This is a genomic window from Blastococcus sp. SYSU DS0541 (genome assembly GCF_054050875.1).
Window position 1 is genome coordinate 172,579 of record NZ_JBJHAD010000004.1, and the last position, 55,091, is coordinate 227,669.

A 55,091-nucleotide genomic window follows, 5' to 3' on the forward strand; every position below is an offset into this window, starting at 1 on the left:
GGGCTCTCCGCCGTGCTGGAGCACCGCGCGCGGCCGGCGTGCGCCGGGCTGGTCGTCGACGGCCGGCCCGTTCCGACTCGCGACGATCAGTAACGATCCGGTCACACTGCGACCCGGAGGTGCCGAAGGTCTCGATCCGGGGCCGCGCGCTTCCTACAGTCCCTGCAGTTCCTGACCGGGAGCACCGCACGCACGTCCCCGGCAGGCGCGTCCGTCCTCCCGGCCGGCGCCCTCCCGCGGAGGGCGCCCCCAGGCCGCCGACGACGGGCGGGCCGGCCGGCGACCGCGGGCGGGTACCCCGGCGGAGCCCGCACGGACGCGCGCCATCAGACAACGGTCGCGCCGATCGCCCCCAGCGACCGGCCGTCCGGCCCGAAGGCGCGCCGTCCGCGGAGGGTGACCGCCGGCGCATCCGGGACGGGGGTCCGGACGGGGCGGCCACGGGCGGGGTCACCCGCCCCGCCGGGATGGGATGCTGGGTCGGGACCGCGTGGACACCGCGGTCCGGACCCCGCCCAGTCCGGCGCGGGGACGTCCCGCCCACGCAGGGCGGCTGCACCGGGGAGGCGCTGGGTGCCCGCAGGCGATGGCGGGCCGGGAACCGGCACGCTCCCGCGGCCGACCGGCCCGGGCGGGGCGGATCGGCCCGTGCCGCCGACCGGGCGCGGAGCCCGCTGGTCACGTGCTCCCTGGCGCACGCTCCTGGCCGCAGCAGGCGGCCTGGCCATGTTCCTGGCCTTCCCCGGGTACGACCTGGTCGCGCTGGCCGTCGTGGGCCCGGCCGCCCTGGCCGTCGCCGTGCACGGCCGCGGCGTGCGCGCCGGTCTCTGGCTGGGCCTGGTCACCGGTCTCGCCTTCTTCGTGCCGCTGCTGTCGTGGACCGGCATCTACGTGGGCGCCTTCCCGTGGCTGGCGCTCGCGGTGAGCCAGGCGCTGTACCTGGCCGCGCTGGGCGGGCTCACCGCGCTCACCTCCCGCCTCCCCGCCTGGCCGCTGTGGGCGGCGGCGCTGTGGGTGGCCGTCGAGGCCGCCCGCGGCCGGTTCCCCTTCGGCGGCTTCCCCTGGGGCCGGCTCGGGTTCTCCCAGACCGACGGGCCGTTCCTGGCGTTCGCCGCGTACGGCGGTGTCCCGCTGGTGAGCTTCGCCGTGGCCCTGACGGGCGCCCTGCTCGCTGCGGCCCTCCTCGGCCTGCGAGCCGGGCGGGGCCGCCGCGCGGCCCCGGTGGCGCTGGCCGGGGCGCTCGTCGTCCCGCTCGTCGGGACGCTGGCGTGGCTGCCCCTCCCCGGGGCGTCCCTCACCGCGGGCGGGCCGACCGCCATCGTCGCGGTCATCCAGGGCGACGTGCCGCGCGCCGGGCTGGACTTCAACGCCCAGCGCCGGGCGGTGCTCGACAACCACGTCCAGCAGACGCTGCGCCTGGCCGCGGAGGTGGCGGCGGGCCGGCAGCCGCGACCGGACGTCGTGCTGTGGCCGGAGAACAGCTCCGACATCGACCCCTACCGCAACGCCGACGCCGCGGACGGCATCCAGCGGGCGGCCGACGCCGTCGGGGCCCCGGTGCTCGTCGGCGCGGTCGTCGACGGCCCCGGGGAGTACATCAGCAACACCGCCATCGTCTGGTCGCCCGAGGACGGGCCCGGGCAGACCTACGTGAAGCGCCACCCGGTGCCCTTCGCCGAGTACATCCCCGCCCGTGACTTCTTCCGGACGTTCAGCGACAAGGTGGACCTCGTGCCGCGCGACTTCGCCGCGGGGGACGAGGTGGGGGTGCTCGACGTGGGCGGGGTGCGACTGGGTGACCTCATCTGCTTCGAGGTGGTCTACGACGGCCTCGTGCGCGACGTCGTCGACGGCGGCGCCGGCATGCTCGTCGTCCAGACGAACAACGCCACGTTCGGCTACACCGACGAGAGCGCGCAGCAACTGGCACTGAGCCGGCTGCGGGCGGTCGAGTTCGGGCGCACCGTCGCCGTCGCCGCCACCAGCGGGATCTCGGCCGTCGTGGCCCCGGACGGCACCGTGGTGCGCTCCTCGGAGCTGTTCGAGCCGGCGGTGTTCGTGGAGGAGATCGCCCAGCGCGACGACCGGACGGTCGCCCAGCGCCTGGGCGCGGTGCCGGAGGCACTCCTCACCGCACTGGGTCTCGGCGCGGTCCTCCTCGCGGCTCTCCGGGGGCGCAGGGCGGGCCGGGGGTGAACGGACGCGTCCTGGTGGTCATCCCCACCTACAACGAGGTGGAGAACCTCGCGCGCGTCCTCGACCGCCTGCACGCCAGCGTGCCGGATGCGCACGCCCTCGTCGTCGACGACGCCTCCCCGGACGGCACCGGGGCGGTCGCCGACGCCCGCGCCGCCGCCGACCCGCGGGTCCACGTGCTGCACCGCAGCGCGAAGGCCGGTCTCGGGCGCGCCTACGTCGCCGGGTTCCGCTGGGCCCGGGAACGCGGGTACGACGTCCTGGTCGAGATGGACGCCGACGGGTCGCACCCGCCCGAGCAGCTGCCCGACCTGCTCACCGCACTGGCCGACGCGGATCTGGTGCTGGGCTCCCGCTACGTCGACGGCGGCCGGGTCGAGGACTGGCCGGTGCACCGGCTGGTGCTCTCCCGCATCGGCAACCGCTACACGCGCTGGGCGCTGCGCCTGCCGCTCCGCGACGCCACCGGCGGGTTCCGTGCGGTCCGCGCCGAGCTGATCGACCGGCTGCCCTTCGACGAGGTGGCCAGCGAGGGCTACTGCTTCCAGGTCGACTGGGCCTGGCGGGCGCTGCGGGCGGGGGCCCGGGTGACCGAGGTGCCGATCACCTTCACCGAACGCGCCTTCGGCCGGAGCAAGATGAGCAGTTCGATCGTTGGGGAGGCGTGGGCCCGCGTGACCGTGTGGGGCGTGCAGGACCGGCTGGCCGACTGGCTGCCCCGCCGGGTGCGCCCGCCGGTGACCGGCCCGGCCGATCCGGCCGGACGCTGAGACGGCGGCCGGCCGACGGGGGAGCAGGGATGGGACGACCGACAGGGAGGAGGCGACGTGGCTGACGTGGTGCGTCGGAGACTGCGCACGGTGGTGGGGCTGACCGCGCTGGCGGAGCTGGTGGTCTTCCTCCTGGTCGCCGCCTGGATCGGGCTGGGGTGGACCATCGTCGCCACCCTCGTCACCAGCGCGCTGGGCTGGGTGCTGCTGGCCAGCCAGGGCCGGCGCACCCTCGCCGACCTGCGCCGGCGGGCGCAGTCCCGCGAGGCCGCGGGCCGCGAGCTCGGCGACGCCGGCCTGATCGCCGTCGGCGGCCTGCTGATGGTCCTGCCGGGCTTCCTGGGAGACCTCATCGGCCTGCTCTGCCTGCTGCCGGGCACCCGGGGGCTCGTTCGCGGGGTGCTCCGGCGCCTCGTGCTCGCCCGGCTGCCCGAGCACATGCGCGGACCGGTGCGCGTGGGCAGCACCCGCACCGCTCCCGTCGACGCGACGCACCCCTCCCGGCCGGCCGAGCCGCGGGTGATCGAAGGAGAGGTCCTGCGGGACCCCGACGACCGGCCCTGACGCGCCAGCGGGGGACCGGCCGGGTCGCCCCGGTCCCACGACGACGGACGGCCCCGGTGGATCTCTCCACCGGGGCCGTCCGGAAGACGGTGAGCGCAACCCACCCTGAGGGCGGGCCCGTCGTCAGCTGGCGCGGGTACGCCGACCGCGGAGCACCTCGAGGCGCTCGGCCAGGACCTCCTCGAGGTCCTCGACGCTGCGTCGCTCGAGCAGCATGTCCCAGTGCGTCCGCGGGGGCTTCACCTTCTTGGGCGCCGGCTCGGACCCACCGACCAGCTTCGCCGCGGAACCGTCGAACTTGCACTCCCAGGTGTCGGGGAGCTCGGCGTCATCGGCGAAGGGCACCGTGAACAGGTGGCCCGAGGGGCACCGGTACTCGGCGTACTGCCGCTCGATGGGCGCGGTGTTCCGCTCGGTCTCGTAGCTGACGCTGCCCAGTCGGCTGCCGCGCAGGGAACGCTCACCCATGGCACACCGTCCTCTCGTGCTCGTGTCGGTCGGGACTCGACGTCCGATGGCCAGGGCAGTACCCAGGCGATCGGGGAGTCAGAGGAGTGAACGACCGAAAAGGCGGAGAGATTCCGCCGAATCGGCTGCTCATCATCGCATGGGGTGGGATCTGCGGCGCGCGCGCCCCCCGCAGGGGTGAGGACCGGCCCCTCAGGGCAGGGCGAGCTGCCCGGGACCGGCCGCCGTGGGGGCCAGCTCGCCCCGCACGTAGTGCCGCCGGCAGAGCACCTGGTACCGGACGGCAGGTGCTCCGGCCCCCCCGCCGGGGAGCTCCGGCGGGGCGGTGTCCGCGACCACGACGGTCTCGCCCGAGCGGACCATCACGCCGTCCACGACGCGGGCGTTGAACAGCCCCGGAAGACCGCACCAGCACAGCACCTCCACCTGGATGCGCTGCACGTCGTCGGCCAGCTCGAGCAGCCGCTGGGTCCCCGGGAAGAGCCGGGTCCGGAAGTCGGTGGTCAACCCGAAGGCGTAGACGTCGACGTGCGACTCGTCGACGAGCTCGGCCAGCTGGTCGACCTGGGCGGGGGAGAGGAACTGCGCCTCGTCGACGATCAGGTAGTCGACGCGCTGACCGCCGGCCCAGCGGTCGCGGACGAGCAGCCGCAGGTCGGTGGTCGCGCCGATCTCCACAGCCGCCCGGCTCAGCCCGACCCGGGAACTGATCCGGGGAGCCGCGGACCGGTCGCCCTGGGTCACCAGCAGCCCGTGCCGGCCCTGCCTGCTGTGGTTGTGGTCGACCTGCAGGGCGAGGGTGGACTTCCCGCAGTCCATGGGCCCGTGGAAGAACCGGAGGTGCGCCGGCGCCGGGTGGCGGCGCCGGTCCCCGGAGGCGGGGACCGCGCCGGGCGCCGGCAGCGGGAGAGGGGGCCGCTCGCCGGCGGCAGGGGAGGAGGTCACAGCTTCTCCGGTGGGGTGTTGCCGGCAGCGAGGACGGCGCGGCGCATCGGCAGGGTCGCGAGCGCGATGAACCCGCCCACGAAGAAGACCACCAGGCTGACGATCGCCAGGCGGTAGGACCCGGTGAGCTGGTAGGTGAGGCCGAAGGCGAGCGGGCCCAGCCAGCTCGTGCCGCGGTCGCTGATCTCGTAGAAGCCGTAGTACTCGGCCTCCTTGCCCGCCGGGATGAGCTGGCTGAACAGCGACCGGGAGAGGGCCTGCGTGCCACCCTGCACGAGGCCGATGACGGCGGCCAGCGCGTAGAACTGCGCCACCGCCCCGGTCTCCAGGAAGAACGCGGCGAACAGCACGCCGATCCAGGCCAGCAGCGCGCCCAGGACGACCCGCTTGGCCCCGTAGCGGCCCGCCAGCCGGCCGAGCCCCAGCGCCCCGAAGATCGCCACGACCTGCACCATCAGGATCGCGCCGGTGAGCACGTCCTGCGCCAGGTCGAGCTCCTCGGTGGCGTACGTGGCCGACAGCGAGATCACCGTCTGCACGCCGTCGTTGAAGAGCAGGTAGGCGCCGAGGAACCACAGCGTCAGCGGGAAGGCGCGCATCTCGCGGAACGTGGTGGCCAGCTGCCGGAAGCTGCTGCCCGAGCGCACCGCGGAGGCGGCGACCGGGCGGTTGCGGAGCCGGGAGACGGAGAACAGCGTGAACGCGCCCCACCACAACCCCGCCGTCGCCAGGGCGATGCGGACCGCCTCACCGGTCGTCAGGCCGAGGTCCTCGGCGGCGACCACGAGCCCGAGGTGGACGGCCAGCAGCAGCGCGCCGCCCACGTAGCCGAACGCCCAGCCCCGGCTGGAGACCTGGTCGCGCTCGTCGGGACCGGCCAGGTCGGGCAGCCACGAGTAGTAGACGACGGTGGCCGCGCCGAAGCTGATGTTGGCGAGCACGAACAGCAGCGCGCCCATCAGCCACCGGCCGTCGCCGACGAAGAACAGGGCTGTGGTCGCCAGCGCTCCCAGGGCGGCGAACGCGGCGAGCATCTCCCGCTTGCGGCCGGTGCGGTCGGCGACGGCGCCGGTCAGGGGCAGCACGAGCACCTGCAGCACGACCGACGCCGAGAGCACGTAGGAGAACCAGCTGCCCGCCGCGATCGACAGGCCGAGGAAGGACAGCCGCTCGTCCGGGCCGGCGGCGTCCCGCGCGATCGCGGTCAGGTACGGGCCGAGGAAGACGGTCGTCACCGAGGTGTTGAAGACCGACATCGCCCAGTCGTAGGAGTACCAACCGAAGCGTTCGCGCGCGAGGGCGCGGTCGGCCGGCGGGACCGACGGGTCGGCGGAGGGGACGGCGGTGGTCACCGCGGCAGGCTGCCAGGCGGCCGGGCGCCGGTCCAGCACCGGCCGCGAGCGGTCACGGGATGTCCTCCGGGACGACCCCGCCCGGGAAGGCGGCGACGGCGGTCGTCGGCCGGGTCGGGTCCACGAAGGCGGGGCCGTCCGGCTCGCCGGCGCGCAGCGGGCGCAACCCGCGGGTGAGGGCGGCGGCGATGCGCGTGCGGGCGCGGTTGGCGTCGCCGACGCGGCCCATCCGGAGGTCGTCGAAGACGACCGGCGGCCCGACGTGCACCCGCAGCGCCGGCCGCCGTCGGACGGCCCGGAGCGCCGACCGCAGCTTGCCGAGGTCGTTGCCGTACTGCAGCACCTCGTGGGCGCCCCACTGGCTGACCGGGATCACGGGCACCCGCAGCCCCAGGGCCAGCCGCGCCATGCCGGTGCGCCCCCGTTCGGGCCACAGGTCGGGCGCGAGGCCCACCCGGCCCTCGGGGTAGGCGACGACGTGGCCACCGTGCACGAGGGCCACCTCCGTCACCCGGACGGCGTGCCGGGCGAGCTCGGTGCCGCGCTCCACCCGGATGGTGCCCGCGCGCTCGAGGAGGGGGCCGACGGCCGGCGCCGAGAGGATGCCCCCGGTGGCCATGATCCGGGGCGTCACGCCGAGCCGCTGGAGCGCCGCGGCGACGACGAAGGGGTCGAAGTCGCCGATGTGGTTGGCGACCAGCAGCAGCGGGCCGCGCCGCAGCTCCTCGGGGATCTCCCCGGTGACCTCCAGCCTGCCGAAGAGCCCCACCAGCCCGCCGGACGCGCGCAGCAGGAGGCGCCAGAACCACCACGGCGGCGCGACCGCGACGGCGAGCTCACGGGCGAACCACTCGGGGTCCTCGGGGCGCACCAGCGCGGCGAGGTCCTCGGGGAGCGGCGGCGTGCGCGGCCACCGGCCCCGGAGCCGGCTCACGACGGTGGCACCCACTGGCCGCGCTTCTCCAGGACCCCGCGCAGCATCGCCGGCCGGTCGGTCATGACGCCGTCCACCCCGAGGTCGAGCATCGCCTCGGCCTCGGCGGGGTCGTCGACGGTCCACACGTGCACCTGCAGCCCCCGCGCGTGCGCGGCGGCGAGGAACCGCTCGTCGACCAGCGCGCGCCCGCCGAGCTGGAGCGGCACCTGTGCGCAGCCGGCGGAGATGCGCACCAGCCCGGCGGCGCGGGGGGAGTACGACGACAGCCGCAGCGCCGCGACCCCGCGCGGCCCCAGCGAGGTGCAGACCGCCGGGCCGAAGAGCCGCCGGGCGGCGGCGAGGCGGGCGTCGGAGAAGGAGCCCAGGCAGATGCGGTCCAGGACCTTCATGCGCCGCACCAGCCGCACCAGCGGGGCCAGCACGCCGGCGGCCTTGACGTCGAGGTTGAACCGGACGTCGGGCCACGCGCCGAGCAGGTCCTCCAGGCGGACGATCGGCTCCCGGCCGCCGATCCGGGCCTCGGAGACCTGTCTCCACGTGAGGGAGTCGACCCGGCCGCTCTGGCCGGTGACCCGCTCCAGGCTGGGGTCGTGGAAGGCGACGAGGACGCCGTCGGCGGTCACCTGCACGTCGGTCTCGAGGAACCGGTAGCCCAGCTCCACGCAGGCCTCGAAGGCCGGCATGGTGTTCTCCAGGTGCTCGATCGCACCGCCCCGGTGGGCCATCGCCAACGGCGTCGGCGCGTCCAGGAAGGCGAAGCGCGACGCAGGCACGCGTCCACGCTAGTGGCAGGCCTGCGGGGCCGTGCGGGGCCCTTGCGGTGCGGCCGTCGGTGCCCGCCGCCCCACCGACCTGCACCGTTCCGACCGGCGCTCTGGCGTGTCATCCGGGACTGTCGGCAGCGGCGTCTACCGTGCGCAGGCGTGGCACAGCAGCACGCGACCGGCAGCACGGCATCCCTCCCCGTCGCCCCGCTCCCCAGCCGGGGGAGCGGCGAGGAGCGGCGGTGCGGGTGGTGCCGCAAGGTCCTCCCGCAGCAGGGGTCGGTCGGGCGGCCGCGGCTGTACTGCGGGCAGGCCTGCCGCCAGCGGGCCTACGAGCAGCGCTCCGCGACGGCGAAGGCCGGGCTCCCCGGCGACGTGGTGCTCGTGTCGCGGGCCGAGCTCGACGGCCTGCAGGACCGGCTGTACCAGCTGCGCTGCGCCCTCGAGGACGTGCAGACGATGCTGCACGAGCGGCCGACCAAGGCCGAGCTGGAGCGTTCGCTGGCCGACCTTGTCCGCTCCACGGGCCGGCTGGACCGGCTCTGGGTCAGCGAACGCTCCAGCTGACCGGCCGGGTCAGTCCGGGTCCTGCGTGTCGTCGTCGGTGTTCTGGTCGGTCTCCGGGTTGCTGACGTCCGGCAGGTTCTCCCGATCCGCCTCCTCCGGGTCCACGGTCTCGACGACGTCCTCGGTGTTCCCGTCGTTGCGGTCCAACCCGGCCGGGTCGCCGCAGGCGGTCATCGTGGCGCCTCCACCGAAGAGCGCCAGCGAGGTCAGCAGTGCGGCGAGCGGTCGTCGGGTTCTCATGGAGCGAGCCTACGAACCACGGCAGACAGCCGCCCGTCGAAGCACCGACATCCCCGTTCTTACGTCACAGTGACGGAACACCGGTGGTGTCGGTGGGTGGGGGGAACGCGGCGCACGGTCGGATGGTGAGCCCTGGAGCGGTCGACGGCGCTCCGGATCCCACGACGGGCCACGGACTCACAAGATCGTCTGGATCACGATCAACTGATGGGGGAGTCCGCGGTGGGCGTGACCGGCCGAGCCGGCGCTGCCGGCACGCCGCGGCGGCCACTCGGGAGCCACGAACCGGCGTCGCCGACCCCAGGGCCGCCGGCAGTCCGTGCGCGGGACCGGCCAGCGCCTGTGGAGTTCGCCGAGGAGGACGTGGACCGATCGGTCGGGACGGGCACCTGCGGGAAGCGGCGACCCCGGTGATCACGAGCCCCCTCTCGACGCCGATCCACAGCGCCGATAATCGACGTTATGTCAACTAGCGTCGAGACCGCTACGGCGCCCGCCGAGGTATCGCGACCGGCCACTCCTCCTGGCCCCCGGCGGCTGACCCGGGCAGGAGCGATCATCGGAGCATGCCCCGTACCTGGACCCACGTCGGCCGCTGCTGGACCAACGGCGAACCCTTCCTCGCCCTGGACGGCGACCTGCTCCCGGCCTGGCGCGGGATGAGCGAGCAGGCGTACGAGGCCCTGGTGCCGCGGCTGGACTACCAGCTCACCGGCATCCCCGTCGGCGGGAGCACCGCGGCGCTGGTCCTCACCGACCCGGAGGTCGGCGACGAGGGGTGGCTGGAGGTCTTCCGGGCCGATGACGGCGGCGTCGCCGTCGTGCAGGCGAGCGCCGGCGACTACCGGGCCACCCTCGACACCGCGCTGGCCTTCCCGGAGGGCGACGACCAGGTCGGCGACGTCGTGCGGGTGCCGAGCGGGCGGCTGGCGTTCATCAGCGCGGCGCTGGACGGCACCGGCGAGGACGGCGCCTTCCTCCTGCCCGAGTCCCCCGGCCCCACGCCCGACTCCCCCGTGCTGGCCGACGACACCGTCACCGACGCCAGCCCGCTGCTGGTCGTGCCGCCCGGCGCCTTCCGGGTGTCGGTCCTCTGGCGTACCGAGGTCCACGAGGACGCCGCCTTCGCCCGCTGGCTGTTCAACCGCGTGGGCTGACCGCTCACTTCCCCCGGCCGGGGCGGTCCACCCTGCAGCAACCGCCTCGACCACCGGGAGCCCGCATGTCCTCCGCCGTCCGCCCGATCCTCCTCACGCCCGACGTCGAGCGGCTGCGCGCCTTCTACGTCGGTCTCCTCGGTGCCGAGGAGACCGAGCGCTTCCCGGAGGACGGCCCGCTGTTCTACCTGGGCCTGCGCATCGGGGACTCCCACCTCGGGCTGACCGCGGAGCCGGCCGTCGCGCCCGGGCCGCCGGGCAGGGTCCTGATCAGCATCGAGGTGCCCGACGTCGACCAGGTCCTCCCCCGGGTCGCCGAGCTGGGCGGCTCCGCGCCGTCGGGGTCGGCCGACATGCCGTGGGGCCAGCGGGTCGCGCACGTCGCCGACCCCGACGGCAACGCGGTCAACCTGACCCAGCAGCTGTGAGCGCCCGCCGCTCCAGGGCGGTGACTCCCGCCCGACCGCGGCGGGTTCCTCCGGGACTCGACGGGGTAGGCGTCGGCGGACCGCCCCCGAAGCCGCAGGAGGAACCCGTGACCGAGGCCCGTCCCGACACCGACGAGCAGCACGAGCCCGGTGGCACCCCCTCCCCCGGCAGGCAGGACCTCACCGGCCGGCCGCTCACGCCCGGCACGGGCGACGACGGCGGTGCGCAGGCGATCCCCGGCGCCTACGAGGCGGACGAGGCGGAGCAGGAGCGCGGCAAGGCGGTCAAGCCGGGCAACTGACCGTCAGCGGCCCGAGACGGCGACCCGCAGGCCCAGCGCGACCAGCACCGTGCCGCTGATCGCCTCCAGCCGCCGATGAACCCGGGGCCTCCGGAACCAGGTGCCCGCACGGGCCACCGCGGCCGCCAGCCCCAGGTAGAGCGCCGTCTCAACGACGACCTGCAGCAGGGCCAGCGCCGCCGTCGTGGCGAGCACAGGGCCCTCGGCCGGCACGAACTGCGGGTAGAACGCCAGCACGAAGACGGCGGCCTTGGGGTTGGCCAGCTGCACCACGACGCCCTCGCCGAACGCCGCCCACCACCCCCGGCGCCCCGGGGTGGCCGGCTCCGGTGCGACCGCAGCGCTGCCCCGGTCCCGCCAGGCCGCCCGCCAGGCCCGGAGCCCGAGGAACAGCAGCACCACGGCACCGACCACGCGCAGCACCAGGTAGGCGACCTCCGAGGCGGCCACCAGCGCCGCGAACCCGGCCCCCGCCGCCAGCGCCCACAGGTAGAGGCCGAGCTCCAGGCCGAGGACCGTCGGCACGGCGCCGCGCAGGCCGCGCAGGGCCGCCCGCCGGAGGATGAGCGCCATCGCCGGCCCGGGCGACGCCGAGATGAGCAGCACGGCGAGCAGGAACGCCGGCACCGTCGTCAGGACCTCCACGCCGACGATGGTGGCAGCGGTGGGTCAGGACGTCGACGAGGTTCCGTCCCCTCCGCGCGGTCGGCGGTCGCGCCAGCTCCGGCCCTGCAGCCACCACTGCAGGCGCGCGGTGATCCACGGCAGGGCCAGGTAGGTCATCACCGGCGTCAGCGCCAGCGTGACGGCCAGCACCCGCAGCACCACGTGGACGTCGGCGAGCGCCGCCCCCAGCGTCACGGTGGCCAGCAGGTTGACCGGGAAGAACACCAGCCAGATCGTCACCGCCTGCTTCCACCGGGGCGGCGCGGCCGGTGCAGGGGTCTGCTCCACCGTCCCGGTGACGGGCGCGTCGAACCAGCCCTCGATGCCGGTGCGCCGCTCGGTGCGGGTGACCTCGGCCAGCCCCTGCGCCGAGCGCAGCCACCACCGCCGCTCCGTGGAGGCCTCCCAGGCGTCCAGGGCGGTCTGGTCGGCGAACCGGACGAGCATGTGCCACTCGTCGGCGTCGTGCCGGGAGCGCACCCAGCCGCCGCCAAGGAAGCCGGGGAAGGTCTCCGCCATGCCGAAGCCGGCGCGGATCCACGCCGTCATCTCGCGCGTGTGCGCCGGGTCGGCGCGCCGCGTGAAGGACACCGTCACCGGGAGGTCGTCCCGGGTGAGGGCGGTCGTCGTCGTCATACACCCAGGATCGCCCGGAGCCGGGTCCGCCGGGTCCCCCGAGGCGGTGTGAGCCCTGCCTCCCCCGACACCCCCGCCGCTCCCCGGTCGCTGACAGGTCCGTGCGGTTGACTCCCGGGCGTGGAGGTCCTCGCCCGCTTCTGGGCCCGCGTGACGGCGACGGTCCCGGACCTCTCGACGACGGTCCTGCTCGCCACCGCCGCCGCCGCTGCGGTGCTGGTCCTCTCCCCCACCCTCTGGCGGCGGGCCCGTTCGGTGGTGACGATCGCCCACGAGGGTGCGCACGGGCTGGTGGCACTGGCCGCCGGGCGGCGGCTCGCCGGCATCCGGCTGCACTCGGACACCTCGGGGCTGACCGTCTCCGCCGGGCGGCCGACCGGCCTCGGCATGGTGCTGACCTGCGCCGCCGGCTACACCGGCCCCGCCCTCTTCGGCCTCGGTGCGGCCGCCCTGCTCGCCGCCGGGCACGCGATCGGGTTGCTCTGGGCGCTGCTGCTGCTCCTGGCCCTGCTGCTCGTGCAGATCCGCAACTTCTACGGGCTGTGGTCGGTGCTGGTCACCGGCGCGGTCGTCTTCGCCGCCACGTGGTGGCTGCCGCCGGCCGGGCAGGCGGTGTTCGCCGCGGTGGCGACGTGGTTCCTCCTGCTGGCCGCTCCGCGCGCCGTCCTCGAGCTCCAGGGTGCCCGCCGACGGCGGGCTGCGCGGGACTCCGACGCCGACCAGCTGGCCCGGCTCACCCCCTTGCCCGCCATCGTGTGGGTCGGCGTCTTCCTGCTCGTCGACGTCGGCGCCCTCGTTCTGGGCGCGAGCTGGTTGATCGGCGCGACCACCGGCTGAGCCGGGGCTATGTTGGGGATAACGGTAGTCGTCACCGAGCGCGCACGACGACCCCAGCCGGTGGTCGTCGTCCCAGCCGCGCGGGGCCGGGCTCCGGTCGCGCGGCGGCGGTCAGCCGCGCGAGCGCCGCCGCGGCTCGCAGCCGGGTGGCTGGCGCACCGGGTCGACGTCGGGCGGCGGCGGCAGCTCGAGCACCACGTCGTCGTGGTCGATGCGCACCTGCCGGCCGTGGTGGCTGATGTCGAGCGGATCGCCGTCCACCAGGCGGTAGGTCGCCTGGTCCCGCTCCACGGTGACGGTGAGCTTCCGGCCCCGGTAGACCACCCGGAAGCGCAGCCGGCTGATCCGCTCGGGCAGCCGCGGCGCGAAGGAGAGCCGGCCCCCGTGGTCCCGGAGCCCGCCGAAGCCGGCGACGGCGACTGTCCACCCCCCTGCCAGCGAGGCGATGTGCAGCCCGTGGCCGGAGTTGTGGTGCAGGTTCTGGATGTCGGTGAGCGCCGCCTCGGCCCAGTACTGGTGGGCGAGCTCCAGGTGGCCGGTCTCGGCGGCGACGACCCCCTGCTGGGTCGCCGACAGCGACGAGTCGCGGGTGGTGCGCTGCTCGTAGTAGGCGAAGTCCGCGATCTTCTCCTCGAGGGTGAACGCGTCGCCCCGCAGGTGCAGGGCCATCACCAGGTCGGCCTGCTTGACCACCTGCTTCCGGTACAGCTCGAAGTAGGGGTAGTTCAGCAGCAGCGGGTAGTGCTCGCGCGGCGTGCCGGCGAAGTTCCACTCCTCGTGGTGGGTGAAGCCGTCGGACTGCATGTGCACGCCACGCTGGGTGTCGTAGGGCACCGCCATGAGCGCCGCCCCGCGCAGCCACTCCTCCACCTCCTCGTCGGTGACCTGCAACCGGGTCGCCACGGCGGGCTGCCGACGCACCGCGGCGGCGGCCTCCTGCAGGTTCCGCTGCGCCATGAGGTTGGTGTAGACGTTGTTGTCGACGACGGCCGTGTACTCGTCGGGACCGGTCACCCCGTCGATCCGGAAGCCGTGCTCGGTGTCGAAGTGACCGAGCGAGGCCCACAGCCGGGCGGTCTCGATGAGCAGCTCGGCGCCGTAGTCGCGGTCGAAGGCGTCGTCCAGCGTGGCGTCGTGGTAGCGGACGACGGCGTCGGCGATGTCGGCGTTGATGTGGAAGGCGGCCGTGCCCGCGGGCCAGTAGCCCGACGTCTCCTCGCCCCGGATCGTCCGCCACGGGAACGCGGCCCCGCGCAGGCCCAGCACGCGGGCGCGCTCACGGGCCAGGCCCAGGGTGGTGTGCCGCCAGATCAGCGCGTCTCGGGCGGCGTGCGGCGCGGTGTAGGTGAGCACCGGCAGCACGTAGGTCTCGGTGTCCCAGAAGGTGTGCCCGTCGTAGCCGGGCCCGGTCAGCCCCTTGGCCGGGATCGCCTGCCGCTCGGCGCGGAGCCCCGCCTGCAGGACGTGGAACATGCCCACCCGCACGGCCTGCTGCAGCTCGTCGTCGCCCACCACCTCGACGTCGGCCTCGTCCCAGTGCTGGGCCAGGAGCTCGCGCTGCTCGCGGAGCAGGCGCTCGAAGCCGGCGAGCTTCGCCGTCGCCAGCGCCGCCTCCACCTGGTCGCGCAGCGCCGCGCCCGAGCGGCGCGAGGACCAGCCGTAGGCGAGGAACTTGATGATCTTCATCGAGCCCCCGGGCGGGATGCGGGCCGCGAGGGTGTACCGGGCCAGGTCGCCGACGGCCTCGATGTCCTCGGTGCAGCTGTCGGGGACCTCGATCAGGTGGTCCATGCCGGCCGCCATGCGCAGCTGGCTGCGCTTCGTGCGGTGCACCAGCACCGCGCGGCGGCCCCGGCCGGCGGCGAGCTCGCACTGCAGTGGGCGGGCCAGGGCGGCAGCACCACGCGGGTCGCGGTCGCCGTCGGGGGCGCCGTCCTCGTTGGCCAGCAGGTCCGACTGCAGGGCGACGTAGAGGTCGCCGAGGTCGTCGGTGACCTCCACCTGGTACTCGATCGCGGCGATCGACCGGCGGGCCAGCGACACCAGGCGCGTGCTGGTCACCCGCACGGTCCGGCCGCTGGGCGAGCGCCACTCCGTGGACCGGCGCAGCACCCCGGCCCGCAGGTCCAGGGTGCGCCGGTGGTCGATGACCTCGCCGTAGTTGAGGTCCAGCGGCGAGTCCTTCACCAGCAGCCGGATCAGCTTGCCGTCGGTCACGTTGACGACGGTCTGCCCCATCTCCGGGAAGCCGTAGCCCGCCTCGGCGTAGGGCAGCGGCCGCTCCTCGAAGAAGCCGTTGAGGTAGGTGCCGGGGACGACGACCGGCTCGCCCTCCTCCAGCGAGCCGCGCATGCCCAGGTGCCCGTTGGCCAGGGCGAAGACCGATTCGTGCACCCCGAGGCTGCCGTGGTCCATCCCGACCTCGGTGAGCGCCCACGGCTGGACCGGGAAGACCGCCCGCCCCTCGGTCATGGTCGCTCCAGCAGCTCGGCCAGGTCGGTCACGACGACGTCGGCCCCGGCCTCGCGCAGCCCCTCGGCGTGCCCCACGCGGTCGACGCCGACGACGTGGGCGAACCCGCCCGCGCGCCCGGCGGCCACCCCGGCCAGGGCGTCCTCGAAGACGACGGCCTCCTGCGGGCTCACCCCCAGGGCGTGCGCGCCGGCCAGGAAGGTGTCGGGCGCGGGCTTGCCCGCCAGCCCCCGCTCCCGCGCGACGACGCCGTCCACCCGGGTGTCGATCAGGTCGGCGAAGCCGCCGGCGGCCACCACCTGCTCGCCGTTGGCCGAGGCGGTCACCACCGCGGTGGCCAGGCCCGCCTCCTTCACCGCCCGCAGGTAGCGCACCGAGCCCTCGTACACCTCGACGCCGTGCTCCTCGAGCTCCCGCTGCACCAGGTCGTTCTTGCGGGTGGCCACTCCCTGCACCGTCTCGGCGTCCGGGGGGTCGCCGAGCTCGCCCTCGGGCAGGACGATGCCCCGGCTGGCGAGGAAGTCGCGGACGCCGTCGGCCCGCGGCTTGCCGTCGACGTACCGGTTGTAGTCGTCCTGGGTGAACTCCGGTGCCGCCGGGTCGTGCGCCCGCAGGAACTCGTCGAAGGTCCGCTTCCAGGCCGCCATGTGGACCGTGGCGGTCCGGGTGAGGACGCCGTCGAGGTCGAACAGGCAGGCCCGGACGCCGCCGGGGAGGCCGACCGATCGGGTGGTGGACACGACGCGACGCTACCGGCGCCGGGCGCTGCGCACGTCCTGGGACGGCGCCCGGGCGCGCTGCGGGCGTCCGGCCCGACGGGCGCCGGGCGGTGGAGCTGCCTAGGGTCCGACGGGGACGCTCCGGCGGCCCCGCCCATCGACCGACCGCCCCGAGGGAGAGGACCACCATGGCCGACCGGCCCACCCCGCCCAACCCCTACGACTTCCTGCCGCAGGTGCCGGGCTTCACCGTGACCAGCAGCGACCTGTCCGACGGGCAGGCCATGGCGATGCCGCACGTCAGCGGTGTGATGGGCGCCGGCGGCGAGGACCGCTCCCCCCAGCTGTCGTGGTCCGGCTTCCCCGAGGGCACCCGCAGCTTCGCCGTCACCGTCTACGACCCGGACGCTCCGACCGCCAGCGGCTTCTGGCACTGGGCGGTGGCGAACATCCCCGCGTCGGTGACCGAGCTGCCCTCCGGCGCCGGCGACAAGGACGCCCCGCAGCTCCCCGAGGGAGCCGTGCAGCTGCGCAACGACGGCGGCTTCGCCGGGTACGTCGGCGCCGCTCCCCCGCCCGGGCACGGGCCGCACCGCTACTTCGTGGTGGTGCACGCGGTCGACACCGACCGGCTCGAGGTGGACGCGAGCACCACGCCAGCGGTGCTGGGCTTCAACCTGTTCTCGCACACGCTCGCCCGCGCGACCCTGGTGGCCACGTACGAGCAGGGCTGACCGGCCGCGTCCGCGCGTCTCCGCACCGCCACGGCCCGCCGCCGGCCGCTTGAACGTTGAAGCGGCCACCGTGGGGTGGGTGCGGCGGCCGCCGTCGGGTGGGTAGCTCCCCGCCATGGCGACGTCGTCCCCCCGCCCGGGCCGGCGCGGCCCGGGGCGCGTGCGCCGGCTGCCCGTTCCCGGGCTGCTGGTGGCCCTGCTGGCCTCGTTGGTGGGCTCGTTGCTCGCGCCGGTCCCGGCCGCGGCCGCATGGCCCTCGGCCCAGGAGGTCGTCTCGGCCATGACGGCGGCCTACGGCACGCAGGGCACGCTGGCGGTGGCGGTCGCCCGGCAGCCCGACCCGACGGGCGGCCGCTCGGCCCGGGCGGCGGAGGCGGCCACGGCGCGGGCGGCCGCGTTCCGGGCCGACAACGGCGACGTGGCCGGGCGGCCGATCCCGGGCGCGTCGATGGTGAAGCTGTACATGGCCGCGGACCTCCTGCACCGCGCCCGGACGGGGCGCCTGGCCCTGGACCGGGAGGACTTCGCGCTCCTGCAGGCGATGGTCCGGCGGTCCGACGACCCCGCGGCCTCGCAGCTGTGGGTGCGCTACGGGGGCGCGCAGATGGTGGTGGACGTCGCCGAGCGGTACGGCCTGAGCGCCACCAGCCCCCCGGCGGTGCCCGGCCAGTGGGGCCAGACCTTGACCAGCGCCCGCGACCTCGCCCGGTTCCTGTCGCTGCTGCCCACGGTCGCGCACCCCGCGGACGCCGCGGCCATCCTCGCGTGGATGCGGCTGGCCACGCCGATCGCGGCCGACGGCTTCGACCAGGAGTTCGGCGTCTTCGGCGCCGTCCCCGGGCGACCGGCGGTCAAGCAGGGGTGGATGTGCTGCGTCGCGGGGAACCGGCACCTGCACTCGGTCGGGGTGATCGGGCGCAAGGTCGTCGTGCTGCTCAGCGAGGTCCCCGCATCCGTGGGCTGGGACGCCGCCCGCGCCGCCCTCGACGCCGCGGCGGCGCAGCTGCCCACGCCGCGGGACTCCTGATCCTGCGCGGGCTCAGCCCGGCGGCAGCTCGGCCACGGCGGTGGTCGCGATGCGGGCGAAACCGATGCGCTCGTACACCCGCGCCACGTCGTCGTCACCGGCGGCCAGGAAGACCAGGTCCGCGGTCTCCCGGGCGTGCGCGGTCAGGGCCGAGGCGACGCCGGCGCCCAGCCCGCGGCCGCGCAGCCGCGGCAACGTCGCCACCCCGACGATCTCGCTCACCTCGGTGCCGTCGACGTCGAGGGGCTGGTGCGAGCCCACCGCGACCGGCTGGCCGTGGTCGATGGCGACCATCATGACGGTCCGCCCGTCGGCGATCCGCTCGCGCAGCACCTCGGTGCGGCGCACCGCCTCCGGCGACTCCTCCGGCGCCCTCTCCTCCACGTCGACGGCTCCCCCGGGGTGGGCGAAGCCGAGCGCGGCCACGTGCTGGTAGTGCGGCAGCTCCGGGTCCTCGGCGCCGACCAGGAAGAGGCGGACCCCCGCCGGCAGGACGACGTCGACGGGTTCGTCGGCCACGAGCAGCGGCAGCTCCTCGACGGCCATCCCTGCCGCACGGACGGCGGCCCCCACCTCCGGCGAGCACTCGGGGATCCACTCCAGGGCCGTCGGCAGGCCGACCGCCCGCTGCAGCTCCAGGGCCGCCCGCACGTCCTCGGCGGTGACCTGGCCACCGTCGTGCCGGGGGCGGGCGGGGTAGGGCCAGGCGGGATCGGCGATCGGGACGTCGAGCGCCCCGGCGGTCTGGATCCGCGCGTCCGGCTGGGGCGCGGCGGCGAAGTAGCGCTCGATGCACTCGAGCAGCCCCGGGCGGGTCGGCACGGGGAAACACTAGACCGGCTCCGTCCCGTCGGGGCTCCGCACGCCCCCGGTACCCCGTGGCCCGACCCGCCTGGGTGACCCGCGCGCACCCCGCCCCGGGGGTGGACGGCACGATGGGGCGCGTGACGGCTGGGACTCGTGGCTCCATCTCGCCCTACGCGGTGTTCGACCGCGACTCGTGGCGAGCCCTGGCCGCGGGCTCGGTCCTGCCGCTGGACGCCGCCGAGCTGGAGACCCTCGCCTCCCTGGGTGACCGCATCGACCTGGACGAGGTCGCCACGGTCTACCTGCCGCTGGCCCGCCTGCTGAGCCTGCACGTGACCGCCAGCCGCCGCCTCTGGGCGGCGCAGAGCGAGTTCCTCGGCAACGCCACGGCCAAGGTGCCGTTCGTCATCGCCGTCGCCGGCAGCGTCGCCGTCGGGAAGAGCACGACCGCGCGCCTGCTGCAGACGCTGCTGGCGGCCACCCCCGGCGCCCCCCGGGTCGACCTGGTCACCACCGACGGCTTCCTGCTGCCCAACGCCGTGCTGCAGGAGCGCGGCCTGCTGGGGCGCAAGGGCTTCCCGGAGAGCTACGACCGGCGGGCGCTGCTGCGCTTCCTGGCCGACGTGAAGTCCGGGCGCGAGGAGGTCTTCGCGCCGGTGTACGACCACCAGTCCTACGACATCGTGCCCGGCCGCGTGCAGGCGGTGGACCGGCCGGACATCCTCGTGCTCGAGGGGCTGAACGTCCTGCAGGCGGGCCGGCGCACGGACGGGTCGGCCCCGGAGATCTTCCTCTCGGACTTCTTCGACTTCTCGGTCTACGTCGACGCGGCGGAGGCCGACATCCAGCGCTGGTACGTCGAGCGGTTCCAGGCCCTGCGCCGGACGGCGTTCCAGGACACCACGGCCTACTTCCACCGCTTCGCCGACCTCACCGACGACCGGGCCCGGGAGACGGCGCTGGGCATCTGGTCGGCGGTGAACGGCCCGAACCTCCGGGACAACATCGCCCCGACCCGGTCGCGGGCGCGGCTGGTGCTGCAGAAGTCCGCGGACCACTCGGTGCGCCGGGTGCTGCTGCGCAAGCTCTAGGCCCGACACGCCGCGGCCGACCTGGGCCGATGCCCGGCGTGACCGGCGGCCATGGCAGGACCTGCCAACTCCTCCGGGTGGATTGGTGACCCGGCTCACGCGCTCTGCTTCAGGACGCGCGCACACCTGCCGAATCCAGGAGTCAGACGAGCGCGGTGCGCAACCCGGACCGGTCGTCCTGGAAACCGACGAAGAGGAACCGTCATGTGCCACCACGCAACGCCCTGCCCCGACGTAGCCAGCGAGGCGCGCGACCTCGCCGCCGTGGTCAGCAGCCACCCCGAGCAGGGTTGGCGCCTCCTGTGCAACGGCGTCGTGCTCTTCGACGACGACGGCGAACTGCTCCCCGACGGCCGGGCCGTCCCCGACCACCACGTCTGGCTGGCCCCCGCCTGAGCGGCCCCCTGCAGGGTCCCGGAGGAGCACGTCGCGCCCCGACTGGAGGGCGCGACGCAGCGCGGTAGGCGCATCCGTGACCGGCACCCTGCCGCCGGGTGCCGACGCTAGGCCGGGGCCCCGACCACGTCGGCCGTCGTCCCGAGGTCGTCGGGGTGCCCCTGACCGCGTGAGGGCACCGCACCGTTCCCCGAGGGCGCGTGCGCGCCGAAGTCGTGGTCCTCGAACGCCTCCGGCGGCGGGCAGGAGCACACCAGGTTGCGGTCGCCGTAGGCCTGGTCGATGCGGCGGACGGGGCTGAGGTAGCTGCGGCCCTGCAGCGCACGCACCGGGTAGACCGCCTCGCTGCGCGGGTAGGGCCGACCCCACTCCCCCGCCACCATCGCCAGGGTGTGCGGCGCGTTGCGCAGCGGGTTGTCGGTGCGGTCGTACTCCCCCGTCGCGACCTTCTCGATCTCCGCGCGGATCGCGACCATGGCGTCGACGAAGCGGTCGAGCTCCGCCTTGTCCTCGCTCTCGGTCGGCTCGACCATGAGCGTGCCGGCGACCGGGAAGCTCATGGTCGGGGCGTGGAAGCCGAAGTCGATCAGGCGCTTGGCGATGTCGTCGTTCGTCACGCCCGTCGCCTTGGTCAGCGGGCGGATGTCGAGGATGCACTCGTGGGCCACCAGCCCCGTGGCGCCGGTGTAGAGGACCGGGTAGTGGTCGCGCAGGCGGGCCGCGACGTAGTTGGCCGCCAGGATGGCGTGCTCGGTCGCCCGGGTCAGCCCGTCGGGCCCCATCAGCCGCATGTAGGCCCAGCTGATCGGCAGGATGCCCGCCGACCCCCAGGGCGCCGCGGAGACGACCGGGCCGGAGGCGCCGGTGTCCACGACCGGGTGCCCGGGCAGGAACGGCAGCAGGTGCTCGCGGACGGCGACCGGGCCGACCCCCGGGCCACCGCCGCCGTGCGGGATGCAGAACGTCTTGTGCAGGTTCAGGTGGCTGACGTCGGAGCCGAACCGGCCCGGGCGGGCGAGCCCGACGAGCGCGTTGAGGTTGGCGCCGTCGACGTACACCTGGCCGCCGGCGTCGTGCACCGCGGCGCAGATCTCCTGGATGTCGGCCTCGAACACCCCGTGCGTCGACGGGTAGGTGATCATGAGTCCCGCGAGCCGGTCGGCGTGCTGGTCGACCTTCGCGTGCAGGTCGGCGACGTCGACGTTCCCGGCCTCGTCGCAAGCCACGACGACGACGCGCATGCCGGCCATGACGGCGCTGGCGGCGTTGGTGCCGTGCGCCGAGCTCGGGATCAGGCAGACGTCGCGGTGGCCCTCGCCCCGCGAGCGGTGGTAGCCGCGGATGGCCAGGAGACCGGCGAACTCGCCCTGCGAGCCGGCGTTGGGCTGCACGCTCACCCCGGCGTAGCCGGTCACCTCGGCCAGCCCCGCGCACAGCTCGTCGATCAGCTGCCGGTAGCCGCGGGCCTGCTCGGCCGGGGCGAACGGGTGCAGGTGCGCGAACTCCGGCCAGGTGATCGCCGCCATCTCGGCCGCGGCGTTGAGCTTCATCGTGCAGGAACCCAGCGGGATCATCGTGCGGTCCAGCGCCAGGTCCTTGTCGCTCAGCGAGCGCAGGTAGCGCAGCATCGCCGTCTCCGAGCGGTGCGCGGAGAAGACCGGGTGGGTGAGGAACGGCGTCCGGCGGCGAAGCGCGGCCGGGAGAGCGTCGGCACCGGCGTCGTCGAGCGCCGTCTCGTCGGCGGGGACCCCGAAGGACTCGGCGACGGCGAGCAGGACGGCCGGCGTCGTCGTCTCGTCGCAGGCGACGGCGACCGTGTCGGCGTCGACCAGGCGCAGGTTGATCCGCCGCTGCGCCGCCGCGGCGACCACCTCGGCGGCGCGTCCGGGCACCGCCACCTCGACGGTGTCGAAGAAGTGCTCGTGCACGATCTCCAGCCCGCCGGCGCGCAACCAGCCGGCCAGCACCGTCGCGCCGCGGTGCACCCGGGCGGCGATGGCGGTGAGCCCCTCGGGGCCGTGGTAGACGGCGTAGGCGCCGGCCATGACGGCCAGGAGCACCTGCGCGGTGCAGATGTTGCTGGTCGCCTTCTCCCGGCGGATGTGCTGCTCGCGGGTCTGCAGCGCCAGCCGGTAGGCGACGTCGCCGTCGGCGTCCACCGAGACACCGACCAGGCGGCCGGGGAGCTGGCGGGCCAGCCCCTCGCGCACCGACAGGTAGCCGGCGTGCGGGCCGCCGTAGCCCATGGGGACGCCGAAGCGCTGGGACGTGCCGCAGGCGACGTCGGCGCCCCACTCCCCCGGCGCCTCCAGCAGGGTGAGTGCCAGCAGGTCGGCGGCGACGACGACGGCCGCGCCGGCCTCGTGCGCGGCGGCGGCGAGCGCGCGGTGGTCGCGGACGGCCCCGCTGGCGCCCGGGTAGGACAGCAGCACGCCGAACGCGCCGGCCTCGGGCAGGTCGGTGGGCCAGCCGGCGGAGAGGTCGGCGACGTGCAGCCGGATGCCCAGCGGCTCGGCGCGGGTCTGCAGCACGCCCAGCGTCTGCGGCAGCGTGTCCCGGTCGACGACGAAGACGGCGTCACCCTTCGCCCTGCCGGCCCGGCGGACCAGGGTCATCGCCTCGGCGGCCGCGGTCGCCTCGTCGAGCATCGAGGCGCCGGCCACGGGCAGCCCGGTCAGGTCGGCGACCGTCGTCTGGAAGTTGATCAGCGCCTCCAGGCGGCCCTGGCTGATCTCGGGCTGGTAGGGCGTGTAGGCGGTGTACCAGGCCGGGTTCTCCAGCACCGTGCGCTGGATGACCGGTGGGGTGATCGTGCCCGAGTAGCCCAGGCCGATCATCGAGGTGAAGACCTCGTTGGCGGCCGCGCGCTCGCGCAGCAGCGCGAGGACGGCGGCCTCGCTCTCGGCGGGCGGCAGGTCCAGTGGCGCGCGGTCGCGCACGCCCTCGGGGACGCAGGCGTCGACGAGCGACTCCAGCGACGGGTGGCCGACGACCTCGAGCATCGCCGCGGTGTCGTCCGGCCGGGGACCGATGTGCCGCCCGGCGAAGGACCCGGCGGTGTCGAGGGCGTTCAGCGAGGGCAGCGGTCCGGCGATCGGCGTGGTGGCCTCACCCGTGGACGCGGCAGCGCGGTCGGTCACTGCTCGGACGGTACCAGCGAGCGTTCCCGGCGAGCGCGCGCCCGGAGGACGACCTAGGCCGTCGCCACCCGGCGCCGGCGGCGCAACGACAGCTCGTCGTCCGACGGGACGACCTGACCGCCGTCGATGCGCTCCGCGGGCAGCTCGGCCAGCTCGCCGGAGAGCTCCCGCAGGGCGCCGGAGACCGCGATGCCGAACACGCCCTGGCCGCCGGCGAGCAGGTCGACGACCTCCTCGGCGGAGGTGCACTCGTACACGGTCGCGCCGTCGGAGAAGAGGGTGACGTTGGCCAGCTCCTTCACCCCGCGCTGGCGGAGGTGGTCGACGGCCTTGCGGATGTTCTGCAGCGAGACGCCGGTGTCCAGCAGCCGCTTGACGACCTTGAGCACCAGGATGTCGCGGAAGGAGTAGAGCCGCTGGGTGCCCGAGCCGGTGGCGCTGCGCACCGACGGGGACACCAGGCCCGTGCGCGCCCAGTAGTCCAGCTGGCGGTAGGTGATGCCGGCGGCGGCGCAGGCGGTCGGACCGCGGTAGCCGACCAGGTCGGTGTCGACCTCGTCGTACTGCGGCGCACCGACGGCGGCATCGCTGAACAGCTGACCTTGCGAGCCGTTGCCCTGGTCGCTCACGTCCGGCGTCCTCCTCTGTCCCGCCACAGCCGCGGCGGTAGACGGTTCGGCACCCGTCACCTCAGGTGTCACACCGTTGTCGTTCGCCGACGGTAAGCCGGGCCCGGAGGCCGGTCAACTGAGCGGTGCGGCGTGTCGCCACACCAGCCCCATTTCGGGTGACGGAAGCGGCGCGCCTGCCGATACCTACCCGATGGGCCCTCTAAGCGGGCCCGCCGCCGGAGCCGGAGCCGGCCCCGAAGTCCTCCGGCGAGATCTGGTCGAGGAACTCGCGGAACTTCTCGACCTCGTCCTCCTGCTCGTCGGGAATCTCGATGCCCACCTCGTCGAGGAGGTCGTCGGCGCCGAAGATCGGCGCCCCGGTGCGCACCGCGAGCGCCACCGCGTCGGAGGGGCGGGCGCTCACGATGCGGTCGTCGCCGAAGACGAGCTCGGCGATGTAGATGCCGTCGCGCATCTCGGTGATGTTGACCGCCTCCAGCTCGGCTCCCAGCGTGCGCACGACCTCGCGCAGCAGGTCGTGGGTCATCGGGCGGGCCGGGCGCACGCCCTGCTGCTCGAACGCGATCGCGGCCGCCTCGACGGCGCCGATCCAGATCGGCAGGTAGCGCTCCCCCTGCGTCTCCTTGAGCAGCAGGATCGGCTGGTTGCCGGGCAGTTCGACGCGGACGCCGACGACTCGAAGCTCCTGCACGGTGCGGCTCCCTCGGCTGCGGCCCGGGTTCGGGCGGGACGGTGTGGTCAGGCGGCCGGTGACGCGTCGACCCGGCGGCGGGCCGGACCGCGACGGCTCAACGGTACGCCCGCTCAGGGGCGGAGGAGGTCCCGCAGGCGCGTCTCGAGCAGGGCGGTGTGCAGCTGCGCGGAGAGCGCGGCCAGCTCCTGCAGCTTCTCGGTGGCGCGCGTGCGCGCCTCCTCGGAGCGCGCCCGCAGCACCGGGGCGACGAGCTGCTCGACGAGCCCCGCCTCGCGCTCCACGGCGCTGCGGTAGACCCGCAGGTGCCGCGGCTCGATGCCGTGCCGGGCGAGCCCGGCGGCCGCGCGCGCGATGGGGAGGTCCGCGGCGGGGTGCCGGCCCTCGGCGTCGGTGGAGAGGAGCCCGAACTGCACGCAGTCGGCCAGCTGCCCGGGCTCCAGCCCGGCGGCCCGCGCGAACTGCTCGGCGGTCAGCGGCGCCGTCGCCCCCTCCTCGGTGGAGGCGGGGGGCAACGGCGCGGAGCCGCTCGTGCCGGGCAGCGGCTCCCCGCGGTCGAGGGCGTCGAGGTGGTCCTTGATCACCCGCAGCGGCAGGTAGTGGTCCCGCTGGGCGGTCAGCACGTAGCGCAGCCGGCTGACGTCGGCCCGCGAGAACTTCCGGTAGCCCGACGGCGTGCGCTGCGGGTGGACCAGGTCCTCGGACTCCAGGTAGCGGATCTTGCTGATCGTCACGTCGGGGAAGTCGTCGCGCAGCACCGCCAGCACCTCGCCGATGGTCAGGCGGGGTGCGTGCTGGTCGCCGGCGTCCCCGAGCGCACGCTCGCGCTCGGGCACGGCGGTCACGCCCCTCTCTCCCCGGGACCGCGTCTGGGCGTCCCGGTCCGCGGTCCCGACATGCGCAGAATCGCCGGTCGGCTAGCGCGCGGCCGGCTCGCCGGTGCGCGGGCCGGTCAGGTACACCAGGCGGAACTTGCCGATCTGCACCTCGTCGCCACCGGCGAGAGTGGCGACGTCGACCGGCTCGCGGTTGACGTAGGTGCCGTTCAGGCTGCCGACGTCGTGCACCGAGAAGCCGCCGCCCTCGCGGTGGAACTCGACGTGCCGGCGGCTGACCGTGACGTCGTCCAGGAAGATGTCGCTGTCGGGGTGCCGGCCGGCGGTGGTGACGTCCTGGTCGAGCAGGAACCGGCTGCCGGCGTTGGGGCCGCGCTTGACCACCAGCAGCGCCGACCCGGCGGGCAGCGACTCGACGGCGCCCGCGTGCGCGTCGGCCGCCTCCACCGCCTCCGGCTGGTCGCCGGTGTCCTCGCCGCCGACCTTCGGGATCACGCTCGTGGCCTCGCCCACGCGCTCCGGGGAGAGCGCCGCACCGCACTGCGCGCAGAAGCGACTGCCCTCGGGGTTCTCGTGGCCACATCGAGTGCAGTGCACGTTGCGTCTCCTCCGGTGCGAGGGGCCCGCCGCGGACCTGGAACGGGCCGCGGGCGGCCGGCGGACGGTGGGCCGGGCGGCCCGCCGTGGGTCGGCCGCCGCGGGTGGGCGGCGGACCGTGGGTCATGGAACCAGCCGGTCGGCCCGAGGGTCAACCGGAGGTGCAGGGCCGGGGGGCGGCTTCGCCGCAGGTCCCCCGCTGTTCTTCGCCCCGCAGCGATCATAGTGATCGATCGCCGCAGTCAGCCTCCCGGCGGGCCGGTCACGTGCCGTCGACCACGGCCTGGTACGCGTCGGCGTCGAGCAGCTGCCCGGTGGGGTCGCCGCCCTCCCCCTGCACCGCGATGTCGACCAGCCAGCCCTCGCCGTACGGGTCGGCGTTGATGGTCTCCGGCGCGTCGGTCAGGCGGTCGTTGACCGCGGCCACCACCCCGGCGACGGGCGCGTAGACGTCGGAGACGCTCTTGGTCGACTCCACCTCGCCGATCGGCGTGCCGGGGGCGACCTCGGCCCCCACCTCGGGCAGCTGCACGAAGACGATGTCCCCGAGCGCGTCCTGGGCGTGGTCGGTGATGCCGACCCGGACGACGGTCGACGTGCCGTCGGTCCCCTGCACCATCGCCCACTCGTGCTGGTCGGTGTAGCGGCGGTCGTCGGGCGTGCTCATGCGGCGGTCGTCTCCCGGTGAGGTGGTGCAACGGCCTCGGCGCAGGGCCCCACCTCGAGCGGAGCGGGAGGTGGGGGCACCGAGATCCCTAGTCGGTTGTGGGCGAAGCGTATTGAGGGCGGTCGAGCGGCCGCAACGCGTCCACGAGGAGCTCGGGCGACTGCACGATGTCCACGGAGCCGCCGCGGCGCTCGATGCGCTGCACGACCCCGCCGGGGATGTTCATGGCGGTCTCCATGCCCTGGGGGTCGCCGAGGACGACGAACTCGTACGGCGAGCGCAACGCCTCGCCGTCGACGCGGAGGTCGCCGGTGGCGCCGGTGACGGCGGTGGAGAGCCCGATCCGGACGCCGTCGACCTGCATGGTCTCCGCGCCGGCCGCGCGCAGCTCCTGCACCACGTCGAGCAGGTCGGGCACCCGCACCTCGCCCGTGGGGTCGGCGATGCTCAAGGTGAGCCCCGGCCCCTGGGCCGGCAGCGTGCCGTTGAGGATGCCGAGGGCCTCGGCCCTCCGGCGGGCCTCCTCCAGCGCGGCACCGGTCCGGCTGCCGGAGCCGTTGAGCTCGCGCAGCGCAGCCCGCTGGTCGGTGAGCTGCGCCCGCAGCCGTTCCTCGCGGCTGTTGAGCTCGTCGAGAATGCGCACGAGGTCCTCCTCGCGCGCGCCGGCCAGCATCTGGGCCTCGTCGGCGTTGCGCACCTGCACCGCGAGCGCGAAGCCCAGCAGCAGGGTGAGCACGCCGATGAGCGCCGCCGCGAGAGGGTCCCGCCCCCGCCGCCGCACCGGGGTGGCTTCGCCCGCGGCCGTCTCCGCGGGTGGCTTCTCGCCGGGGTGCGACGGCCCGGGCCGCCCCGCACCGGTCATGCGCGGAAGACGTGCCGGCGGATCGCCGCCGCGTTGCCGAAGATGCGGATGCCGAGGACGACGACCACCGCCGTCGACAGCTGGGCGCCGACGCCGAGCTGGTCGCCGAGGAAGACGATGAGCGCGGCCACCACCACGTTGGACACGAACGAGATGACGAAGACCTTGGCGTCGAAGATCCCGTCGAGCCGGGCGCGGAACCCGCCGAAGACGGCGTCGAGCGCGGCGACGACGGCGATCGGCAGGTAGGGCTGGAGCCAGAGCGGGACGGTGGGGTCGAAGACGAGGCCGAGCAGGACGCCCGCCGCCAGGCCGAGGATCGGGATCACGACGTCAGCCTCCGGGGCCGGGCTCGGCGCCGGTGGCCCGGCGGGGACTGGCGATCTCGGCGGAGCGGAGCTCCGGCGGGTTGGCGGCCGGCAGGGACAGCTCGTCCTCCTTGGCGAACACGAACTCCAGCCCCGTGGCGGCCGCGAACCCGGCGAGGTCGCGCACCTGGGGGTCGAGCAGGAAGTTCTGCGACAACGTGTCGGGGTCGCCGACGGCGCTGATGCGGTAGGGGCTGCTGACCGGGCGGAAGTTGACCAGCACCGCCTCGCCGGCGAACCGGATGGCGCTCGTGGGGCCCAGCCGCTGGCCGTTGATGCTGACCGCCTCCGCCCCGGCTGCCCAGAGCGCGTTGACGACCAGCTGCAGGTCGCCGTCGGCCACCTGGACCGCCTCGCTGCCGCCCGCGCCGCCGAGCGGGTCGTCGTCGGCATCGGCCTCCGCGTTGGCCAGCGTGACGAGCAGCCCCGGCCCGGTGACGGCGACGGCGGCGGTGGCCTGCTCGGCCCGTGCGAGGGCGTCGAGCGCCCGCTGCCCCACCGCGGTGGCGGCGAGCAGCTCGTCGCTGGTCCGGCTCACCTCGGCGCGCAGCTCCTCGAGGTCCGCGGCCAGCGCGTCGCTGAGCGCGGACTCGTCCTGGATGTCGCGGACGAGGGCCTCGCGGATCTCCTGCCGGCCCTCCGCCCGGGCGGCCGCCTGGTCGTAGGTGACCGCGGCCAGCAGCCCCGCGCCGGCCATGGTCAGCGCGACCAGCACCCGGCCACGGCCCCGGCGGGGTGGCGCCTCTCCCCCGGCCCTGCGGGCGGCGGCCTGCGCGTAGGCCGGGTCGAGGGTCTCGGCCAGCACGTCGTCCAGCAGGGAGGCGCCCAGGGAGCGGACACCGCCGGGCGGGCGCGCGCCGGTCACGGCGAGCTCCGGGTGGCCGCGGAGCGTTCCTCGGCCACGAGACCCACGACCTGGATCACGTAGAAGACGGCGGCCAGCAGGTAGAGCGCGGTGCCCCAGATGGTGAGGGCCCAGGCGAACGGCGCGGCGACGGTCGCCAGCGCGCCGTCCCCGTCGGCGACGAGCAGCACCGGGAAGGCGTAGAGCAGCAGGAGCGTGGCCGCCTTGCCCAGGTAGTGCACCTGCAGCGGCGGGTAGCCGTAGGCCCGCAGGACGAGCAGGAGCACGCCGAGCAGGAGCTCCCGGCCGACCAGCAGCGCCACCAGCCAGAGGGGCACGACCTCCCGCAGCGCCAGCGCGACCAGGGCCGAGACGATGTAGAGCCGGTCCGCCGCGGGGTCCAGCAGCGCACCGAGGCGGCTGCCCTGGTCCAGCCAGCGGGCGAGCTTGCCGTCGAGCCAGTCGGTGAAGCCGGACACCATGAGGACGACGAGCGCCCAGCCGTCCTCCTCCGGGCCGAGGAGCAGCCACAGGAAGAGCGGGACGCCGAGCAGCCGCAGCACCGAGAGCGCGTTCGGCAGGGTCCAGACGCGGTCCGGCAGCTTCTCGCGGTCGGGCAGGGACGCCCCCGTCGTCCGGGACGGGGGGACGGGTGCGGCGGCCGACGACCCGTTCGACGACGTCACGTTCCCTCCAAGCCCAGCACGACCGTGGCCGAGGCTAGTAGAAGGACCCCCTGCCCCCCACCACTCGCATGCTCGCGGCGGGTCCCTGCAGGGGGCCGGCCGCCCCCCTCGTCGCTCGCAACCTGGCAACGGGCCTCCGGACGCGGCCACCGGGCCCCACGTCGGGACGGCCCCCCACCACTCGCATGCTCGCGGCGGGTCCCTGCAGGGGGCCACCCGCCCCCCTCGTCGCTCGCAACCTCGCGACGGGCCTCCGGACGCGGCCACCGGGCCCCACGTCGGGACGGCCCCCCACCACTCGCATGCTCGCGGCGGGTCCCTGCAGGGGGCCGGCCGCCCCCCTCGCCGGGAGGGCGTCCATCAGGCCGGCACGGCCGTCGCCGTGGGCGCCGGCTCGTACCCGAGCGGACGGCGCTCGAAGCTGCCGGTCCCGTGCGTCACCGAACGCAGGACACCGGGGTAGCCCAGCAGCTCCACCTCGGGCACCTCGGCGCGCACCGTGGCCCGGTCGCGGCCCGGGTCGGCCTCGCTGCCGGTCACCCGCGCCCGCCGGGACGACAGGTCGCTCATCACCGCACCGACGTGCTCGGCGGGAACCTGCACCGCGATCTCGCACCAGGGCTCCAGGACCCGGGTGCCGGCGGCGGCCGCGAGCTCCCGCAGCGCCAGGGCGCCGGCGGCCTGGAACGCCGCGTCCGAGGAGTCGACCGAGTGCGCCTTGCCGTCGACGAGGGTCACCCGGACGTCGACCAGCGGCCGGTCCCCGGTGACCCCGCGCGCCGCCTGCGCCCGGATCCCCTTCTCGACGCTGCCGTGGAACTGACCGGGCACGGTGCCGCCGACGATGCGCTGCTCGAAGACGATCCCCGACCCGGGCTCCCCCGGCTCCCCCTCGACGACGACGACGGCGTACTGCCCGTGCCCGCCCGACTGCTTGACGTGCCGGCCGGTCACCCGGGCCGGCCCGCGGAGGGTCTCGACCAGCGGCACGCGGACCGGCACCGTGGCGACGTCGACGCCGTGCCTGCTGCGGAGCCGCTCCAGCAGCACCTCGGCGTGGGCGTCGCCGACGCACCAGAGCAGCAGCTGCCCGGTGTCCGCGCGCCGCTCCAGCCGGACGGTGGGGTCCTCGGCGACGAGCCGGGCCAGTGCGGTCGCCATCCGGTCCTCGTCGCCGTGGGAGGCAGCCTCCACCGCCACCGGCAGCTGCGGGACCGGCAGCTCCCAGGGGGGCACCAGCCGCGGCTCCTCCGGCGAGCTGAGCGTGTCGCCGGTCTCGGCCGTCGCCAGCCGGGCGACGGCGCAGATGTCGCCGGCCGGGCACGCCGCGACGGGCCGCATGGCGGCACCCAGCGGTGCGGAGAGGACGCCGATGCGCTCGTCGGCGTCGTGGTCGGGGTGGCCGCGCTCGGCCATGCCGTGACCGGAGACGTGCACCGCGATGTCGGGCCGCAGCGTGCCGGAGAAGACCCGGACCAGGGAGATCCGGCCGACGTAGGGGTCGGTGGTGGTGCGGACCACCTCGGCGACGAGCGGGCCGTCGGGGTCGCACCGCAGCGGCGGGGCCGACGACCCGTCGGGCCGGGTGACCGGCGGGCAGCCGTGCTCGGCCGGCGAGGGCAGCGCGGCGACGATCAGCTGCAGCAGCTCGTCGATGCCGACCCCGGTGAGCGGGGCGACGCAGACGACCGGGTGGAAGTGGCCGCGGGCGACCGCGGTCTCGAGGTCGGCGACCAGGTCGGGGACGGAGAGCTCGTCGCCGGCGAGGTAGCGCTCCATCAGCGTCTCGTCCTCGCTCTCGCCGATGATCCCCTCGATGAGCTCGGCGCGGAGACGGTCGGCGTCGCGGTCGCCGATGCCCCCGGCCTCGGGGTGGGGCTCCAGCAGCGAGACCAGCCCGCGGGCGGCGCCGTCGGGGCCGCGCTCGACCAGGTGCATGGGGTAGACCCCCTCCCCCAGCATCAGCTGGCAGAGGCGCACCGCCTCGTCGACGTCAGCCCGCGGCCGGTCGATCTGGGTGAGCACGACGGCGCGCGGCATCCCCACCGCGGCGCACTCCTCCCACAGCTGGACGGTGGCGGCGTCCACGCCGCTGACGGCCGAGACGACGAAGAGCGCCGAGTCGGCGGCACGGAGCCCGGCCCGCAGCTCGCCGACGAAGTCCGGGGAGCCGGGGGTGTCGAGGATGGTGATCCGGTGGCCGTCGTGCTCGATGGCGGCCACCCCGAGCGCGACCGACCGCTGCTGGCGGATCTCCACCTCCTCGGTGTCCAGGCAGGTGCTGCCGTCCTCGACGCGGCCCGCTCGGGGAATCGCCCCGGTGGCCGCCAGGAGGGCCTCGGCGAGCGTGGTCTTGCCGGCGCCCGCCCGGCCGACCAGGGCCACGTTGCGCACCTGGGCGGCCGGGCGGGGTGCCGGGGCCGGTGGGATGTCCTTGCCCATGGGGGCCTCAGCCGTCGACGCCGGTCGCTGCGGCCGGATGAGCGGGGTGGGCTGCCACGACGCCTCCCTGGTGCCGGATGTGTCCTGGATCACAGCCTGCCTGGCGATCGGGCGTCGGACAAGCCCTCCCGCGGCCCCCCGCCGCTCGCTGAGGACGCATGCTGGGGGCATGACCAGCGATCACGTCGCCGGCCGCGACCAGGCCACCGGCCGGGCGCACGCCGTCCTGCGCAGCACAGCCGACCTCCCGGCGCCCTGGGCCGGCATCTGCGGGGCGTCGGTCGGCGTCGTCCAGGGGACGTGGGACGGCCCGCGCGGCCGCGGATCGGCCGACCCCTGCCCCGAGTGCGTGCGGCTCACGGCCGGCTGATGACCGGGGCCTCACCGCAGCTCGTCGCCGAGGAGGCGGTTCGCCGCTACCTCGCGGGGGACGCCGCGGCGCGGGCCCTCGGCGTCACCGTGAGCCACGTGGCGCCAGGGGCGGTCACCGCGCACATGACCATCCGGCCCGAGATGCTCAACGGGCACGGCACCGCCCACGGCGCGGCGCTGTTCGCCGTCGCCGACATCGCCTTCGCCATGGCCTGCAACTCCCACGGGCCGGCGGCCGTTGGCCGGTCCTGCAGCATCGAGTACCTCGCGCCGGCCGGGCCGGGTGACGCCGTCACCGCCACCGCCGTCGAGCGCTCGGTGGCCGGCCGTGGCGGCATCTACGACGTCGCCGTCACGCGCGACGCGGACGGCCGACTGCTCGCCGAGCTGCGGGGGCACAGCCGGCAGCTCCCGCCGGGCAGCGCCTGAGCACGCGTCAGGACGGGCAACCCGGCCGGGTGCGCAGCCCGGCGAAGGTGGTCGTGACCAGGGCGTCGGCCAGCGCGTCGGCGGAGAGGTCGCCCTCGGGCCGGTACCACTCGGTGAGCGAGTTGACGGTGCCGAACAGCAGCCGGCTGGTCACGGCGGGGTCGACGTCGGGGCGCACGTCGCCCTCCGCCTCCGCGGCCCGCACCAGGTCGGTGACGACGCGGTCGAACCGGCGCCGCCGCTCCAGCGCCGCCTGCTCGACCGCGGAGTTGCCGCGGACGCGCAGCAGCAGGGTGACGAACGGCAGCTCGGCGGCGAGCACGCGCACCGAGCCGCGGACGACGTGCTCGAGGCGGTCGATGGCCGGCCCCTCGGTGGCGCCCGGCTCCCCGGTGACGGCGAAGAGCGCGTCGAGGGCCCGGTCCAGCGCCAGGCGGAGCAGCTCGACCTTGCTGGGCACGTGGTGGTAGATCGCCGGCTTGGTCACGCCCAGCCGCGCCGCGAGCTCGTCCATGCTCGTGGCGTCGTAGCCGCGCTCGTTGAACAGCGCGACGGCGGTCGCGAGCAGGGAGTCCAGCGAGTGGCCGGGGCGTCCCCGCCGCCCGGTCGCGGCCGCGGCGGCGGTCATGCGCCGGGCCCCGGGCGGTCGCGCAGGTCGTGGAGGCGCTTGAGCTTGCCGACCGAGCGGGCCAGCGTCTCGGGGTCGACCACCACGACGTCGATGCTCGTGCCGACGGTGTCCTTGATCGCCTGCGCCACCTCGGCCGCGGCCGTGGCCCGGCGGCCCGCGGGGCAGTCGGGGCGCGCCTCGACCCGGCAGGTCAGGTGGTCCAGCCGGCCGCGGGTGGTCAGCTCCAGGGCGAAGTGCGGCGAGAGGCCGGGGGTCCGCAGGACGATCTCCTCGATCTGGGTCGGGAAGAGGTTGACCCCGCGCAGGATGATCATGTCGTCGGTGCGGCCGGTGATCTTCTCCATCCGCCGCATGCCGGGCCGGGCGGTGCCGGGGAGCAGCCGGGTCAGGTCGCGGGTCCGGTACCGGACGACCGGCATGGCCTCCTTGGTGAGCGAGGTGAGCACGAGCTCGCCCTGCTCCCCCTCGGGCAGCACCTCGCCGGTGAGCGGGTCGATCACCTCGGGGTAGAAGTGGTCCTCCCACACGTGCAGGCCGTCCTTGGTCTCCACGCACTCCTGGGCGACGCCGGGGCCCATGACCTCGGAGAGCCCGTAGATGTCGACGGCCTGGATGTCGAGGCGCTCCTCCATCTCGCGGCGCATCTCCTCGGTCCACGGCTCGGCGCCGAAGATGCCGATCTCCAGCGAGCTGGCGCGCGGGTCCAGCCCCTGCGCCTCGAACTCGTCGATGATCGTGAGCATGTAGGAGGGCGTCACCATGACCACCCGCGGCCCGAAGTCGGTGATCAGCTGCACCTGCCGCGGTGTCATGCCCCCGGAGACCGGTACGACGGTGCAGCCGAGCTCCTCGGCGCCGTAGTGGGCCCCGAGGCCCCCCGTGAAGAGGCCGTAGCCGTAGGCGTTGTGGAGCACGTCCCCCGGGCGGCCACCGGCGGCGCGGATCGAGCGGGCCATCACGGCGGCCCAGGTGCCGAGGTCGCGCCGGGTGTAGCCGACCACCGTGGGGCGGCCGGTCGTGCCGGACGACGCGTGCACCCGCCGGACCTGCTCCCGCGGGACGGCGAACATGCCGAACGGGTAGTTGTCCCGCAGGTCGGCCTTGCCGGTCGTCGGGAAGCGGGCCAGGTCGGCGAGCTCGCGGCAGTCGTCGGGGTGCACGCCGGCCGCGTCGAAGGCGCGCCGGTAGTGCGGCACGTTCTCGTACGCGTGCCGCAGCGACCACCGCAGCCGGCGCAGCTGAAGGGCGCGCAGCTCCTCGAGGGGCAGCCGCTCCGCCTCGTCGAGAGTGGCCGCGTCCGGGGCCTCGCCGAGCCGTCGCCGTCCGGTCGTCGTCATCCCTGCCGTCCTCGTCCCTCGGCTGCTGCGTCGGCCGCCCGACGCTTGTGCGCGGGTGCGGCGTGGGTCACACTATTCCTGACCGGACGGTCAGTAAACAGCTCGAGGAGATCCGATGTCCGCGCCCACGTTGGACCGATCCACGGCCGGGAACCCCGACGAGGCCGCGCTGCAGCAGCAGTTCGACGCCACCATCGCCGCCGACCGGCGCATCGAGCCGCGCGACTGGATGCCCGAGGGCTACCGGAAGACCTTGGTGCGCCAGGTCGCCCAGCACGCGCACTCCGAGATCATCGGCATGCAGCCCGAGGGTGACTGGCTGCTCGCCGCCCCCAGCCTGCGCCGCAAGGCGGTGCTGCTGGCCAAGGTGCAGGACGAGGCCGGCCACGGCCTGTACCTGTACTCGGCGGCCGAGACCCTCGGGGCCGACCGCGCCGACCTCACCGACAAGCTGATCGAGGGCCGGCAGAAGTACAGCTCGATCTTCAACTACCCGACGCTCACCTACGCCGACGTCGGCGTCATCGGCTGGCTCGTCGACGGCGCGGCCATCTGCAACCAGGTGCCGCTGTGCCGCTCCTCCTACGGCCCGTACGCGCGGGCGATGATCCGCGTCTGCAAGGAGGAGTCCTTCCACCAGCGGCAGGGCTACGAGCTGCTGATGACGATGATGCGCGGCACCGACGAGCAGCGGGCCATGGTGCAGGACGCCGTCGACCGCTGGTGGTGGCCCTCGCTGATGATGTTCGGCCCCCCCGACGACGAGAGCCCCAACACCGCGCAGTCGATGGCGTGGGGCATCAAGCGGCACACCAACGACGAGCTGCGCCGGCGGTTCGTGGACATGACCGTGCCGCAGGCGCAGGCCCTGGGCGTCACGCTCCCCGACCCGGACCTCGCCTGGGACGCCGAGAGCGGGCACTGGCGCTCCGGCCCGATCGACTGGGACGAGTTCCGCCGCGTGCTCGCCGGCGAGGGCCCGATGAACGCCGAGCGGATCGCCCGCCGCAGAGCGGCGCGGGACGACAACACCTGGGTCGTCGAGGCGGCCACGGCCTACGCCCGCAAGCACGCCGGGGTGGCGGCGTGAGCGAGGTGACCGCCGAGGGCGGCCACGGCGCGGTCCCCACCGGTCCGGAGGTGCCGGTGCAGCCCCGCCGCCGCGCCGTGCAGCGGGACTGGCCGCTCTACGAGGTGTTCGTCCGCGGCAAGCGCGGGCTCAACCACGTGCACGTGGGTTCGCTGCACGCCCCCGACGACGAGATGGCGATCGACGCCGCGCGCGACCTCTACACCCGGCGCAACGAGGGCGTGAGCATCTGGGTCGTGCGGGCCGTCGACATCACCGCGTCCAGCCCCGACGAGAAGGACCCGCTGTTCGCCCCCAGCGGCGACAAGGTCTACCGCCACCCGACGTTCTACGAGATCCCCGAGGACGTCCCCCACATCTAGAAGGACCCCCTCCCTCCCCCGCACCTCGTCCCTCGGCGCGGGTCCCCTGGGAGGGGGCCGTTCCAGCACGTCACCAGGAGGTCACCATGCACGAGGAGACCGTGTACGACGCGTTGACGAACGCGGACGGCGAGGCGGGGCACTGGGCGTTCGGGACCGGGTTCGACGACCCGCTGGCCGGCGTGGACACGACCGTGCCCGACGGCATCGACCCCGCGGACCTCGGCGCCTACTGCCTGATGCTCGGCGACGACGCCCTCGTGCTCGCCCAGCGGCTGACCCAGTGGATCACCCGGGCGCCCGAGCTCGAGGAGGAGGTCGCGATCGGCAACATCGCCCTGGACCTCCTCGGCCAGGCCCGCCTGCTGCTCGCCCGTGCCGGCTCCGTCGGCGTGCTGGGCCGCTCCCGTGAGCGGGCCACCGCGTCCATCCCCGACGAGGACGCGCTCGCCTACTTCCGGGACGTCGACGAGTTCCGCAGCACCGCACTCGTCGCCGCGCCGGACGCCGACTTCGCGCACGCCGTCGTCCGGCTGCTGGCCGCCTCCGCCGTCCGCCTGGCGGTGCTCAGCCGCCTCCGGGCCTCCCGCGACCCGGTGCTCGCCGCGATCGCCGCGAAGGGGGTCAACGAGGTCACCTACCACCGCGACCACGCCGCCCGCTGGGTGCTGCGCCTCGGCGACGGCACCGAGGAGTCCCACCGGCGCGCCCGATCCGCCGTCGAGGCGGTGTGGCCGCTGCTCGCCGACCTGTTCACCCCCACCGACGTCGAGACCCGGCTGACCGCGGCGGGGGTGGCCGTCGACCCCGCCGAGGTGCGCGAGGAGGTCCGGGGCGTGCTCACCCAGGTGCTCGAGCGGGCCACGCTGCCCGTGCCCGGGTGGCCGGCCGGCGCCCCGCCCCGCGGACGCCTGGGCCGGCACGGGCCGGAGCTGGCCGAGCTGCTGGACACCCTGCAGGGGCTGGCCCGCCGGCACCCGGCGGCGACCTGGTGAGCGCCCCAGCCGACCCGCGGTCGGTCGCCGAGCGGGTGACCGACCCCGAGCTGCCGACGCTGACGCTGGCCGACCTGGGCGTGCTGCGGGACGTCCGCACCGAGGGCGACGGCGCCGTCGTCGTCGAGATCACGCCGACCTACTCCGGCTGCCCGGCGATGGGCGTCATGCGCGCCGACCTGCTGCGGGCGCTGCACGAGGCCGGCTTCGACGACGTCGACGTCCGCACCGTCCTCTCCCCCGCGTGGACCAGCGACTGGATCAGCGACGAGGGGCGCCGCAAGCTCGCCGCCGCCGGCATCGCGCCGCCGGGCAGGGCGCCGGTCCGCCCGGACGGGCCCGTCCCGCTGAGCCTCGAGCCGATCCGCCGGAGCGCCGCGTGCCCGCTCTGCGGCTCCGCGGACACCGAGGAGCTGTCGGAGTTCGGGTCGACCGCGTGCAAGGCGCTGCGCCGCTGCCGCAGCTGCCGGGAGCCGTTCGAACACGTCAAGGAGATCTAGTGACGCGACAGCGAGTGAGCATCGCGGCGGGCGTCAGCGAGCGAGGAGCGGAGCGACCGCGGAGCGGCACCGAGGGCGCAGTGAGCGCACCCACCCGCCGGCGGCCGCGGTTCCACCCGCTCACCGTGGCGCGGGTCGAGCGGCTGACCGACGACGCCGTGGCCGTCACCTTCGACGTCCCCCCCGAGCTGGCCACCGAGTACGCCTTCCGGCCCGGGCAGGCGCTCACGCTGCGCCGGGTCGACGGCGACCGGGACGAGCGGCGCTCGTACTCGATCTGCGCCCCGGTCGGTGCCGCCCCGCGGGTCGGGGTCCGCGAGGTCCCGGGTGGCTTCTTCTCCTCCTGGCTGGTGCACGAGGTCCGACCCGGTGACGAGATCGAGGTGCTGCCGCCCTCGGGCACCTTCACCGCGGACCTCTCGACCCCCGGCGACCACGTCTTCGTCGTCGCCGGCTCCGGGATCACGCCCGCGCTCTCGCTGGCCGGCACGGTGCTGCGCGACGGCGAGTCGACCGTGACCGTCCTCTACGGCAACCGGCGCACCAACACCGTCATGTTCGCCGACGAGCTCGCCGACCTGAAGGACCGCCACGGACCCCGGCTGCAGCTGGTGCACGTGCTCTCCCGCGAGCCGCGCGACGCCGAGCTGACCAGCGGCCGGCTCGACAGGGAGCGGCTGAGCGCCCTCGTCGGCAACCTGGTCGACGCCCCGCACGTCGACCACTGGTGGCTCTGCGGCCCGCACGGCATGGTCACCGATGCCCGGGAGCTGCTCGCGGAGCTCGGCGTGCCGGCCGAGCGGGTGCACCAGGAGCTGTTCTACGTCGACGACGTCCCGCCGGAGCCGGTCCGGGGCGACGAGGAGACCGTCGAGGGGCCCAGTGTCCAGGTGACCGTCGTCCTCGACGGCCGCTCCACCACCCTCGCGCTCCCCCGGGACGAGGCCGTCCTCGACTCCGCCCAGCGGGTCCGCTCGGACCTCCCGTTCGCGTGCAAGGGCGGCGTCTGCGGGACCTGCCGGGCACGCGTGACCGGCGGCGAGGTGCGGATGCGGCGGAACTACGCACTCGAGCCTGCCGAGGTCGAGGCCGGCTACGTGCTCACCTGCCAGTCGCTGCCCGTCTCCGACGAGGTGACCGTCGACTACGACGCCTGACCGGGGTGGCCCCTCCCCGGTTGCCGCCGTTCCGGCTCGTCCGCCTCCGGTCGAGTCGGTTGTTGGGGATAACGGCTGCTGCAAGCAGGTCCGGCCGTCGGCCCGGTGCACGCCATGACGGCTCGATGACGATGCCGGCGCGGGCCGCATCCGGTGGACCGGCCCCGGGCAGGTGCCGTACGGAGAGCCACTGACGACGTCCCGCGTCCCGGCGACGAGAGGAGACCCCCGGCTGCGCGCACCCCGACCCCGCCCCGTCGGGTCGCCCGCGGGGTGAGCGAGGCGTGGCGACAGGTCGGCGTGTGCCGGCGGCCCGGGGACACCCGCATGACGACAGATCACGACGAGGCGGTCGGCACCCGACTGCGAGGCGACCCGCGACAGCGGGTCCGGCGAGCCCTGCGGAGGCTCGACGCGCATCCGCGGGCCGGCATGGCGATCCGGGCCGCTGCAGCCGCCTCCATCTCCTGGGGGCTGGTGCACGTGCTCCCGGGGTTCGCCGCGGAGTACCCCTACTACGCGCCCCTCGGCGCGGTGATCGCCACCTCCACGACGATCGCCGGATCGGCGCGCCAGTCGTGGCAGGCGATCGCCGCCATCGGCCTCGGCGCCTTGGTGGCGCTGGGCATCAAGGCGCTGCTCGGGCAGAACCTGGCCACCATCGCCGCGGTCGTCGGTATCGGCGTGCTGCTCGGCGGCTGGGGACGCCTGGGCAGCGGAGCCGCGTGGCTCCCCACCTCAGCCCTGTTCGTGCTCATCGTCGGGAACGAGCACCCCCTCGACTACGTCGCCGGGTTCGCCGGGCTGACCCTGCTGGGGGCGCTCGTCGGGCTGGCCGTGGTCGCCGCCGTCCCTCCGCTGCCGGTGACGCCTGCGGACCAGGCCCTGGACCGGCTGCGGACCGCCCTGGCGGATCACCTGGAGGAGCTGGAGGAGCGGCTCCGGCAGGAGGGATCCCCGCCCCTCACCGACTGGCATGCCCGCGTGGACGCCCTCGACGACGTCGTCGCCGCGGCACGCCAGGCCGTGGGCCGCGCGCAGGACGCCCGGCGCGGCAACCGGTTCGCCCGGACGTTCCAGTCCCGCCTGCGACACCAGCGCCGACGCGGAGAGGCGCTGCAGCGTCTCGCCTTCCTCGTCGCGAGCATCACGCAGCTCCTGAGCAGGACCGGGGAGCCCGGCCGCGACGAGGCGGAGCTCCCGCCCTCGCTGCGCATCCCCGTCGCCGGCGCTCTGGGCGGCCTGGCCGGTGCACTGCGGGCCACGGGCGGCCGGACGCCTGACGAGGCAGCCGTCAGGCGGGCCTGCGACGCGCTCCGGTCGCTCGCGGCGGAGCACAGGCGCGCACGCGCCAGGACCGGGGACGACCTGCTCGTCACGAGCGGCCTCGTGGAGGACATCCGGCGGTCGCTCCTCGCCCTGCACCCCCGGGACGACCGCGAGGTGGCCACGCGATGACGCCGGTGGAGAGGATCCGCCGGCGGGGACCGCGGCCGCCTCTCCTCCGCCCCGCCGCCGGACCGCACGTGCCCGGCAACGACTCGGGCAGGCCCGCAGCGATGTCCGGCAGAGCAGGGGGCCGGCGGTGAGCCGCCGGACCGCCCTGACGGCCGCCGGAGCGGTCGCCGCGCTGACGGGTGCCCGGCTGATCCGGGCGCGTCGCCTCTCCGAGCGCATGACGGGCGAGGACCCGTCGGTCCGCACCGACGACGGCGTGCGCCTGCACGTGGAGACCGCCGGCCCGCCCGATGCACCGCTGACCGTGGTGTTCGCCCACGGCTTCGCCGCCGACGCCACGATGTTCGACCCCCAGTGGACGGCCCTGCGCGGTCGCGCGCGTCTCGTCCGCTACGACCAGCGCGGCCACGGCGCGAGCGGCTGGTCGGGCTTCCGGTCGGCCACGGTGGAACGCCTGGGCCGCGATCTCGGCCGGATCGTCGACCGGCTCGGCGGAACGGGGCGGGTCGTGGTGGTCGGCCACTCGATGGGTGGCATGGCCGTGCTCGCCCTGGCGGCCCTCCGGCCCGAGCTCTTCGGCGACCGCATCGCCGGGGTGGCCCTCCTCTCCACCCGGGCCGCCCCGCTGACCGCCGGCGAGCGCAGCGAGGGGGCGACCCTCCGGGTCAGGACCGCCGTCGCCACGGCCGGGGGGTGGTGTGCATGGCTGGCTGCCCCGCTGGTGCAGCGCCTGCACCCCTTCCGCACCCCCCTCGGCCGGCGGCTGCTGCGCCGGCGGCTCTTCGCCGGCGACCCGTCCGGCAAGGTGACGGACAGCTTCCAGGCCACGTGGGTGCGCACGCCCGAAGCCGTGATGTCGGCCTACCTCCGGAGCCTCGCCGGGTACGACGCCCGCGCGGCCCTGGCCCCGCTCCGCACGGTGCCCGTGCTGGTGCTGGCCGGCGACCAGGACGCGGTGATCCCGGCCCGGTCCGCGGGTTGGCTCACCGATCGCATCGACGGACCGGTGCACCGGGTGCTGGTGCCCGGAGGCGGGCACATGGTCAACCTGACCCACCCCGACGCGGTCGACTCGGCGCTGCTCGATCTGATCGCCCGGGTGCAGGCAGGGCCCGGCGGGTGACGCGCTGCTCCTGTGTCCTCGCCCCAGACCGACCGGGAGCGCGGGGACCGGGAGCGCCTCGGGCGCCGACGGACCTCAGCCGCGCCCGCTCCTCCGGCCGAGGCTCTCGGCCTGCCAGGCGTGGATGTCGGCCACCCACTCCCAGCCCGGGGCCGCGGACGGGCCGATCCGCGGGTCGTCGGGCTCGCGGCCGTCCCGCAGGGCGTGGAGGTAGGCGCGGTCCAGATCGATCCGGGTGCGCACCTGACCTGCCCCGCCGACGGACCCGTGACCCGGGACGACGACGTCGACGTCCCCCGCCACGCCCTCCAGCAGCCGAAGCCCGGTGAGGTACTCCTCGATCGGGTCGTTCGCTCCGGTGAAGTCGTCGAGCATCGGGATGAAGACGTCGGACAGCATGTCCCCGGCCACGAGGACGCGGTCGCCCTCGACCAGCAGCGCCGCGTGGCCCGGGGAGTGCGCCGGGTGTTCGATGATCCGGACCCGGGGGCCGTCCCAGGGGATGTGGACCGTCGCGGCCGGCAGGCCGGTGATGCGGCCGTAGAGGTCCAGCGGCACCTCGTCGGCGATCTCCGGCGGCAGCCCCTCGGCGACGCGGGCCCGCCAGTCCGGGTCCGCCAGCAGGTCACGCACGGACGCCGCGCAGCGGGCCGTCCCGTACCGGGGGGCGTCACCGAGCGCGGGGTGCCAGAGCACGTGGTCCCAGTCGGGGTGCGTCGCGAAGCCGGCCACGACGCGCTGGCCCAGGCCCGAGAGGTCGTCCGCCAGGCAGGCCATCTCCTCGCGCGTCAGACCGGGATCGACGAGCAGCACGCCGGCCGGTCCCCGCACGACGACGGCGTTGTTCTGGAGCAGCTCGCTCCCGTGGACCAGCACGTCGTCTGCGACCTGCATGAGCACGGGGAGCTCCTTCCCTTGCTCGTCCGTGCGACCGGATGGTGGACACGGACACCGGCGCACCACCCTCTCGCGTCCGACGACGGCAGGGAACCGCGAAGTCCGCGGCGTCGGGCCGGGAGCCGATGGCCTGCGGCGGAGAGGCCGCCGGCACAGCGCCTCGACCCGGCGCGCGTCGCCCGTCCCGCAGGGGAGGCCGTCGCGGTCCTGACGCTTCGAGGGAACAGGTGCGAGGCCGTGGTGCTGACCACCCACCCCGAGAAGCCGTCAGGGGCCGCCCCGGATCCCCCCGGAACGGCCCCTGACCTGCACTGTCGGGCTGACAGGATTTGAACCTGCGACCCCTTGACCCCCAGTCAAGTGCGCTACCAAGCTGCGCTACAGCCCGCGGGACGATGACGTCCCGGGCTTCCCCGGGCCGCGAACGACCGCCCGAGAAGGTTACCGCACGGCCGACGCCCGCCTCGACGGTGGTCAGCCGCGCTTGCCGTCCTTCTCCCGCCCCTCGCGGACCTTCACCGAGATCTCGATCGGCGTGCCCTGGAAGCCCCACTGCTCGCGCAGCCTGCGCTGCAGGAACCTGCGGTAGCCGGCCTCCAGGAAGCCGGTGGAGAAGACGACGAAGCGCGGCGGCCGGACGTCGGCCTGCGTGACGTACTTGATCTTCGGCGCGCGCCCACCGCGGGCCGGCGGCGGCGTCTCCTGCACCAGCGCCCGCACGAACGTGTTCAGCTCCGCCGTCGGCACGCGGGTCTCCCACGAGGCGATCGCGGCGCGGAGGTGGTCGGCCAGCTTCCCGACGCCACGGCCCGTGGACGCCGAGATGTTGACCCGCGTCGCCCACTTCACGTGCGCGAGGTCGCGATCGATCTCCCGCTCCAGCTGGGCGTGCCGGTCCTCGTCGAGCGTGTCCCACTTGTTGAAGGCCAGGACCAGCGCGCGACCGGCCTCGACGACCTGGGTGATGACCCGCTGGTCCTGCTCGCTGATCACCTCGTCGGCGGCGAGCAGGACGACGCAGACCTCGGCGGCCTGGATGGCGGCCTCGGTGCGCAGGCTGGCGTAGTACTCCATGCCGCTGGCGGTGTTCACCTTGCGGCGCAGACCGGCGGTGTCGACGAAGCGCCACTCCTCACCGCCGAGGGTGACCAGGGAGTCGACCGGGTCCACGGTCGTGCCGGCGACGGAGTCGACGACCGAGCGCTCCTCCTTGGCCAGCCGGTTGATCAGGCTGGACTTGCCGACGTTGGGCCGGCCGACCAGCGCCACGCGGCGGGGGCCGCCCTCCTCCTCCTGTTCCCGCGGTGCTTCGGGCAGCGAGTCGAGGATCAGGTCGAGCAGGTCGCCGCTGGCCCGGCCGTGCAGCGCGCTCACCGCGTGCGGCTCGCCCATGCCCAGGCTCCACAGCTCGGCGGCGTTGGCCTCGCTGCGCTCGTCGTCGACCTTGTTGGCCACCAGGATCACCGGCCGGTCGCTGCGGCGGAGCACCCGCGCGGCGGCCAGGTCGGTCTCGGTGGCGCCGACCTGGCTGTCGACGACGAGCACGATGACGTCGGCCGTCGTCATCGCGTACTCGGCCTGACGGGTGATCGAGGCGCCCAGGCCGGCGGCCCGGGGGTCCCAGCCACCGGTGTCGACGACGGTGAAGCGCTTGCCGTTCCACAACGCCTCGTAGGCGATCCGGTCACGGGTGACGCCCGGGGTGTCCTGCACGACCGCCGCGCGGCGGCCGAGGATGCGGTTGACCAGCGTCGACTTGCCCACGTTGGGGCGGCCGACGATGGCGACGACGGGCAGCGGCCCGCTCTGCGGCTCGGTCACGACCGGTCTCCCGCCGGGACGGCGGACTCGGCCAGCGCCACGACGCGGTCGACCACCTGGGCCTGCGACAGCGTGCTGCTGTCGACGACGACGGCGTCGGCCGCCGGGCGGAGCGGGCTGTCGGCCCGGCTGCTGTCGTACTCGTCGCGGCGCCGCAGGTCGGCGGCGAGCGCGGCGATCTCCGCGGCGTCGGTGACGCCCAGCTGGGCGGCGCGGCGCTGCGCGCGCACCTCGGGGGCGGCGGTCAGGTAGACCTTCAGCGTCGCGTCGGGCAGCACCACGGTGCCGATGTCGCGGCCCTCGACCACCACGGCCTCGGCACCGGCCACCAGGGCGCGCTGCTGGTCGACCAGCTGCCGGCGGACCGCTGGCACGGCGGAGACCGCGGAGACCGCCCGGGTCACCTCGGGGCCGCGGATGCGGGCGGCGACGTCGGTGCCGTCGACCTCGACCCGCTCGGTGGCGGCCTCGGTGCCCACGACCAGCCGGGTCTCGGCGACGGTGCGGGCCACGGCTTCGGCGTCCTCGGGGTCCACGCCGGCGTCGAGGACGGCGACGGTGGCCGCGCGGTACATCGCCCCGGTGTCGAGGTAGGCCGCACCCAGGCGGGCGGCGACGCCGCGGGCGACGCTGGACTTGCCGGTCCCCGACGGGCCGTCGAGGGTCACCGACCCGCGGAAAGGGCTCTGGGGGGTGCTCATGTGCTCCTGCTCGTTCACTGGGCTGCTGTCACTGGGCTGCCGTCCCGGGCTGCCGTCACTGGGCGATGTCCCGCCGCAGCGCCACGGCGCCGCGCAGGTAGACGTGCTGGATCTCCGCGCGGGACAGCGGCGTCTCGACGTGGGCCATGAGGCGCAGCACGCGCGGCAGGGCGTGGGGCACGCCGATCTCGGTGGCGCACATCAGCGGTACCCCGCCCATCCCGAGCTCGCGGGCGGCCAGCGCCGGGAACTCCGAGACCAGGTCGGGGGTGGCGGTGAACAGGATGCTGATGACGTCGTCGTGCTCGAGCCGGTTGCGCTCCAGCACCTCGCTCACCAGCTCACGGGTGGCCTCGAGCACCTGCTGCCGGTCGTCGGCGTCGACCTGGGTCGCACCCCGGATGGCTCGGACGGCCATGCACACTCCTCGCTCGCGCTGCCCCGTTCGCCCGGGGACCCCACGAGTCTAGGGAGCGCACCGCCTCCCGCTCTCCCCCGCGCGCGCCGTGCCCGGCCGGACGGCCCGCGTCGGGGCCGCCGGGTGGGGGGCTCAGCCCCGCAACCGGGCGCGCGCCGACCGGACCAGCGCCTCGGCCACCCGGTCCAGCGGTGCGGAGTCCAGCCGCCACTGCTGCCAGTGCAGCTGCACGTCGACCGCGCCCGCCGGGTCGAACGGACGGACGGCGGGGCCGCCCGGCGGGGGCGCCGCGGCCTCGAGCTGCAGCTCCGGCAGCATGCCCCAGCCGAAGCCCAGCGCCACCGCGGTGAGGAAGTCGGCCGACGAGGGCACGTGGTGGACCGGCACGTCCGCCGTCGTCGCCAGGTGCCGGCGCAGGTAGGCGTGCTGCAGGTCGTCCCGACGGTCGAAGACGACGACCGGCGCCCGGGCCAGGGCCGCGGGCGCGGGCCCGTCGGGCAACCAGCGGTCGAGGAACCCGGGCGCCGCGCACGGGAGGTAGCGCATGGTGCCCAGCGGCGTCACCCGGCAGCCGGCCACCGGCTCGGCGTCGGAGGTGACCGCCCCCATGACCGTGCCCGCGCGCAGCAGCGCGCTGGTGTGAGTCTGGTCGGTGCTGTGCAGGTCCAGGCGCAGCTCGCCGGCCAGCGGGGCGAGCGCGGGCAGCACCCAGGTGGCCAGCGAGTCGGCGTTCACCGCGAGGGGGACCACCGGCAGCGCCGCGCCGGCCGGGTCGAGGGTGCGGCCGGTGTCGGCGACGAGCAGCCCGATCTGGCGGGCGAGCCGGAGCACCGGCTCGCCGGCGGCGGTGACCGTGGCCGGCCGGCCGCGCCGGACGAGGACCCGGCCGGTGGCCTCCTCGAGCGCGCGCAACCGCTGGGAGACCGCCGACGGCGTGACGTGCAGCCGTCGCGCCGCCGCCTCCAGGGTGCCCTCCTCGACCACCGCGACCAGGGTGCGGAGCTGTGCCAGATCCACGTCCATCGACAGCGATGCTAATGCCGCTTAAGAAAGATGAGCTGGACTGCATGCCGTCGCCTGCCTAGCGTCGCCGGACGTGACGACAGGACTGCTGGCCGCGGCGGCCGGGCTGGGGCTCGGCCTCTCGCTGATCGTGGCCATCGGCGCGCAGAACGCCTTCGTGCTCCGGCAGGGCCTGCGCGTGGAGCACGTGCCGGTGGTCGTGGCGGTGTGCGCGGTCTCCGACGCCGTGCTCATCCTGGCCGGCGTCGCGGGCAACTCGTGGCTGAGCGGGCGTCTCCCCGACGCCATCACCGTCATCCGGCTCGCGGGCGCCGCGTTCCTGCTGGGCTACGCCGCCCTCGCCGCCCGCCGCGCGCTGCGGCCGTCCTCGATCGCCGTCGACACAGCGGGCCGGCGGACGGGGCTGGCCGCCACCGTCGCCACCTGCCTGGCGCTGACCTGGCTGAACCCGCACGTGTACCTGGACACCGTGCTGCTGCTCGGCTCGGTCGCCGACAGCCACGGCGACCGGCGGTGGTGGTTCGCCGGCGGCGCCGTCGTCGGGAGCTTCCTCTGGTTCAGTGCGCTCGGGTACGGCGCGCGGCTCCTGCGCCCGCTCTTCGCCCGGCCGGCCGCCTGGCGGGTCCTGGACGCCGGGATCGCCGTCGTCATGGCCGCCCTCGGCCTCGGGCTGCTCTCCTCGGCGTTCTGAGGCGCCCCGGGGTCAGAGCCCGACGAGCTCCTCGAGCGCGCCGACCTCCTGGCGGGAGAGCTTGCGGATCGAGCCGCTGCGCATGCGCTGCAGCTGCACCGGACCGACGGCGGTGCGCGTCAGCCGCGAGACGGGCAGCCCGACGTGCGCGAGCAGCCGGCGGACGATGTGCTTGCGCCCCTCGTGGAGCACCACCTCGACGACCGACTGGCCGGCGTGGGTGTCGACGACCTTGAACGAGTCGACCTGGACCGGCCCGTCCTCCAGCTCCACCCCGGCCCGCAGCCGGCGGAACATGTCGCGCGGCACCGAGCCCGAGACCTGCGCCAGGTAGGTCTTGCGCACGCCGTAGGAGGGGTGCGCGAGGCGGTGGGCCAGCTCGCCGTCGTTGGTCACCAGCAGCAGGCCCTCGGTGTCCTGGTCCAGCCGGCCGACGTGCACCAGCCCCGGGGCCAGGTCGCCGACCATGTCGCCGATCGTCGGGCGGTTGCGGTCGTCGCTCATCGCGGTGATGACGCCGGTCGGCTTGTTGATCGCGTAGGTGACGCGGTCGTCCCGGATCTCCAGGCGGGCGCCGTCCACCGCGATCTTGTCGTGGAGGGGGTCGACCCGCATGCCCTGCACGCGCACCTGCGCGCCGTTCACGCTGATCCGCCCGGCGTCGATCATCTCCTCGACGACCCGGCGCGAGGCGACGCCGGCACGGGCCAGGACCTTCTGCAGCCGCTCCCCCTGCCGGTCGCCCTGGTCGTCCGGCTCCGGCCGGTCACCGGGGTGGGCGGGGGCCAGCTCCATGTCCTCGGACCAGCCCTCGCCGGCCGCGGTCGTGCTCTCGTCGTTCGGGGTCGCGGTGCTCATCGCGCCCAGTCTCCCACCCCGGGCCCCGGAACCTTCCCGCCTGAGGGTGAGAGCGCTGGAGAGGGTGGGCTCCGCCACGGCCCGGTGCCGCAGGATGCACCCATGGGGCGGACGCGGACCACCGGCCTCTGTCTCGCAGCGGTCGCCGCGGCCCTGTGGGGCCTGTTCCTCCTCGCCCTCGTCACCGGTGACCCGGCCGACGGCGCCAACATCGGCGCGGGGCTGGCGGCGTTGCTCGCCTTCGGGCTGTCGACGGCGTCGCTGATCCTGTTGCTGGTCTCCCTGGGCTCCCCCGCCCCGGCCGCCGGCCCGAGAGGCCGCGACGCCCGCGTCGGCGCGCCTCTCGCCGTGGTCTCCCTCGGGCTCCTGGCCGTGTTCTGGGTGACCAGCGGCAGCGTCTCGGACCGCGCGGCGGGCAGCGCCGTGCTCGCCGTGCTCGGCGCGGGGATCGTCACGTTCCTCGCTGCAGCGGCCTGCTTCCTCCCGCCGCCCCGCGGCTGACCCGCCGGGCCGTCCAGGGGCGTCGGTCAGGCGTCGGGGTGCTCCTCGAGGAAGGCCGCTGTCTCCGGCAGCAGGGGCGCGAGCTCGGGCAGCTCGCTGAGGTCGGAGAGCCCGAGCCGCTCCAGGAAGAGGGGGGTCGTCGCGTAGAGCCCGCCGCCGCTGTCGGGGTCGCTGCCCACCTCGTGCACCAGGCCGCGCCCGAGGAGGGTCCGCATGACGCCGTCGACGCCGACGCCCCGGATCGCCGACACCCGGGCCCGGGTGACCGGCTGCCGGTAGGCGATGACGGCGAGGGTCTCCAGCGCCGCCTGCGTGAGCCGGCTTCGCTGCCCCTCGCCGAGGTACCGCTCGACGACGGCGGCGTGGTCCTCGCGGGTGTAGAGCCGCCACCCGTGCCCCACCCGGCGCAGCGTGATGCCGGCCGACCGCTCGTCGTACCCCGCGGCCAGCTCCGCCAGCCCCTGCCGCACCTGCTCGGGCGGGCAGCGCAGCGCGGCGGCGAGCGTCTCCTCGTCGACGGGGTCGTCGACGACGAACAGCAGCGCCTCCAGGCCTCCGCGCAGCTGCACCGGGTCCAGGAGCACCGCCGGCTCGGGTGCGGGCTCCGGCTCGGCCTCCGGCTCGGGGACGGCGGCGAGGACGTCCTCGGCGGGCACCGCGGGCACCGGCTGCTCCTCGACGGGCCGCTCCGCGACGCGCGCGGCGAGCTCCGCCGCGACGGCGTCCCAGGCACCGGGGTCGGCCTCCCCCCGCTCGGCCGCCTTCTCACGGGTGGCGGCCAGCTCGGCGGCGAGCGCCTCCCACGAGATCGGGGCGGGGTCCTGGCGGGCACGGTCGTCGGTCACCGGTACTCCTCGTCGGCGTCGGGGGCCGGGGCGTCGGCCGGGTCGGGGACGGTCTCGCCGGTCCAGCGCACGTGCAGCTCGCCGAGCGGCGTCAGCTGCTCGAAGACCACCCGCTGCTGCCGGTAGAGCTCCAGCAGCGCGAGGAACCGGGCCACCACCTCCAGCGTGTGACCGCAGTCGGCGGTGAGCGCCCGGAAGCTCGCCGTGCCCGAGCGCACCAGCTGGTTGCGCACCAGCAGCAGCTGCTCGGAGACGCTGACCGGAGGCGCGTGCAGGTGGGCGACGCTGACCGTCTCCGGCGCCTTGGGCGCCAGCGCACGGGCGGCGAGGGCGGCGAACTGCTCCGGCGTGATGTCCAGCAGCACCTCGGGGACGAGCTCGGCGAACCGCGGCTCGAGCGCCGCCTCCCGTGGGAACCGGCGGACGGCGTCCGCCTCGCGCTCGCGCAGGAACGCCGCGGCCTGCTTGTAGGCCTTGTACTGCAGCAGCCGCGCGAACAGCAGGTCACGCGCCTCGAGCAGCTCCAGGTCCTCCTCGTCGTCCACCTCGGCCGCGGGCAGCAGCCGGGCGGCCTTGAGGTCGAGCAGCGTGGAGGCGACGACGAGGAACTCGCTCGCCTGGTCCAGGTCGAGCTCGTCTCCGAGCGCCCGCAGGTGGGCGATGAACTCGTCGGTGACCCGCGAGAGCGCGATCTCGGTGACGTCGAGCTTGTGCTTGCCGATCAGCTGCAGCAGGAGGTCGAACGGGCCCTCGAAGTTGGTCAGCCGCACGGTGAAGCGAGTCGGCGCGGCCCCACCGGCCTGGTCGGCCGGCGGAACCGCTCCGGTGCTCCCGCTCACGAGCACCCACCGTAGGCGGGCATCCTGCAGGAACCCGCCGCGAGCCTGCGAGTGGCGGGGAGCAGGAGGGTCCTTATGCCTTGAGCCGGCGCACGAGGACGGCGTCCTCGCCACGCTCGGCCAGGTCGGCCAGCAGCACCGAGACCGCCTCGCGGACGATCCGGCCGCGGTCGGCGGCCAGGCCGTGGTGGGCGCGCAGCGTGAGCCGCGCGGACTCGAGGGCGAGCAGCTCGTCCGCCGAGATGTAGACGGTGATCTTCTCGTCGTGCTTGGTCCGGTCCGTGCGGCGGACCGGCCGGCCGCGGGTGGCGACCCGGGGCTGCAGCACCGGGGCCGGCGCAGGCTCGGCCGGGGCCGCCCGGAACGAGGCCAGGTCGTCGTCCGCGGGCTGCGCGCCGCCCGGCACCAGGGTCAGCGACGCGGCCGCCTCGGCGGCGGACTCCCCGACCCGGCGGGCGGCGCTGCGCAGCGCCGGCGAGCTCGCGGGGGTGGGCAGGCTGGGCAGCTCGGTGACCTCGGTGGCCGAGGCGGTGTCGGTGCGGCGGAAGAGCTCGGAGGCTCCGGGCAGGACGGGACGCCGCGTCACAGCGCGAGCACCTCCTTGGCGAGGTCGCGGTACGCCGCGGCGCCCGACGAGGTGGGCGCCCACGTGGTGATCGGCTGGCCGGCCACCGTGGTCTCCGGGAACCGCACGGTGCGCTGGATGACGGTCTGGAACACGGTGTCGCCGAAGGCCTCGACGACCCGGCTGAACACCTCCCGGCAGTGCACGGTCCGGGAGTCGTACATGGTGGCGAGGATGCCGTTGATCTCCAGCGACGGGTTGAGCCGCTCCTTGACCTTGTCGATCGTGTCGACCAGCAGCGCCACCCCGCGCAGGGAGAAGAACTCGCACTCGAGCGGGATCACCACGCCCTGGGCGGCGGTGAGGGCGTTGACCGTCAGCAGCCCGAGCGAGGGCTGGCAGTCGATGAGGACGTAGTCGTACTCGTCGACGACGTCGGCCAGCACGCGCAGCAGGGTCTGCTCCCGCGCCACCTCGCTGACCAGCTGCACCTCGGCCGCGGAGAGGTCGATGTTGCTCGGGACCAGGTCCAGGCCCGGGATGTCGGTGGGCACCCGCACGTCGCGCAGGCTGGTCCGCCGCTCCATGAGGGCGTTGTAGATCGTCCGGTCCAGGTTCTGCGCCGGGACGCCCAGCCCCACCGACAGCGCGCCCTGCGGGTCGAGGTCGATGAGCAGCACCTTGCGGCCGAACTCCACCAGCGCGGCACCGAGGTTGATGGTGGACGTCGTCTTGCCGACGCCCCCCTTCTGGTTGCACATCGCGATGACGCGGGCGGGCCCGTGCTCGGTCAGGGGCTTGGGGTCGGGGAGGCGCCGCTGGCGCGCCCGGGCCGGGTCCTGTCGCAGCGCGGCCGCCCCCATCTCGGGGTCGGTGTCGTGCGGGCGCGCGACGGCAGAGGCCGCGTCCGCTCGGATCGCCATGGGTTGTCGCCTCCAGCTCGGTGCCCGTCCGGACGTTCCGGGTGCGGCCAGCCGTCCTGTCCGCTCGGGTGGTGCAGACGCTAGGGAGCTGGAGGATGGTTCCCAAGTCGGCACGCCGTCGACGTGTCGACATGGCGACGAATGCCAACCACTGTGACTGCTCAAGCCGAGTCGGCTGCACATAGTGCCAGAGCTCGTCGGCGCGGGCTGTCAGGTCAGCGCGCGGGGGTGACTCGTCGCGTAGACCTCGCGGAGGCGGTCCACGGTCACCAGCGTGTAGACCTGCGTCGTCGTCACCGAGGCGTGGCCGAGCAGTTCCTGCACCACGCGGACGTCGGCGCCGCCGTCCAGCAGGTGGGTCGCGAAGCAGTGCCGCAGGGTGTGCGGGGAGATCTCCCCTGTCAGCCCGGCGCGCTCGGCGGCCGTCCGGAGGATCGACCAGGCGCTCTGGCGGGACAACGGGCCACCGCGCACGTTGAGGAACAGCGCCCCGCCGCGCACCCCCGACCGGCCGTTCGCGGCCAGCGCCGGCCGCGCGCGCACGAGGTAGTCCTCGACGGCCCGCAGGGCGTAGCTGCCCACGGGGACGACGCGCTCCTTGCCGCCCTTGCCGGCCAGCCGGACGGTGTTCTGCCCGCGGTCGACGTCGTCGACGGCCAGGCCGACCGCCTCGGAGATGCGCGCCCCGGTGCCGTACAGCAGCTCCAGCAACGCCCGGTCGCGGAGCCCGCGCGGCCCCTCGAGGGAGCCGGCGGCCTCGATCAGCGCGACGACGGACTCGACGGGCACCGCCTTGGGCAGGCGGCGCGCCGGCGTGGGCGGCCGCACCTCGTGGGCGACGTCGTCGGGCACCAGGCCGTCGAGCAGCGCGAACCGGTGCAGCCCCCGCACGGCCACCACCGCGCGGGCGGCCGAGGTGGCCGACAGCGGGGGGTGGTCCTCGTCGCCCCGGCGCAGCGAGGCGAGGAAGCCGGCCACGTCGGACTCCGCCACCTCCCGCAGCCCGCGCACCCCCGCCGCCGCGAGGTACCCGGTGTAGCGGCGGAGGTCGCGGCGGTAGGAGGCGATGGTGTTGGCCGCCAGGCCCCGTTCCACGGTCAGGTGGTCCAGGTAGCCGGTGACGACCCGGTCGACGTCGGGGCCTGCGGAGAGCGCGCTGGTCACGTCGCCGCCCCGGTCCCGACCCCGCGCGCCGGTCCGCTCCTCGCTCGTCCCTCGCTGCGATGCTCCCGTCGCTGTCGTCAGGACAGGACCTCCTGGAGCGGGGCGGCGGCCATGCCGTGGGCCTCGGCGACCTCGGGCAGCACCACGCTCCCGCCGACGACGTTCACCCCGTGGGCGAGGGCCGGGTCGCGGTCGACGGCCGCGGCCGTGCCCTCGGCGGCCAGCGCCATGACGTAGGGCAGCGTGACGTTGGTCAGCGCGTGCGTGGAGGTGTTGGGCACGGCGCCCGGCATGTTGGCCACGCAGTAGAAGACCGAGTCGTGCACGCGGAAGGTCGGGTCGTCGTGCGTGGTCGGCCGGGTGTCCTCGAAGCAGCCGCCCTGGTCGACGGCGATGTCCACCAGCACCGACCCCGGCTTCATCCTCGACACCAGCTCGTTGCTGACGAGCACGGGCGCCTTCGCCCCGGCCACCAGCACCGCGCCGATCACCAGGTCGGCGTCGAGCACCGCCCGCTCGACCTCGTAGGCGTTCGAGGCGACGGTCTGCAGGTGCCCCTGGTAGATCCGGTCCGCGGCGCGCAGCTTGTCGATGTCGCGGTCCATGACGACGACCTCGGCCTGCATGCCGAGAGCGATCGCCGCCGCGTTCATGCCCGAGACGCCGGCGCCGATCACCACCACCTTGGCGGCGTAGACACCGGAGACGCCGCCGAGCAGCACGCCGCGACCACCGTGCGCCCGCTCGAGGCAGTGCGCGCCCACCTGGGGCGCCATCCGCCCGGCCACCTCGGACATGGGGGCGAGCAGCGGCAGCGTCCCGTCGGCCTTCTGCACGGTCTCGTAGGCGATCGCGGTCGTGCCGGAGGCCACGAGCGCGTCGGTGCACTCCTTCGACGCCGCCAGGTGGAGGTAGGTGAAGAGCGTCTGGTCGGCGCGCAGGCGGCCGTACTCCTCGGCGATCGGTTCCTTGACCTTCAGCAGCAGGTCGGCGTCGGCCCACACGTCGTCGGCCTCGGCGACGATGCGCGCGCCGGCGGCGGTGAAGTCCCGGTCGGGGATGGAGGAGCCCTCCCCCGCCCCCTGCTCCACGAGCACCTCGTGCCCGGCCCGCGTCAGCTCGGTCACGCCGGCAGGCGTGAGCGCCACCCGGTACTCCCGGTTCTTGACCTCTCGGGGAACTCCGACCCGCATCGCTGGCTCTCCTGGTCCCGGCGGGCCGCTCCCGAGGGTGACGGGCCAGCCCACCACGTCGTGGGCCGCCCGGTCGGGGCGGGCCTCGCCGGAGTCTAGGCACGCCGACCAGCTCCGTCCCGGGCCGGAAGCCGTTTCGTGACAGTGCCGCCCGGTCGCAGCGTCCGCGCCGGGCTGCCGCGGCCGCCCACCTGGCCGACGATGAGGGGCCCACCCGCCCCTCTCGGAGGACGCCACCGCATGCGCTTCTACGCCCAGCACCCCGCCCTGCGGGCCCGCCAGCTCGCCGCCGACGTCGGCTTCCTGGCGTGGACGGTGGCCTGGGTGCTCGTGGCACGGGCCGCGCACGGCGCCGTCCTCCTGCTCGCCGGACCGGGCCGGGCGGTCGAGGACCTCGGCCGGTCGATCGCCGGGTCGATGGGCTCGGCGGCGTCGGCCGCCCGAGGCGTGCCGCTCGTCGGGGACGAGCTGGCCGAGCCCTTCGACGCGCTCTCGGGCGCGAGCGGCTCCGTGGGCGGGGCGGGGCAGTCCGCCCAGGACGCGGTGGGCGAGCTGGCGACCATCCTCGCCGTCGTCCTCGTGCTGCTGCCGGTGGGCTGGATGCTGCTGCGCTGGCTGCCCTGGCGGCTGCGCTACGCCCGGGACGCCGGCGCAGCGACCCGCCTCGCCGGCAGCGGCGCCGGCCTGGACGTGCTCGCCGTCCGGGCCGCCGCGACGGCGCCGCTGGACCGGCTGGCCGGGCTGCCGCCCGGCACGGGGGCGGCCTGGTGGGCCGGCGACGCCGCGGCCACCCGCGAGCTGGCGGAGCTGGAGCTGCGCCGGCTGGGCCTGCCCCCGCCAGGGGAGGCACTGGAACGGCCATCCTCCGGGGGCCCGCGCTGACCCTGCCGAGCTGAGGGGAAGGGGGGCCTTCGCCTACCCCGCGTCGACCGGGCGCAGCCGCGGACCGGCCGCCCGCACCTGGGCGGCCGCGAGCAGCCCGACGACGGCCGCGACGTTGCGGATGCCGCCGTCGAAGACCTGCTGGACGGCGTCGGCGAGGGGCACCCGCTCGACGGTCATGTCAAGCTCCTCGTGCTCCACGGTGAAGCCCTCGGGTCGGTCGACGTCGGTGAGCCCCTCCGCGAGGTAGACCAGCACCTGCTCGTCGCAGAAGCCCGGCGAGCTGTAGTGGGTGGTCAGCAGCGACCAGCGGGCCGCCGAGAGCCGCACCTCCTCGGCGAGCTCGCGCTTCGCCGTCTCCAGCGGCGGCTCGCCGTCGGCGTCGCGCAGCCCGGCCGGCAGCTCCCAGAGGTACCCACCGACCGGGTGCCGGTACTGGCGGAGGAGCACCACCTCGTCGGCCTCGGTCAGCGCCA

General features: G+C 75.2%; 62 protein-coding genes and 1 tRNA gene (2 of these 63 only partly in view). 25 read left to right on the plus strand and 38 right to left on the minus strand.

Annotation, left to right across the window (positions count from 1 at the left end):
* The 4 genes from ACI794_RS06715 to ACI794_RS06730 all read left to right on the plus strand — a co-directional run.
* A protein-coding gene (locus tag ACI794_RS06715; RefSeq protein ID WP_456615954.1) for an amidohydrolase crosses the window boundary here: on the plus strand, positions 1 to 93 show its 3' portion. Its footprint begins 1,428 nt before the window's first position; 93 of the gene's 1,521 nt are visible here — the last part of the coding sequence; the start codon falls outside the window, past its left edge; the stop codon is at positions 91 to 93.
* 555 nt (positions 94 to 648) lie between these two features.
* A complete protein-coding gene (gene lnt, locus ACI794_RS06720) occupies positions 649 to 2,196 on the plus strand; it encodes an apolipoprotein N-acyltransferase (protein WP_456615955.1) in 1,548 nt (515 codons plus the stop codon).
* Positions 2,193 to 2,966: a polyprenol monophosphomannose synthase gene (locus tag ACI794_RS06725; RefSeq protein WP_456601613.1), complete on the plus strand. Its 774-nt coding sequence runs from the start codon at positions 2,193 to 2,195 to the stop codon at positions 2,964 to 2,966. The genes lnt and ACI794_RS06725 overlap by 4 nt, the downstream gene beginning before the upstream one ends.
* Positions 2,967 to 3,023: 57 nt before the next feature.
* On the plus strand, positions 3,024 to 3,530 hold the full coding sequence (locus ACI794_RS06730; RefSeq protein ID WP_456615956.1) for an FxsA family protein: 507 nt from the start codon (positions 3,024 to 3,026) through the stop codon (positions 3,528 to 3,530).
* Positions 3,531 to 3,653: 123 nt separating this feature from the next.
* Here the strand turns inward: ACI794_RS06730 and ACI794_RS06735 are convergent, their stop codons facing one another.
* The 5 genes from ACI794_RS06735 to ACI794_RS06755 form a co-directional block, all read right to left on the minus strand.
* Positions 3,654 to 3,998, minus strand: coding sequence for an RNA polymerase-binding protein RbpA (locus tag ACI794_RS06735; RefSeq protein WP_091932539.1), 345 nt, complete (start codon positions 3,996 to 3,998; stop codon positions 3,654 to 3,656).
* Between the two features lie 192 nt (positions 3,999 to 4,190).
* The gene (locus ACI794_RS06740) at positions 4,191 to 4,943 is read right to left on the minus strand and encodes a thymidine kinase (RefSeq protein WP_456601611.1); all 753 of its coding nucleotides are present in this window, start codon (positions 4,941 to 4,943) and stop codon (positions 4,191 to 4,193) included.
* A complete protein-coding gene (locus ACI794_RS06745; RefSeq protein ID WP_456581343.1) occupies positions 4,940 to 6,295 on the minus strand; it encodes an MFS transporter in 1,356 nt (451 codons plus the stop codon). The genes ACI794_RS06740 and ACI794_RS06745 overlap by 4 nt, the downstream gene beginning before the upstream one ends.
* 52 nt (positions 6,296 to 6,347) lie before the next feature.
* Positions 6,348 to 7,229, minus strand: a complete 882-nt coding sequence (locus ACI794_RS06750; RefSeq protein WP_456601610.1) for a lysophospholipid acyltransferase family protein — start codon at positions 7,227 to 7,229, stop codon at positions 6,348 to 6,350.
* Complete coding sequence (locus ACI794_RS06755; protein ID WP_456601609.1) at positions 7,226 to 8,005, minus strand: glycerophosphodiester phosphodiesterase; 780 nt, start codon at positions 8,003 to 8,005, stop codon at positions 7,226 to 7,228. The genes ACI794_RS06750 and ACI794_RS06755 overlap by 4 nt, the downstream gene beginning before the upstream one ends.
* Positions 8,006 to 8,155: 150 nt before the next feature.
* On the opposite strand from ACI794_RS06755, the gene ACI794_RS06760 reads away from it, so the two are divergent.
* A complete protein-coding gene (locus ACI794_RS06760; RefSeq protein WP_456581340.1) occupies positions 8,156 to 8,563 on the plus strand; it encodes a hypothetical protein in 408 nt (135 codons plus the stop codon).
* 9 nt (positions 8,564 to 8,572) lie between these two features.
* On the opposite strand, the gene ACI794_RS06765 is transcribed toward ACI794_RS06760, so the two are convergent.
* Positions 8,573 to 8,803, minus strand: a complete 231-nt coding sequence (locus ACI794_RS06765) for a hypothetical protein (RefSeq protein ID WP_456581339.1) — start codon at positions 8,801 to 8,803, stop codon at positions 8,573 to 8,575.
* Between the two features lie 566 nt (positions 8,804 to 9,369).
* Here ACI794_RS06765 and ACI794_RS06770 point away from each other — a divergent pair.
* The 3 genes from ACI794_RS06770 (at position 9,370) to ACI794_RS06780 (ending at position 10,690) form a co-directional block, all read left to right on the plus strand.
* Entirely contained in the window at positions 9,370 to 9,960 is a 591-nt protein-coding gene (locus ACI794_RS06770) for a hypothetical protein (protein WP_456601608.1), read from the plus strand.
* Positions 9,961 to 10,025: 65 nt separating this feature from the next.
* Positions 10,026 to 10,388 carry a VOC family protein gene (locus ACI794_RS06775; RefSeq protein ID WP_456615957.1) on the plus strand — a complete coding sequence of 121 codons (363 nt, stop codon included), beginning with the start codon at positions 10,026 to 10,028 and terminating at the stop codon, positions 10,386 to 10,388.
* A gap of 107 nt (positions 10,389 to 10,495) precedes the next feature.
* Positions 10,496 to 10,690: a hypothetical protein gene (locus tag ACI794_RS06780; protein WP_456601606.1), complete on the plus strand. Its 195-nt coding sequence runs from the start codon at positions 10,496 to 10,498 to the stop codon at positions 10,688 to 10,690.
* Between the two features lie 3 nt (positions 10,691 to 10,693).
* Here the strand turns inward: ACI794_RS06780 and ACI794_RS06785 are convergent, their stop codons facing one another.
* Together ACI794_RS06785 and ACI794_RS06790 are read right to left on the minus strand one after the other, a co-directional pair.
* Positions 10,694 to 11,335 carry a LysE family translocator gene (locus ACI794_RS06785; protein WP_456601605.1) on the minus strand — a complete coding sequence of 214 codons (642 nt, stop codon included), beginning with the start codon at positions 11,333 to 11,335 and terminating at the stop codon, positions 10,694 to 10,696.
* Between the two features lie 24 nt (positions 11,336 to 11,359).
* Positions 11,360 to 11,992 (minus strand): antibiotic biosynthesis monooxygenase, encoded by a 633-nt coding sequence (locus ACI794_RS06790; RefSeq protein ID WP_456615958.1) that lies wholly within the window; start codon positions 11,990 to 11,992, stop codon positions 11,360 to 11,362.
* 120 nt (positions 11,993 to 12,112) lie between these two features.
* Here ACI794_RS06790 and ACI794_RS06795 point away from each other — a divergent pair, with 120 nt between their 5' ends.
* Positions 12,113 to 12,829 (plus strand): M50 family metallopeptidase, encoded by a 717-nt coding sequence (locus ACI794_RS06795; RefSeq protein WP_456615959.1) that lies wholly within the window; start codon positions 12,113 to 12,115, stop codon positions 12,827 to 12,829.
* Positions 12,830 to 12,940: 111 nt separating this feature from the next.
* Here the strand turns inward: ACI794_RS06795 and ACI794_RS06800 are convergent, their stop codons facing one another.
* Entirely contained in the window at positions 12,941 to 15,301 is a 2,361-nt protein-coding gene (locus tag ACI794_RS06800) for a glycoside hydrolase family 65 protein (RefSeq protein ID WP_456615960.1), read from the minus strand.
* Positions 15,298 to 16,041, minus strand: a complete 744-nt coding sequence (locus ACI794_RS06805) for a beta-phosphoglucomutase family hydrolase (protein WP_456615961.1) — start codon at positions 16,039 to 16,041, stop codon at positions 15,298 to 15,300. The genes ACI794_RS06800 and ACI794_RS06805 overlap by 4 nt, the downstream gene beginning before the upstream one ends.
* 167 nt (positions 16,042 to 16,208) lie before the next feature.
* On the opposite strand from ACI794_RS06805, the gene ACI794_RS06810 reads away from it, so the two are divergent.
* Entirely contained in the window at positions 16,209 to 16,754 is a 546-nt protein-coding gene (locus ACI794_RS06810) for a YbhB/YbcL family Raf kinase inhibitor-like protein (protein WP_456601600.1), read from the plus strand.
* Positions 16,755 to 16,869: 115 nt separating this feature from the next.
* A complete protein-coding gene (locus ACI794_RS06815) occupies positions 16,870 to 17,781 on the plus strand; it encodes a serine hydrolase (protein ID WP_456601599.1) in 912 nt (303 codons plus the stop codon).
* A 12-nt stretch (positions 17,782 to 17,793) separates the two neighbouring features.
* Here the strand turns inward: ACI794_RS06815 and ACI794_RS06820 are convergent, their stop codons facing one another.
* Complete coding sequence (locus tag ACI794_RS06820) at positions 17,794 to 18,603, minus strand: GNAT family N-acetyltransferase (RefSeq protein ID WP_456615962.1); 810 nt, start codon at positions 18,601 to 18,603, stop codon at positions 17,794 to 17,796.
* A 113-nt stretch (positions 18,604 to 18,716) separates the two neighbouring features.
* On the opposite strand from ACI794_RS06820, the gene coaA reads away from it, so the two are divergent.
* On the plus strand, positions 18,717 to 19,679 hold the full coding sequence (coaA, locus tag ACI794_RS06825) for a type I pantothenate kinase (protein WP_456615963.1): 963 nt from the start codon (positions 18,717 to 18,719) through the stop codon (positions 19,677 to 19,679).
* A gap of 204 nt (positions 19,680 to 19,883) precedes the next feature.
* On the plus strand, positions 19,884 to 20,075 hold the full coding sequence (locus ACI794_RS06830) for a DUF5999 family protein (protein WP_456581328.1): 192 nt from the start codon (positions 19,884 to 19,886) through the stop codon (positions 20,073 to 20,075).
* Positions 20,076 to 20,182: 107 nt separating this feature from the next.
* Here ACI794_RS06830 and gcvP read toward each other — a convergent pair whose 3' ends face one another.
* The 11 genes from gcvP to ACI794_RS06885 form a co-directional block, all read right to left on the minus strand.
* On the minus strand, positions 20,183 to 23,215 hold the full coding sequence (gene gcvP, locus ACI794_RS06835; RefSeq protein ID WP_456615964.1) for an aminomethyl-transferring glycine dehydrogenase: 3,033 nt from the start codon (positions 23,213 to 23,215) through the stop codon (positions 20,183 to 20,185).
* Between the two features lie 53 nt (positions 23,216 to 23,268).
* The gene (locus ACI794_RS06840) at positions 23,269 to 23,844 is read right to left on the minus strand and encodes a MerR family transcriptional regulator (RefSeq protein ID WP_456601595.1); all 576 of its coding nucleotides are present in this window, start codon (positions 23,842 to 23,844) and stop codon (positions 23,269 to 23,271) included.
* A 202-nt stretch (positions 23,845 to 24,046) separates the two neighbouring features.
* Positions 24,047 to 24,538, minus strand: a complete 492-nt coding sequence (locus ACI794_RS06845; protein WP_305999992.1) for a bifunctional nuclease family protein — start codon at positions 24,536 to 24,538, stop codon at positions 24,047 to 24,049.
* A 113-nt stretch (positions 24,539 to 24,651) separates the two neighbouring features.
* A complete protein-coding gene (gene ftsR, locus ACI794_RS06850; protein WP_456601594.1) occupies positions 24,652 to 25,383 on the minus strand; it encodes a transcriptional regulator FtsR in 732 nt (243 codons plus the stop codon).
* A 72-nt stretch (positions 25,384 to 25,455) separates the two neighbouring features.
* Complete coding sequence (gene odhI / locus ACI794_RS06855; RefSeq protein ID WP_091932657.1) at positions 25,456 to 25,971, minus strand: oxoglutarate dehydrogenase inhibitor Odhl; 516 nt, start codon at positions 25,969 to 25,971, stop codon at positions 25,456 to 25,458.
* Between the two features lie 262 nt (positions 25,972 to 26,233).
* Positions 26,234 to 26,638, minus strand: coding sequence for a glycine cleavage system protein GcvH (gcvH, locus tag ACI794_RS06860; RefSeq protein WP_456581323.1), 405 nt, complete (start codon positions 26,636 to 26,638; stop codon positions 26,234 to 26,236).
* A gap of 88 nt (positions 26,639 to 26,726) precedes the next feature.
* On the minus strand, positions 26,727 to 27,500 hold the full coding sequence (locus ACI794_RS06865) for a DUF881 domain-containing protein (protein WP_456615965.1): 774 nt from the start codon (positions 27,498 to 27,500) through the stop codon (positions 26,727 to 26,729).
* Complete coding sequence (locus tag ACI794_RS06870; protein ID WP_091932660.1) at positions 27,497 to 27,829, minus strand: small basic family protein; 333 nt, start codon at positions 27,827 to 27,829, stop codon at positions 27,497 to 27,499. Before ACI794_RS06870 ends, ACI794_RS06865 begins: the two co-directional genes overlap by 4 nt.
* A gap of 4 nt (positions 27,830 to 27,833) precedes the next feature.
* A complete protein-coding gene (locus ACI794_RS06875; RefSeq protein ID WP_456601592.1) occupies positions 27,834 to 28,733 on the minus strand; it encodes a DUF881 domain-containing protein in 900 nt (299 codons plus the stop codon).
* Positions 28,730 to 29,398 carry a CDP-alcohol phosphatidyltransferase family protein gene (locus tag ACI794_RS06880; RefSeq protein ID WP_456601591.1) on the minus strand — a complete coding sequence of 223 codons (669 nt, stop codon included), beginning with the start codon at positions 29,396 to 29,398 and terminating at the stop codon, positions 28,730 to 28,732. Before ACI794_RS06880 ends, ACI794_RS06875 begins: the two co-directional genes overlap by 4 nt.
* Before the next feature lie 360 nt (positions 29,399 to 29,758).
* A complete protein-coding gene (locus tag ACI794_RS06885) occupies positions 29,759 to 31,840 on the minus strand; it encodes an elongation factor G-like protein EF-G2 (RefSeq protein ID WP_456601590.1) in 2,082 nt (693 codons plus the stop codon).
* A 169-nt stretch (positions 31,841 to 32,009) separates the two neighbouring features.
* On the opposite strand from ACI794_RS06885, the gene ACI794_RS06890 reads away from it, so the two are divergent.
* Entirely contained in the window at positions 32,010 to 32,210 is a 201-nt protein-coding gene (locus ACI794_RS06890; protein ID WP_456581317.1) for a hypothetical protein, read from the plus strand.
* Positions 32,210 to 32,641, plus strand: coding sequence for a hydroxyphenylacetyl-CoA thioesterase PaaI (paaI, locus tag ACI794_RS06895; RefSeq protein WP_456615966.1), 432 nt, complete (start codon positions 32,210 to 32,212; stop codon positions 32,639 to 32,641). The genes ACI794_RS06890 and paaI overlap by 1 nt, the downstream gene beginning before the upstream one ends.
* Before the next feature lie 7 nt (positions 32,642 to 32,648).
* Here paaI and ACI794_RS06900 read toward each other — a convergent pair whose 3' ends face one another.
* Positions 32,649 to 33,269 (minus strand): TetR/AcrR family transcriptional regulator, encoded by a 621-nt coding sequence (locus tag ACI794_RS06900; RefSeq protein WP_456601588.1) that lies wholly within the window; start codon positions 33,267 to 33,269, stop codon positions 32,649 to 32,651.
* Positions 33,266 to 34,609: a phenylacetate--CoA ligase PaaK gene (gene paaK / locus ACI794_RS06905; protein ID WP_456615967.1), complete on the minus strand. Its 1,344-nt coding sequence runs from the start codon at positions 34,607 to 34,609 to the stop codon at positions 33,266 to 33,268. Before paaK ends, ACI794_RS06900 begins: the two co-directional genes overlap by 4 nt.
* A 115-nt stretch (positions 34,610 to 34,724) precedes the next feature.
* Between paaK and paaA the strand changes: the two genes are divergently transcribed.
* From paaA to ACI794_RS06940, 7 genes are all read left to right on the plus strand, one after another.
* Positions 34,725 to 35,699, plus strand: coding sequence for a 1,2-phenylacetyl-CoA epoxidase subunit PaaA (gene paaA / locus ACI794_RS06910; RefSeq protein ID WP_456601586.1), 975 nt, complete (start codon positions 34,725 to 34,727; stop codon positions 35,697 to 35,699).
* Positions 35,696 to 36,061: a 1,2-phenylacetyl-CoA epoxidase subunit PaaB gene (gene paaB, locus ACI794_RS06915; protein ID WP_456581312.1), complete on the plus strand. Its 366-nt coding sequence runs from the start codon at positions 35,696 to 35,698 to the stop codon at positions 36,059 to 36,061. The genes paaA and paaB overlap by 4 nt, the downstream gene beginning before the upstream one ends.
* Before the next feature lie 86 nt (positions 36,062 to 36,147).
* Entirely contained in the window at positions 36,148 to 37,056 is a 909-nt protein-coding gene (gene paaC / locus ACI794_RS06920) for a 1,2-phenylacetyl-CoA epoxidase subunit PaaC (RefSeq protein WP_456601585.1), read from the plus strand.
* The gene (gene paaD, locus ACI794_RS06925) at positions 37,053 to 37,556 is read left to right on the plus strand and encodes a 1,2-phenylacetyl-CoA epoxidase subunit PaaD (protein ID WP_456601584.1); all 504 of its coding nucleotides are present in this window, start codon (positions 37,053 to 37,055) and stop codon (positions 37,554 to 37,556) included. Before paaC ends, paaD begins: the two co-directional genes overlap by 4 nt.
* Before the next feature lie 80 nt (positions 37,557 to 37,636).
* Positions 37,637 to 38,713, plus strand: a complete 1,077-nt coding sequence (gene paaE, locus ACI794_RS06930; RefSeq protein WP_456615968.1) for a 1,2-phenylacetyl-CoA epoxidase subunit PaaE — start codon at positions 37,637 to 37,639, stop codon at positions 38,711 to 38,713.
* Between the two features lie 327 nt (positions 38,714 to 39,040).
* Entirely contained in the window at positions 39,041 to 40,171 is a 1,131-nt protein-coding gene (locus tag ACI794_RS06935) for an FUSC family protein (protein WP_456615969.1), read from the plus strand.
* 127 nt (positions 40,172 to 40,298) lie between these two features.
* Positions 40,299 to 41,294 (plus strand): alpha/beta fold hydrolase, encoded by a 996-nt coding sequence (locus ACI794_RS06940; protein ID WP_456601581.1) that lies wholly within the window; start codon positions 40,299 to 40,301, stop codon positions 41,292 to 41,294.
* 75 nt (positions 41,295 to 41,369) lie between these two features.
* Here the strand turns inward: ACI794_RS06940 and ACI794_RS06945 are convergent, their stop codons facing one another.
* From ACI794_RS06945 to ACI794_RS06970, 6 genes are all read right to left on the minus strand, one after another.
* Positions 41,370 to 42,188, minus strand: coding sequence for an MBL fold metallo-hydrolase (locus ACI794_RS06945; RefSeq protein ID WP_456615983.1), 819 nt, complete (start codon positions 42,186 to 42,188; stop codon positions 41,370 to 41,372).
* A gap of 317 nt (positions 42,189 to 42,505) precedes the next feature.
* Positions 42,506 to 42,579, minus strand: a tRNA-Pro gene (locus ACI794_RS06950).
* A gap of 86 nt (positions 42,580 to 42,665) precedes the next feature.
* Positions 42,666 to 44,012, minus strand: a complete 1,347-nt coding sequence (gene der / locus ACI794_RS06955) for a ribosome biogenesis GTPase Der (protein ID WP_456581305.1) — start codon at positions 44,010 to 44,012, stop codon at positions 42,666 to 42,668.
* The gene (gene cmk / locus ACI794_RS06960) at positions 44,009 to 44,713 is read right to left on the minus strand and encodes a (d)CMP kinase (RefSeq protein ID WP_456581304.1); all 705 of its coding nucleotides are present in this window, start codon (positions 44,711 to 44,713) and stop codon (positions 44,009 to 44,011) included. Before cmk ends, der begins: the two co-directional genes overlap by 4 nt.
* 55 nt (positions 44,714 to 44,768) lie before the next feature.
* On the minus strand, positions 44,769 to 45,131 hold the full coding sequence (aroH, locus tag ACI794_RS06965; protein WP_456581303.1) for a chorismate mutase: 363 nt from the start codon (positions 45,129 to 45,131) through the stop codon (positions 44,769 to 44,771).
* A 132-nt stretch (positions 45,132 to 45,263) separates the two neighbouring features.
* Positions 45,264 to 46,154, minus strand: coding sequence for a LysR family transcriptional regulator ArgP (locus ACI794_RS06970; protein WP_456615970.1), 891 nt, complete (start codon positions 46,152 to 46,154; stop codon positions 45,264 to 45,266).
* Positions 46,155 to 46,227: 73 nt separating this feature from the next.
* On the opposite strand from ACI794_RS06970, the gene ACI794_RS06975 reads away from it, so the two are divergent.
* Entirely contained in the window at positions 46,228 to 46,845 is a 618-nt protein-coding gene (locus tag ACI794_RS06975; RefSeq protein WP_456603922.1) for a LysE/ArgO family amino acid transporter, read from the plus strand.
* Positions 46,846 to 46,857: 12 nt separating this feature from the next.
* Here ACI794_RS06975 and ACI794_RS06980 read toward each other — a convergent pair whose 3' ends face one another.
* Positions 46,858 to 47,703 (minus strand): pseudouridine synthase, encoded by an 846-nt coding sequence (locus ACI794_RS06980; RefSeq protein ID WP_456603921.1) that lies wholly within the window; start codon positions 47,701 to 47,703, stop codon positions 46,858 to 46,860.
* A gap of 102 nt (positions 47,704 to 47,805) precedes the next feature.
* Between ACI794_RS06980 and ACI794_RS06985 the strand changes: the two genes are divergently transcribed.
* Positions 47,806 to 48,204 carry a hypothetical protein gene (locus ACI794_RS06985; RefSeq protein ID WP_456603920.1) on the plus strand — a complete coding sequence of 133 codons (399 nt, stop codon included), beginning with the start codon at positions 47,806 to 47,808 and terminating at the stop codon, positions 48,202 to 48,204.
* A 26-nt stretch (positions 48,205 to 48,230) separates the two neighbouring features.
* On the opposite strand, the gene scpB is transcribed toward ACI794_RS06985, so the two are convergent.
* From scpB to ald, 6 genes are all read right to left on the minus strand, one after another.
* Positions 48,231 to 49,049, minus strand: a complete 819-nt coding sequence (gene scpB / locus ACI794_RS06990; RefSeq protein WP_456615971.1) for an SMC-Scp complex subunit ScpB — start codon at positions 49,047 to 49,049, stop codon at positions 48,231 to 48,233.
* Positions 49,046 to 49,888 (minus strand): segregation and condensation protein A, encoded by an 843-nt coding sequence (locus tag ACI794_RS06995; protein WP_456603918.1) that lies wholly within the window; start codon positions 49,886 to 49,888, stop codon positions 49,046 to 49,048. Before ACI794_RS06995 ends, scpB begins: the two co-directional genes overlap by 4 nt.
* A gap of 73 nt (positions 49,889 to 49,961) precedes the next feature.
* Entirely contained in the window at positions 49,962 to 50,474 is a 513-nt protein-coding gene (locus ACI794_RS07000) for a hypothetical protein (protein WP_456603917.1), read from the minus strand.
* Positions 50,471 to 51,376, minus strand: a complete 906-nt coding sequence (locus ACI794_RS07005; RefSeq protein WP_456581295.1) for a ParA family protein — start codon at positions 51,374 to 51,376, stop codon at positions 50,471 to 50,473. Before ACI794_RS07005 ends, ACI794_RS07000 begins: the two co-directional genes overlap by 4 nt.
* Positions 51,377 to 51,586: 210 nt before the next feature.
* Positions 51,587 to 52,540 (minus strand): site-specific tyrosine recombinase XerD, encoded by a 954-nt coding sequence (locus ACI794_RS07010; RefSeq protein WP_456603916.1) that lies wholly within the window; start codon positions 52,538 to 52,540, stop codon positions 51,587 to 51,589.
* Between the two features lie 77 nt (positions 52,541 to 52,617).
* Complete coding sequence (gene ald / locus ACI794_RS07015; protein ID WP_456581293.1) at positions 52,618 to 53,733, minus strand: alanine dehydrogenase; 1,116 nt, start codon at positions 53,731 to 53,733, stop codon at positions 52,618 to 52,620.
* Positions 53,734 to 53,973: 240 nt separating this feature from the next.
* Here ald and ACI794_RS07020 point away from each other — a divergent pair, with 240 nt between their 5' ends.
* Positions 53,974 to 54,615, plus strand: coding sequence for a hypothetical protein (locus ACI794_RS07020; RefSeq protein WP_456615972.1), 642 nt, complete (start codon positions 53,974 to 53,976; stop codon positions 54,613 to 54,615).
* 33 nt (positions 54,616 to 54,648) lie between these two features.
* Here ACI794_RS07020 and ACI794_RS07025 read toward each other — a convergent pair whose 3' ends face one another.
* Positions 54,649 to 55,091, minus strand: the 3' portion of a protein-coding gene (locus tag ACI794_RS07025) for an NUDIX domain-containing protein (RefSeq protein WP_456603913.1). 160 nt of this gene lie beyond the right edge of the window; 443 of the gene's 603 nt are visible here — the last part of the coding sequence; the start codon falls outside the window, past its right edge — the gene reads right to left on this strand; its stop codon occupies positions 54,649 to 54,651.

Coding starts and splice junctions, on each gene's coding strand:
- ACI794_RS06775 (WP_456615957.1), top strand. CDS start 10,026: ATGTCCTCCGCCGTCCGCCCGATCCTCCTCACGCCCGACGTCGAGCGG.
- paaC (WP_456601585.1), top strand. CDS start 36,148: ATGCACGAGGAGACCGTGTACGACGCGTTGACGAACGCGGACGGCGAG.
- ACI794_RS06800 (WP_456615960.1), bottom strand. CDS start 15,301: ATGACCGAGGGGCGGGCGGTCTTCCCGGTCCAGCCGTGGGCGCTCACC.
- ACI794_RS06935 (WP_456615969.1), top strand. CDS start 39,041: ATGACGACAGATCACGACGAGGCGGTCGGCACCCGACTGCGAGGCGAC.
- ACI794_RS06985 (WP_456603920.1), top strand. CDS start 47,806: ATGGGGCGGACGCGGACCACCGGCCTCTGTCTCGCAGCGGTCGCCGCG.
- ACI794_RS06765 (WP_456581339.1), bottom strand. CDS start 8,803: ATGAGAACCCGACGACCGCTCGCCGCACTGCTGACCTCGCTGGCGCTC.
- paaA (WP_456601586.1), top strand. CDS start 34,725: ATGTCCGCGCCCACGTTGGACCGATCCACGGCCGGGAACCCCGACGAG.
- ACI794_RS06770 (WP_456601608.1), top strand. CDS start 9,370: ATGCCCCGTACCTGGACCCACGTCGGCCGCTGCTGGACCAACGGCGAA.
- coaA (WP_456615963.1), top strand. CDS start 18,717: ATGGGGCGCGTGACGGCTGGGACTCGTGGCTCCATCTCGCCCTACGCG.
- ACI794_RS06815 (WP_456601599.1), top strand. CDS start 16,870: ATGGCGACGTCGTCCCCCCGCCCGGGCCGGCGCGGCCCGGGGCGCGTG.
- gcvH (WP_456581323.1), bottom strand. CDS start 26,638: ATGAGCACGCCCGACGACCGCCGCTACACCGACCAGCACGAGTGGGCG.
- ACI794_RS07005 (WP_456581295.1), bottom strand. CDS start 51,376: ATGGCGATCCGAGCGGACGCGGCCTCTGCCGTCGCGCGCCCGCACGAC.
- ACI794_RS06980 (WP_456603921.1), bottom strand. CDS start 47,703: ATGAGCACCGCGACCCCGAACGACGAGAGCACGACCGCGGCCGGCGAG.
- ACI794_RS06970 (WP_456615970.1), bottom strand. CDS start 46,154: ATGGACGTGGATCTGGCACAGCTCCGCACCCTGGTCGCGGTGGTCGAG.
- ACI794_RS06890 (WP_456581317.1), top strand. CDS start 32,010: ATGACCAGCGATCACGTCGCCGGCCGCGACCAGGCCACCGGCCGGGCG.
- ACI794_RS06900 (WP_456601588.1), bottom strand. CDS start 33,269: ATGACCGCCGCCGCGGCCGCGACCGGGCGGCGGGGACGCCCCGGCCAC.
- ACI794_RS06945 (WP_456615983.1), bottom strand. CDS start 42,188: ATGCAGGTCGCAGACGACGTGCTGGTCCACGGGAGCGAGCTGCTCCAG.
- ACI794_RS07020 (WP_456615972.1), top strand. CDS start 53,974: ATGCGCTTCTACGCCCAGCACCCCGCCCTGCGGGCCCGCCAGCTCGCC.
- ACI794_RS06810 (WP_456601600.1), top strand. CDS start 16,209: ATGGCCGACCGGCCCACCCCGCCCAACCCCTACGACTTCCTGCCGCAG.
- ACI794_RS06830 (WP_456581328.1), top strand. CDS start 19,884: ATGTGCCACCACGCAACGCCCTGCCCCGACGTAGCCAGCGAGGCGCGC.
- ald (WP_456581293.1), bottom strand. CDS start 53,733: ATGCGGGTCGGAGTTCCCCGAGAGGTCAAGAACCGGGAGTACCGGGTG.
- ACI794_RS06735 (WP_091932539.1), bottom strand. CDS start 3,998: ATGGGTGAGCGTTCCCTGCGCGGCAGCCGACTGGGCAGCGTCAGCTAC.
- paaK (WP_456615967.1), bottom strand. CDS start 34,609: ATGACGACGACCGGACGGCGACGGCTCGGCGAGGCCCCGGACGCGGCC.
- ACI794_RS06790 (WP_456615958.1), bottom strand. CDS start 11,992: ATGACGACGACGACCGCCCTCACCCGGGACGACCTCCCGGTGACGGTG.
- aroH (WP_456581303.1), bottom strand. CDS start 45,131: ATGGCCGTCCGAGCCATCCGGGGTGCGACCCAGGTCGACGCCGACGAC.
- ACI794_RS06865 (WP_456615965.1), bottom strand. CDS start 27,500: ATGACCGGTGCGGGGCGGCCCGGGCCGTCGCACCCCGGCGAGAAGCCA.
- cmk (WP_456581304.1), bottom strand. CDS start 44,713: ATGAGCACCCCCCAGAGCCCTTTCCGCGGGTCGGTGACCCTCGACGGC.
- ACI794_RS06885 (WP_456601590.1), bottom strand. CDS start 31,840: ATGGGCAAGGACATCCCACCGGCCCCGGCACCCCGCCCGGCCGCCCAG.
- paaI (WP_456615966.1), top strand. CDS start 32,210: ATGACCGGGGCCTCACCGCAGCTCGTCGCCGAGGAGGCGGTTCGCCGC.